Genomic DNA, 57,671 nt, shown 5'->3' on the forward strand with positions numbered 1-57,671 from the left:
CCGATGCTTGCCAACTGATTTTACGCTGGGCAGGACTTTCATCTGCTGAGTCGTTGGATATTAATCAAATTCGAGAGCAACAATTAGAAAGATTAGCGGATGTGTTAGAAACACATCTTGATATGGATAAATTAACAGGAAGTCTTTAATGGAAAAGTCTGAAAATGTCACCAATAACAGCATTGAATCAACTGAGGTTAACCATGCTGATACTAAGGCGCAACGTCATAAAGCTCGCCAGCAAAAGCTCAAAGAAGGTGTCGATGCAAAAATTGCTGCCGCTCAAGATGAAAAGGGCATTTTATTAGTGCTTACGGGTAATGGCAAAGGCAAATCAACGTCTGGTTTTGGTGCTGTGACACGTTGTGTTGGTCATGGACAAAAGGCGGCCGTTGTGCAATTCATTAAAGGTGGATGGGAGTGCGGAGAGCGTAATCTACTGGAAAAAGTTGGGGTTGAATTCTATGTCATGGGCACAGGATTTACTTGGGAAACCCAAGATCGTGAAAAAGACGTGGCTGCTGCGGAGTCTGCTTGGCAAGATGCCGAAAAGTTACTTAAAGATGAATCGATAAACCTAGTGTTATTAGATGAGCTAACTTATATGGTGACATATAAGTATATCGACTTAGCCCGTGTGATAGAGGCGCTGAATAATCGTCCATCAATGCAGCATGTGATTATTACTGGACGTGCCTGTCACCGCGATATTATCGAATTGGCAGATACCGTAAGCGAAGTACAACCGATTAAGCATGCTTTTAATGAGGGTATCAAAGCGCAAATTGGTTTCGACTATTAATAAAAAAGCTGTCGATACATCATTATGTTTATGGGCGGCTGTTCTACAGATTTGACTGTGCCGCCTAAATTAACGCTCAAACTTTCACGGATAACCTTAGTATGTTGCCAGCTGCTATTAGCTAATCACTATTACCAGCCTTTCTTAACCTAGCCTCTCTTAACTTAGCCAATCAATTAACATCAGTTCCAACTCTGCGCATATCAAGCAGATTCTTCAATGCCTCATTTACGCTTTATAAATATACTTATTCATTTTTAGCGGTATAACCTTGTGCGATTGATCTTCTCGCTCTTGTTTTTGGCAAGACGCTAAATTGAATGAATCAAGAACCTATTTGTTACTGGAAAGTAAAGGTAACTCCCTCGAGAAATTGTTTTACATTTCTAAATCAGCTTTTTTTGTGTTCTTTTTGTAACTAAATAACGTTGATTTTAATTTAACGTCGCATGTGATGAATATAAGTGTAACTAAATCGATTAAATAACAGTTTGTGTAAATTTGTATCTTATTTAATATTTGTTGTTTTTTTATCTCTGTTTTTTATTTCGAACTATATTTTTAATATTGCAATTTAAATATCCATCATTGTTTTTGGCTAAGCCTATGTTTGCTTGGTTTATTTTATGGTGGTTTGTGATTGTTGTTTTTATGTGGCGCTGTTTTTATTAAAAACCTCCTTCTTATGTTTCTCTATTGTTTTGCAATACGGTTAATTTTGTTTGGGTTCTTGTATCACTTGATGGAAAGTTAAGTGCATATAATGTATAGGTTATTTATCTTTTGTTAAGTTTTGGTGGTGCTTATGTTTTGTGATGTAGGTCTCTATCCGTGCCTTGCTATACATATGTAACTTGCTTAATATTCGAATGTTGATTGTGACGACTTCTTATATAAGTTAATCAAACAAATGTAATGACAATGTAAATATTGGGGTTTTAAAATGACGTTTTAAAATTGAATGCTTTTTGTTCAATTTATTCCTGATTTTTACAAGTTAATATTAACTGGTTATTAACAAATCAAGTGTTAACAGTGTTAATTCACCTCTGTTTTTGCTTGGTTTACATTTCTTTGAATATCTTTTGTTCGGTTTTTATTAATAAGTTTTTTAAATATGAAAACGCTTCCAATATGTTCATCGTCAATAAGTCAACCTCACACAAATAATAAATAAGTCAGAATTCAGCCTTCAAATGAAGTCACTGAAGTTTACTAATGGAAATAAACGCGATGCTTAAAAAAACAACAGTTGCAATCGCATTAGCCTCTTTGTTTTGTATGACAACTGCCAGTGCAGTGACATTACAACAAGAGGACAATGGGGATTACCTTGACCTTTATGGTGAAGTGGGTGTTGGTGGCCATTTTGGTACTAATTCAGATTACAACCATGACGAGTTTTATGACACCAAAGGGTATGTTGATGACAGTTTTGCAACCTTGGGAGTAAAAGGACAGCGCTCAAACTACATATACCGATTGGAGTTGGATTATCAACGTCGCAATTGGCTAGGTGGTGACGGCGAATTTGAACTTGCTATCGACAAAATGTATGTCGGTTATATGTTTGATGATCATCATTGGGTTGAACTTGGTTTAACGGATACCGCTTTTGATGAATACGATCATTTTGGTGATTTTACATTTAATAAGTCTGTTGAAACTGGTGAAGCGGGCGATCAAGAAAACACGGTTAAGTACGAAGCTAAGTTCGATCATCTGCTTTACGGTGTTTCTTATTCTTATGAAGGAGAGCATAAGAATGGTTCACCTCAAGGTGACATTGTAAATGGCTACGTAGGTTGGATGTCAGACGTTGTTTCTGTTGTTGCTGGTGTTGAAGCGCGTGGCGGTTCAGAAGGTGAATCTAAGTATGGCGAACAGCAGTTATTTGGACTTGGCATGCGTGTTCAAGTGACCTCTGATATTGCATTAGGCTTAAATGGTTTTATTGAAGATGAAGATCTTGCAACACGTAAAAGTGGCGATGTGTATCTCGCTTATGAAACGTTCCGCAATTATGGCCTCACATTAAGCGGTAAATACCAACTGAATGAATCTTGGGAAATTATAGCTTCAGCTAACCATGAAGAGTATGAGAGTTGGGATGTTGAAAGCCCGAACTATGACTTCACGGAATTACCCGCTGAATATGGCAAAGATCGTCGCTGGGCAAGCGTAGGTTTTAATTACCGTCCAGCAAGAGACATTGTGTTGTCTGTTGAAGGTCGTGTAGGCGAAGCGCCAGAAGCCGGCTATGCATACGTACGCATGTACTTCTAGTTTCATTTTCAGTTAAACAATTATCGAGTTTACTATGAAGAAAAGTTTCCTTTCACTGGCAATCGCCAGTGTCATCAGTGTAGGTGCCAACGCTGGCGTCAACGATCTACTGATCACCGAAATGGTGCAAAAAAATTATGGCGCTGAAGTTGGCTCTGTAGAAATTACGAATACTCACGCAACTGAATCTTTCACTTTTACCGATGAAACTGCCGCATTTATGTGGGGTAATGGTAAATACGAAAATCAAATGTTAACAGCTGAAGGTGAGCCGCTATTAACCGGTATTACAGTTGAAGCGGGTAAATCTGTTGTTGTACTTAATTCGGCTGCGAGTGACGAGTACAAACAAATCATTACTGATAATGGCGGAGCGTTCGTTATTGGTGAAGGTAATGGTAACTACAGTGATTTTTACTTAAGCGGTAATGACGGTTTTTATATTAAAAACGGTGATGTGATTATTGACCGAGTTGGCGCTGCGGATAATACAAGCGTATGGGCTGAAGACACAACTTTACGTCGTCGCCAAGACAGTGAAGGCAATGCGCCAGCACCGTCAAGTGACTTTGATGCATCGCAGTGGGAAGTGATTACGCCACTGGATATGAGCACAGTTGGTGCGCCAAACCTTGCTGAATCATATGTTCCATTCGTATGTGAAAACTTAACCCGCATCAGTGACATTCAAGGTACTGGTGGCGAGTCTCCACTAAAAGGTGAAGCGGTTGCAGTGCAAGGTGTGGTAACTGCTGTTGTTGACCTACCTAAGAAAGGTTTCTATCTACGCGATGAAGTTGCAGATGGTAATCCATTAACGTCTGACGGTATTTTTGTTGAAAGTGGCAGCGCTGATAGCCAACTTGTCGGCCGCACCGTTTGTTTAGGTAGTGATGTTGCTGAAAGCTATGGTCAAACTCAGTTAAGTGCCGAAAACTGGGAAATCACTAACAGTGACTTTACAGCGACTGTTGCTACAGATATCGAAATACTCGATTCTGATGGTGGTTCTTTTGAAACCACATTAGCACGTTACGAAGGCATGGTGGTTAATCTACCAGAAGACTTGAATCCTCAACAAGAGGGTAATCAAGACATGCGTGTTTCTCGTAGTTTCAGCTTTAACTACGACAGTTTCCGCAACAATATGACGTTGGCTTATATGCGTCCTAACATGCAGCCAAATCAGTTAAATGTTGCTGGTACACCTGAGTCAATTGCTGCTGCAGCGCAAAATAATGACTACCGCTTAGTGATTGAAAGCGCGACACAGGCAAGTAATGACAATATCCCTTATTACCCTAATTTTTCAGTTGCACCTGAAAATAATTACATTCGCATTGATGACAGTGTAGTGGGTATGGAAGGTGTGATTAGTTACAGCTACGGCGACTACACTTTAACAGTTACCAATGAGCTAACGAGCAATAACTTTGTTCACAATCTGCCAAGAACTGATAGCCCTGATATTGATGAAACAGTAGCCGATGATAAATTTGCTATTCGTATCGCAAGTCAAAACCTATTCAATTACTTTAATTCGCCATTTGGCGGTGATCAAAACCAATTCGGCCAAAGCCGTGGTGCTGATACCTACAATGAATTCATCCAACAGAAAACTAAGTTAGTTGAAGCCATTCGTGCTCTCGATGCTGACGTTGTTGGTTTGATGGAAATTGAAAACAATGGTTATGGACTAAAAAGTGCGATTGCAGATTTAGTCAATGAAGTTAACGTTTACTATAACGATGAGTATGCCGATAACTTTGATAAGCCTTACTCAACAGAGAACCGTTATGTGTTTGTTGGTTTCGACCACAACGGTAACCAAATGCTTGATGAGTTAGATGCTTTAGGTTCTGATGCAATTGCAACGGGTATTATTTATCGCCCAAGCAAGCTGAGTATTGAACGCACACGAGTTGTGACAATGCCACAACAAAAAGCGCCTACCATTGTAAATGACAATAACGAAGTCATTAAGGACAACAACGATGAGATCCTAGAAAGTGGTCAAAACTATCATCGTGATGCGCTAGTTGTCACCTTCATGGTAAACCAAACAGGTAAGCGTTTAACCTTAGCGGTTAATCACTTTAAATCTAAAGGGTCAACCTGTTGGGAAGACTGGCAAGGTGTTGAGTTTGGTGATGCCACTAAATGGACTGATGACGCGCCAGATCTTGATTACCAAGGTTCGTGTTCTGAGTTCCGTATTTCTGGTGCAGTACATTTAGCTGAAGAGTTAAAGTCTGTTGAAGGCGATAGCATCATCTTAGGTGATTTAAATGCTTATGCTAAAGAGGATCCGTTACTGGTTCTGACCGAAAACCCACGTAATAAAGCCTTGATGACAGCAAGCCATACCTTTGTCGGTACTAAGCCGCAATTTAATAGCGATGGGTCACCTGTGGCAATTACACAAAGCTACGGTTACATCGATATTATTTCTAAAGTCTTTGAAGAAAAAGGCAAAACACCTTGGAGTTATTCTTATAACGACGAAGTGGGTTCATTAGATCACATCTTAATTTCTCCATCGCTTGAAGATCGTGTGATTGATGCATCGGATTGGCACATTAATGCTGCTGAATCTAGCTTGTACGATTACAACAATGAATACAAAGGCGACTACGATAACGAGTACAACAAGTTTTATGCCGAAGATCACTTCCGCTCGTCGGATCATGATCCAGCGCTTGTGACACTAAGTTACTTACCGGGTGAAGCTGACTCAAGCACGCCTATCTATCTAACCAAGCTTAATAAGTTGATTAAAGTGCCATATCAGATCCCTGAAGCAGCAGGGGCTATGGCGGGTGATATCGCTAAGATTAAGCTCACACCAAAAGATGATGAAGCTAAATTAGACATGAGCCAATTGGTTGAACCGAATGTGGTATTAACTCAAGACGGCGAAACCTTGGTGAACTTCGAAGTGTTTGGTGCTCCATCTGCTCGTTTCACTGCCAAGGTGACATTGGAACGTGACGGAACAGTGGTTGATGGTTCTACGGTTTCATTAGATATCGAAGTCGCAAGTCGTGATGCATTAGTGGCTGATATCAAAGAAGAAAAACATGATGGTAGCGGCGGTAGCACCGGATTTATCAGTCTACTGAGTCTGTTGGGATTATCGGCATTACGTCGCCGTAATCGTAAATAAGTTCAACCCCAAAGTGAGGTGTTAGCGCTAGCTTCACCTCACTTTCTAATAAAAAGATACGACTATGAATAATAAAATTAACGCAGTCGCAAAAGCAGTTACCCTACTGTTAGCTGCAGCGTCAACAGCTGCCAATGCTGATCTTGTCATTACCGAGTATGTTGAAGGTGGTGGTAGTAATAAAGCTGTTGAAATTTCAAACTTAGGCACGAGTGCAGTAGATTTAGATGCTGCTCAATACGCGATTACACTTTACTCGAATGGTTCAACTGAAGCGGGTAACTCGTCAATTCTCACCGGTACATTAGCTGCTGGCAGTAGTATTGTTTACCACAATGGCAGTGCCGATGACGCTTTTAAAGTGGGTATTGAATCAACTGTAACCTACTTTAATGGTGACGATGCGTTATTGCTGACAAAAGACGGCGCCATTATTGACCGTTTTGGCAAGCTTGGCGAAGACCCAGGTTCTGAATGGACCGATGCAAACGATGCTAACTTTTCGACTAAAGATAAAACGTTAAGACGCAAAGCCAGTATCACTACAGGTGATACCAATGCCTCAGCTGATTTCCCGGGTACTGATAACCAGTGGCTAGTATTCGATAAAGACACCAGTGATGGCTTAGGTTGCCCAGGTGAAGGTGCTTGTACTGCTGAACCTGGTGTATTAATCATTACCGAATACGTAGAAGGTGGTGGCAATAATAAAGCTGTTGAATTATCTAACGTAGGTGGCAGTGCAATTGATTTAGATGCTGCTGTATATACGTTAAGTTTATATGGCAATGGCAGCACTGATGCGGGTAATACCGAAACTCTAACAGGTATGCTGGCTGCTGGTGAAAGCATTGTTTTCCATAACAGCAGTGCCGATGACGCATTCAAAGTGGGCACGGCTTCAACTGTTACTTATTTTAATGGTGATGATGCGCTGGTTCTTTATAAAGATGATGTGGTTATCGACCGTTTAGGTAAGTTAGGTGAAGATCCTGGTTCTGAATGGACGGATCCGAACGATGCAAACTTTTCGACAAAAGACAAAACGCTACGTCGCAAAGACAGTGTCACCGCTGGTGATACTGATGCAACAGCAGCATTCCCTGGTGATAACAATCAGTGGGTGACATTTGATAAGGACACTGCTGATGGCCTCGGTTGTGCTGGGGAAAGTGCATGTGGCGAAACGCCAGTTGAGCCAGACCCAGATACGCCTTGCTCAGGTTGTGAAGAGTTAACTCCTGTTGCAGACCCAACCACCTTTGACGGTAACGTTTATTATACTAACGTTCTGACGGGGAGTTTTGATGATGCTGAAGCAATGAAAAATGCCATTTCTGTTGCTATTACTGCAGGTCATCAACAGCTAACTTACAAGCAAGTTTGGACAGCACTGTCTTATTCTGATGAAGATCCTGCTAACAGCAGTAATGTTATTGAGCTTTACACAGGCCTATCTGTATCTAAGCAAAATAATGGCGGCAATACCAGTGACTGGAACCGTGAACACGTTTGGGCTAAAAGCCATGGCTTCCCAAGTGAGTCGCAATTAGGTTACACCGATGCGCACCATTTACGTCCAACGAATGTAAAGGTTAACTCAACTCGCAGTAACTATGACTTTAATGAGTGTAGCGATACTGGAACTGAGGTGGCTGACGCACCAGGCAATTACCTAGATACTGCGGCACGTTGTTTTGAGCCTCGCGATCAAGTTAAAGGTGATGTCGCACGTATGATCCTTTACATGGATACACGTTACCAAGGCAATGACAGTAACATGCCTGACTTAGTTGCAGTGGATCGCATCACTACGGCTGATGAAGTCAGTAATAACGACCCACTGCATGGCAAGCTATGTACACTTTATGCTTGGCATCAACAAGATCCAGTTGATGCAGCTGATACACAGCGTAATGATGCCGTGTATAAGTATCAAGGAAACCGTAACCCATACATTGATTACCCAGAGTGGGTTCAACAAGTTTATGGTGACCAATGTGGTGATCCAGCTAATCCGAGCTTAGATGTTGACGTAATTATCGATGCACCAGAGCAAGTGAACGAAGCTGAAACACTGGTTATTGATGCATCAGCTACGGTTGCTGAAGATGGTTCAGAGCTTAGCTTCAGTTGGGAGCAAACAGCTGGACCAGCGTTAACCTTTGATGGCACTAAGGCTATATTATCTGTAACCGCACCAGAGGTGACAGCAGATACAACAATAGCATTTACATTAACGGTCAGTGACGGTGTACTAGATAAAACTCAAGTGGTTAATGTGTCTGTTATCAATGTGCCATTAGCTTTTGATGTTAGCTTTAGTGGTAACACTGAACTAAATGAAGGTGAAAGCACGACGATTACTGCGGCAATAGCTGATGAGCCTGAAGGGTTAACATACACGTGGAAGCAAGTGTCAGGTGCCGCTGCTGAGTACAGTGCAGATGGTTTAGTATTAACGGTAAACTCCCCTGAAGTTTCTGTTGATCAATCGCTTGTATTTGAACTTGTGATTAGCGATGGTGAAGAGCAAGTGACATCTTCAGTTAGTGTAAATGTTAGCAACACTTTAGAAGATGGATGGAGCAAACCAGAAGGCGCCGGTAGTTTGGGTGCTGGTTTACTGATGCTGCTACCGTTACTTTGGCGTCGTCGTCAACCATAAGCGTTTGTCTTGATTCATGGCGTAACCATTAATATGAGTTAGTCATAGTATTCAGTTTTATAAAATGAGTGACTAACTCACATAAAACCAGCTGAGCATAGAGTTGCACAGCTGGTTTTTTTATTGCTAAATTCAGTGTTGTTATTGATATGGATTGCAATAGTGCGATATCTACATAATAGTAATTTGTAGGCTTTTTTAAACTGTTTACTGGTGTGATATTAGGGATAAGTGATGAAAACAATGACATGTAAGCAATTAGGCGGCGCCTGTGACGAGCGTTTTCAAGCTGACAATTTTGAACAAATACAAACCTTGAGTCAGGCGCATGGAAAGCTGATGTTTCAGCAGCAAGAGCCTGCACATATTCAGGCAATGACGGCTATGTTTGATTTAATGCAAAACCCATCAGCATTACAGGCTTTTATGGAAGATAAACGGGCTTTATTCGAATCATTACCTAATGATTAATTAGTTGAATAAAGGCAACCACGAGGGGGATGGGGAAACACGACTAAGTGCTAGTTATTAGTGCTAGTTACTCTTTTTAGTAATTAGCTTTAGTTATTAACTTTAGTCACTCGCTATGAGCCAGTAACTACTTAAGCAAACACCCAATCGTTCAAATCACAAAAATAGAAAGGATTCAGAGTGAATGTAGCGCTATTAAGTCATACCGATACCGCCAATGCGAGTAAGGCATTAAGGTATTTTATCGATGGACTTTCAAACGATTTAAAATCACTACCTGTGGTTTATATCGCTTCAGAACCTGATGCACAAAGGCAATTTTTTAATCCTATTGCCGATTGTTATCGTCAACTTGGGTTTAATACTGTTCAGTATGTGGAACTAGAGCAGGACTTTGATGCCCAAGCAACGTTAAAGGTTTTAAGAGCGGCTGGTTTGGTTCATTTATCGGGTGGCGATACGTTTCGATTTCTATATTGGCTAAAGCAACGAGGGCTTGATAAACAGCTTTATCATTTAGCTGAAAATGGCTTACCGATTGTTGGCGTCAGTGCTGGTGCAATGATATTGACGCCAGATATCAGTAGCGCCATATTATGTGGTGATACAAATTCAATTGGGTTGGCTAACACATCAGCGCTTAATATAGTGCCTTTTCAATTTGTACCACACGTTAAAAACCCGCAAGAACCAACTGCTCAAATAATGGGTTTTGTTGCCCATACCCAACAAGACTTATTATTGTGTTCAGATGATGATGCGGTAATACTTCACAGTGGCTTGTTAACGACTGAATCTAGCTTAATATCAAAAAACATACATTACTTCGGCCAACCTAATTTAGTACAACAAGCCTAAAAAAGTGGGGCATTAAGCCCCACTAACATGATGTTTATGACTTGCTAATATGGCCTAGAACTTAGGTTTATATTCAAAAGCCGCTTGGGCTTTACTGTCAGTAAATACTTCAATAACCTGCTTTTTGTTAAACAAGCTGTTGACGATATTGTTAGGGAAAGCTTGAATACAGTTATTAAAATTAGCCACATTTTGGTTAAAAATACGCACTGCAGCACCGACATTTTCTTCTTGCTCAGTAATTTCCCCCATAAACTTGGCGAAAGACTCAGAGGCTTTAAGTTCTGGGTATGCTTCCACAGCGACATTGATGCCTTTGATTAATTCTTGTGATGCTTTATCAACCTGGCTTTGCAGTTTCGGGTCAATATTATTATCTTGCAGCGCATTAATACCTTGACGTAATGCGGTGATTTTAGGCAGCAAATCACTTTCGTAATCTTTGTGCTCTTGCAGAACACGATCAAGTTCAGGGATGATTCGGCTACGTTGTCTTTCTTGCGTTAACACATCAGCCCAACCGCGTTGCACTGCGTTATGCTCTTTAACAATGGCATTGTAAATGGTGAGCATAATAATCGCGATAACAACAATGACGGCTAATATCACATACGACATTTCCATAGTGGTTCCTTATTTCCTAGGTTAGGTTGTGTGTTTAATGATTTGGTTAACGAAGCCAAAGATACTATTCACTGTGAACAGAGAAGTGTCATTAAGCAACTCTTGTTTAAATTTTTCTGGTTCAGTGATGTCATAATCCATAGCAGGATTGAGTAAGTTAGTATTGTGTTGATTGATTAATAAGCTTCCATCATGAGCAAATTCAATGGTGAGATTTTTTAGTTTATTATTGAGTTGTTCACATGCCACTACGACAGCTGGCTCCAGAAACTTAGCCGCATCGAACTCAGATTGTGCTTGAACATGGAAGGCTTTTTCAAACTCTCTTGATGCTGGCATAAAGCGTTGTGACCAGCGTTTTGATAATCTCGACTCACTCATCACTAAGTGGGTGGTTTTATTGATAGGTGGAATGATGACACCTTGTCGATAGTAATGATCGTATACGGTTCTAGTACGTGTTCGAGTGCCACCTTTGCCGTCAGATTCAGTATAGGTTTCAGTTCTTCTATCCACATAATGATGATAAACCACAGATGCTCGGATTAACCCGCTTTCTGCATGAAAATCAATTTCTTTACCCCATTCTACTTTTTGAGAGTAATTACCTCGATTAAAGTCGACAAACTTGTTTTCTGCATCCTTTAAAAAACCGCTATCGCAATCTCGCATATTGTATAGGTGTTTTAAGGTTTCGTCCCTTATGAGGGTTGAGACTTTTTTAATTTGGCTGCGGCGGTTAAAAAACTGCCAAATTGGTATAATTAGTGTGATGATACAGACTGCGAAAACGGCATAATCCAGGTCAGTATAGCGGTAGTAATAAGTTAATTGCTCTAGGTAAAACCAATATCCAATCCCGCTAAATAAGGCTATAGCGATAACAATGAATAAGTTAGTATTGTTATAAGACAATTGGTTTGGGTAATGAATTGCTGTATCTAATGCGTCTTTAATGACATCAATAGAGCTTGAGTGGCTAACTTGGCTTTTGAGTTGCTTTAAAAATTGACTTAGAGATTGATTATTTGCAGGTTTCTCAGTGGTATTTTTAGGCGTATCGACTGGCGACTCTTGAGGCATGTGACATCCTTGTGGAATTTAATATCCATATATTACTCAGCCATTTTAAACTGTAAAGTATTGTTTTATATAAATTGAGATACATTCGTTTACAAAGCGCACCCTTACCAATTCATCTATTTATTTTAAAGGACAGTCAATGCCAAAGCTTCAATCATTTGACCATATCCATATTTACGTTAAGAATCGACAACAAGCAGTGAAATGGTATCAAGCGGTTTTAGGTTTCTCTGTTGTTGAGTCATTGGCGTTTTGGGCTGTTGATAAAGGGCCATTAGTGGTCGCACATGAGGATTTGCATTTAGCTTTATTTGAATCTGAACTTCAAAAAAGAACCACGGTCGCTTTTGGTGTTGATGCGGCAAACTTTTTATTATGGCAACAACATTTAACGACCCATGAAGTGACATTTGTGGTGAGCGACCATGATATTTCATGGTCGCTTTATTTTAGCGATCCTGATGGAAATCCATTTGAGATTACAACTTTTGACTATGAAAACGTCGTCAATAACACCTCTGCTAAAAAAGAGTGATAAATCAGGTTAGCCATTAAGTTACGTCAGCCCAATAGGCGAGTAAGATAAAAGCGTAGAGGAATATATGACCCCTGCAATTAATTTATTAGAAAGAGAAGGGATTAGTCACCAAGTGCTTAGCTATCAACATGAAGCTAGTGCACAATCATATGGCGACGAAGCGGTAACTAAGTTAAACCTGTGTGCTGAGCAAGTTTTTAAAACCTTGGTGGTGCAGTTAGATAATGGAACATTAGCTGTCGCTATTACGCCCGTTTCTTCAAAGCTTAATTTAAAACAAATGGCTAAGAGTGTTAGGGTTAAAAAAGTTGTAATGGCAGATAAGCAACGGGTTGAGAAAGCCACAGGTTATGTTCTAGGTGGGGTTAGCCCGTTAGGGCAAAAGAAGCGATTACCGACTGTGATTGATGTGAGTGCTGAACAATTTGATGTCATTTATGTTAGTGCAGGTAAGCGCGGTCTAGAAATCGGTTTATCGCCAATATCACTTTGTGCGTTAACTCAAGGTTCTTTTGCGAGTATCACGCAATAATCGTAATGTTAGTGCAATAGCTTGAAGATTTTTAATCGCCAAATGGCAGTGCTTTACTTTTAGGAATGGAATATGAATCTAGATAAATCAAGAAAGAGAATCGCTAAAAAAGTAAAAGCAGGTTTTAAAGGTTATCCGCAAGTTAATATCATCTATCAGGGGAAAACCCAAGATATCGCTGACGAAGTGATAATTGAGTTTGTATTAGATGAAGGAGCTGAGCCGCAGCAGCAATCTTTTAAGAGTAAAGTTGATGTAAGAGAAGATGAGGTGATTCAAACCACACTGGTTAAGATTATCGATCGTGCTGATGCGAAAACGGTAACAGAGGCGTCAAGGCTGATTGCTGCTAACATTTGATCGTTAATGCTCAATTGAGTACATAAAACCAATGGAAATATGTTATCCGTTGATAAAGTCGCTAAATGACAATATTGAACAATAAAAAAGGCTTATCGTTTAGATAAGCCTTTTTTCAATCAATTCATTTAGCATTTTACAAAGTAAAACTTAGAAACTAGCGCCGCTCTGATATACAGAGCAATGCCATATTTAGCTAAGTATTAAGAAGCAATGTAATGAGTGCGTCTTCTACGACGTCTCATTCTACCTTCTTTATCACCATCGTCCGACTCGTTATTAGAATCGTTTGCTGAATCATTAACTGCAGTTTCACCAGATTTTTTGGTCTTAGCGGTAGCTTCGTTACTTTGCGCCAGTTGAGCTACATCATCCGGCGTTTCGGACTTTTTTTCATTTCTCTTAGTGTCCCCCTTGAAGACGGACTTGATGATGCTTGTTACGCCATTAATGCCGGCTTCATCTTCAGCTTGCTTGTCTTCAGAGATATCTTCAGAGAATTCAATTTTGTCAATTTTTGGTTTTGCTTTCTTCGGAGATACGGCTACCGGGTCAAGGCTTTTTGCTGCACTTACTGTATTAGCGGCTGTAAGCTCTTCTGCTGCAGAGTCTTCTGCGGCTGATTTAAGCATACTTTCTGCCAGTGCTTTTTGAATTTGATTACTGATTTCAGAAACATTGTCAGGAGAAAGGCTAGAGCTTGATGCTTTCTCTGGCGCAGGTGCTGCTGGTGCTACAATTGGCGCACTTACTGGGCTATTCGTATTCTCAGCAGCTTGCTTAGCAACGCGTTGATTGAAGTCAGTAGTGACCTCATTAACTTCAGTCTTGGCAATTGATAATGCAGAAATTAGCTCATCAAATGACCCTTTGAAAGAGTTGTACTTGCTTTCAAAAGGATCAATATTTGATTTAACTTCATCAGTTAAGTTAATTGTCAGTTTTTTGTATGTGTTAATTTCCTGCTCAAACTCAACCAGCACGCCTTGAGTTGCTGCCACGCTTTCTTCCATGCTCGCGACTTTAACTTGAAGTGCTTTTTCCTTGGCAGTAAATTCTTCAATAAGATCTTGAGGAATCAATGCTGGCGGTGTGATGACAGGCACAAGGTGGGCAAATTCTTTAATGCAACTTACCGGCTTCCACTGTGTGAATGAAGGGTGCCAACCGTAACAGTTGCCATCTTTCATTAAAAATTCTTTTGCTTCAACTTCGTTCAACGGCCCTGTTACTTGACCATTCTTGGAAAAATACCATTTTTTCATAGTCGTATTCTTTTTATTTAGTTAACAACAATTGTTATATGCCACTCAGATTTAATCAGTTTTTAAGTCGGGTAAAACTTAATTAACTCACACCTGATAAGGTTTTCTGAAGTGCGGCATATTGTTCATTAACGCTACGAAGCGTCGCTTCTACTTTTTCATTCAACTCTTTTGTTGTGACCTTATAACGGCTTGAGTCACGTCCAATATCTGACATTGAAGAATTAATCGTTTTTAGCGTGGTGTCGATTCGGCCAAGGGCTGAATTCAACTCACGTTCCTTAGCGGTAAATCGCTCGATTAACTGTTGTGGGATCTCCGCAGGAGGCGGTGGCGGAGACACTGTAATATCAAATTCTTCAACGTGGCTAACTGGTACCCATTGGGCATAAGACGGGTGCCACGCATAAACATCAGGGTTCGATGCAATAAATTTATTCGAATCAGCTAAGCCTAACGGTCCGCTGATCTCACCATTATTTGAGAAATACCACTCTTTCATAGTCCACTCTTATCCTTAATCGTGTAGTAAGCTAAAGTTTTATGAATACAATCAACAGCTTTGGTGATTTCAAAATATAACGAAGGAAAACGTCAGCTTGCAGGGTTAAAAAAAATTAAACCGCATATCATACGAACTGGTTACATTAACCTATATTCGTTAACATATCTACTTCGAAATAGTTAAATTTTCAAGTTTTTATTGCTGAGTAAATTAGCAGGAGCTATTAGTGTTCAAATGAGTGTTTAAAACGATTGTATTATTCGAAGTCGGCATTAACTTCAAATGTCATTGCTACATTGGTGTGTGGGTGGGTAATGGATAATAGTTGAGCGTGTAAATGTAACCGCTGTTCTGTTTTACCATATAAATCATCACCTAAAATTGGCATGTTTAATCCCAGATGATGTGCACAATGTACTCTTAATTGGTGGGTACGCCCAGTTTTAGGGTATAAATGTAATAAACTCTTGCCACTTTCTGTGGTGACTTTTTGCCAAAATGTCTCTGCGTGCTTTCCATGTTCATCACAGACGAGCTGTTTTGGGCGATCATCAAGATCTACCCTTAGAGGTAAGCTGATAGTGCCACTATCTTCGGTTACTTCACCGTCGATTTTTGCGATATAGCGCTTGGTGACTGTTCGAGCAATAAATTGCTGTACTAAGTGTTTATTAACCTCTTTTGATAACGCGATTACCATTAAGCCCGAAGTTGACATGTCTAACCGATGCACAATCAATGGTCCAGTTGCATTTGGAAAGCGTTGTTTCATTCTGCTGTATACCGAGTCAGTAATATTTTTACCTGGTACCGATAAGAAGTTAGCTGGTTTATTAACAATCACAATATAGGGGTCTTGATATAAAATTGGCAGCTCAACCCCTTCGGCGGGATTGTTAAGTAACGGGTTTTCATCTACGTTCATACCATCAAGCATATGACCTAAAATAGGCCTACATTTGCCATGGCATGCAGGGTAGTAGTTTTTATGTTGTTTGATTTCTGACTTGGGTGATTCGCCCCACCAAAACTCTGCCATCGTGATGGGAGTGAATTGTTGTTGAAAAGCATATTGTAGTAGCTTAGGCGCAGCGCATTCTCCTGCTGCCGCGGGTGGCTGCTGGTTAGGTGCATCTTTAAATATATGGGTTAAATCTCGGCTTTCACCACGTATATTTAAAAAACGATATTGGGCGAATAGTTTGTGTTGCAGTGTATTCGATACTTGCTTTCGCTGCTGTTTGATAGAATCAATTTGATTTGTCAGTGCGTCTAATTGCTGCTGCACCAAGCCACATTTGTGCTCCCAACTTGCTTTAATGCTGTTGAGTTGATGCTTATCTTGTACGCTTTGTCGACTCAATTCTATCGACAGTGTTTTTTGCTCATCTTCTGTTAGATTGGTCAGACTACTGCGCTTTGCTTTACGAGTTTTACGATTCTCAATCATTTGCTGACGAAACTGTGCAATCTCTTGCTCGGCTTTTAACATCAGCAATTTAAGGTTTTCAGTCAAAGACGCAAGGTTAGGGTCGCTTTGTATAACAGTCAGCTGATGACTTAATGTGTTGACTGCCTCATATTCGTCTTTAAAAAAGCTATCTTGGCTGAGCATGTCAAATACCGGTGGCACAAAATATGGAAGAATATTTTGGTCGGCGACTTTTCCTGAAAATGCGGCCAGAAACCCGAGTTGATTATGAGCATCTTTAACCACGAGAACCCCAAACATTTTGCCAATAACAGGCAGTGATTGCAGCGATTCAGGAGCATGACTTTGCGTTACTCCGAAGTTATGTTGCCAATCAGTCTGGTGCATCAAGTGTTGCTGAAGCTGCTCAGATGCCTTAATGGCTAGTGGGTGTGGCTGATAAAAAAATGGGAAGGTGAATTTTTCTGGTAAAGGGATATCAGCAACCGATTCGTTGAATTGGATGAAACGGGGATCGAGTTCAGACATGGATAACCTTTTACAGAATAAACATCAAAAATATTGAGAAATAGTCAGGTACCATCATCGCTCATGCTTTCACTTATGAAGTGCAAACATTTTAATCATTTAATAACAGAAAAATGAGTTTAACTATAACAATGACGGGCATTGTTAATTTTACCTTGAATGCAACACAAGTGCATCAGTTAACCATAGAATCATCAGTAATAGCGCTGATTGTATATCGATTGCCCAAGCAGATAAGAATATGGCGCCTCACAGGGCGCCATTGACATGTGTATCTCGGCATCATTAAGCTTACTTATGCCGTGAGCAGTTAAGAAGGTTAAGGACGATAAAGCACGCAAACTTTATTACCTGCAGGGTCTTTAAGGTAACCTAAATACAATTTAAAATTTGGCCCCTGTCTGTAACCTGGAAGCTCTTCACAACTTTCGCCCCCATTTGCCAAACCCGCAGCATGCCACTCGTCAGCTTGCTGTTCATTTTTCGCCGTAAAACCGATTGTTGAGCCATTACCATGGCTGGCTGCTTCACCGTTAATTGGCTTGGTTAATGCAAAAACACCTGTATCAGTAAAATAGAAACAGCGGCCTTTTTCGTCAATTTGACCTGGTGCATGACCTAATGCTCCTAACGCAGCATCATAGAATTTTTTCGACTTCTCGATATCGTTTGCACCAATCATAATGTGACTGAACATGTGTATCTCCCTATAGATTTAATAGTAATAATTTACTGAGGTAATTGTTAATGCGCCGCATGTTGTTCAAGTAGCTTGATTGTGTGACTCAATAAAACACCTGTACCAATATCACCATGACCTGGTAATACTTGTTCGCTATCGGCAAATTGAACTTGTAACTGCTTAATTGAGTTTGGCCAAGCAATCAGATCGGCTTCACCGTAGTAACCAAGGGTTTTGCTCGAAAGGCTTTTAACTAAACAGCCTCCATAAAGCAGTTTTGATTCAGGGAACCAGACGACAAGATTATCGTGAGTGTGGCCAGCACCGACAAAATAAACTTCGATTTTCTGGCTTAAAAAGTCGAACTGACCGGGCGTAAACTGTTGCTTTGTCTTTGGGCGGCCTGCTTTTTCTAATAGTTGGTTAGTGTGCGTCGATGCGTAAGTGTCAACGCCAATGCTATTGAGATAGCCCACACCTGCAGTTCTGTCTTCATGGGAATGAGTCGATACACTTGCTGTTAATGTTAAGCCTTGATGTTCAACCCATTGCACCAATTTAATTGTGTCTGCTTCACTCCAAGGAGTATCAATCAAGTAGGCATCTTTGCCTTCGATAAAAATAAGCCCATTTGAGCCAACAAACCCAAACTGTTTGGTTTGCATGAAAGACTCATGCAGGTAAAGATTGTCTGATAATGCCGATATTGAAAGTTCACCATGCTGGCTTGGTTTTAATGCTAAAGGCAACGTTGGATCTGAACCGTTAAGGGAGGCTGCATTTGCTTTAGCGGCCATTGTGGGTTGATTGACTTGTTCGGCGAAAGTGGGCACTGCGATTATTGAGCTCAGCAGGACAATCAATATTAGAGTGCCATGGATAATTGGGGTCATAGTTAAAATGCCATTATTGATAACGCTTTATTAGCATGGAATAAAATGACCTTTAGCTTACCGTTTTTAATCTAAAACAACAGCTCATTATTGATGAGCTAAAAACAATTTTTTTACATCGACTTTGGCTTGTATTCTTGAGGCGAGTAAATAAATGCCTGCAAGTTTACGATGGACAAAAATAGCGTCAGTTGGCGGGGTATGCCATTCATCTTGTTTGGTACTTAATGACTTGGCTGCATCAGTAATACGTTTAGCAAGATTGCTACTGGCAAAATCGTATGGACCTTCACTTCGCAATGGCTCGCAAGCTTGATAAAAAATATCAACGATAAAGGCTTGTTGCTCTGGAGTGATACTGTCTTGAAAAAATCCAATTGATTCGGCTGCACTTGTCATGAGTGCTTTATCACTTGTCATTGCACCTTGCATCAGCATTCGGTACCCATTAGACAGCGTCTTAGTAATTTTTCTGGTGGCACCGAAGTCGAGTAATACAATGCTACCTGTCTCTTTTTGGTACATAAAATTGGCAAAGTTGGGGTCGGTTTGCACCAAAGAAAAAGTAAACAGTTCATCTAAAAACAATGCTAATAGATCAGTCGCGACTTTATCTCTGTCTAGCTGAGGTAATTCGCTGACGGATTCAATCGGTACACCTTCGACAAACTCCATAACAAGAATACTGTCAGTGCTATGTTGTTCATATAGTTTAGGAACGATAAATCGTGTGTCGTTAGCGACCCATTGTTGATACTCTTTTAGCAATCTTGCTTCGTAGCTGTAATCAGCCTCGTGATGCAATTGTGCTTTGGCTTCAGTCAGTAATTTATCAAACTGCACATTGTCGGGGACTAGCTGTGCTACTTTGAGTAGGGTGGCAACGTTATCAATGTCGCTGTCAATGCTGTCTTTAATACCTGGATATTGGATTTTTACCGCCAGTTTTTCACCTGAATCAAGATAGGCTTGATGCACTTGACCGATAGACGCTGCTGCAAATGGACGTAACTCAAATTGAGCAAATGGCGCAAGCCAATCATCACCCCATTGCTGCTTTAGCGTAGCAACCAATTGCTTGTGAGGCATTGCTTTAGCATCATCACGAAGTCTAGCCAGAATGTCGCTGAGTTCTTTGGGAAGTAAATCGCCAGTATCCATTGAGAACATTTGGCCAACTTTCATGGCAGCCCCTCGAAGCTGCGCTAGCTTTTCTGCGACTTGAGTCAGGTTGTTAGGGGTAAGTACCAGTTGTTGAAATGTTGGCTTTTGCCCTTTACTCAGCTGTTTTGCACCTTCCACGAATACATTGCCTGCAAGGCGAGAGGCTAGCCCGCCTATTTTGGATAGTCTAGATAACCGACTGCTGGGAACACTGGCAACTTCTTTAGACATAGTGACAACTCATGTAATTAATGGATTCAGCAGCAACATCAACTTAATGATGCTGACACTGTATCAAGAATGGGAGACTCAATGTCTATCAACATGCAGTTTAATAGCTTATGAGTCTTTATTTAATTATAAATAACAATACGATTATTAGTGAATTTAGATCAATCAGTTAATCGTAGGGAATTGGGTGAGGTAATAAGACGGTATGAATAAAGCCAAGCTAACACCTATGAATAAGCTGTAACCCTCATCAAAAGATAATTGCTGGTCTGCAGTGAAATGAGGAGTATCGAAAGAGGTAGGTAATTATGAATACGAATGACAATAGCGATTAACATACCCAGCATAAAAGCTGGGGCAACAAAGAAGGTTTTGTTGCCCTAAGCTATTGATTAAAAATCTATTGTGTCTTGCCAACCTAAAAGGACACTTTGTAAGCCATGCTTTTGCTCATAACGCTCAAGTTTTTCAGGGCTTGCATCACTTAATGCCAATTCTCGATATTTTTTGGCAAATTTAAGGGTGCGTAGAAGCTCTTGATAAAAGTGTTTTCCTAAATCTCGGCGTATGGCATCGGCTAAGGTTTCAGGTAGTTGAGATAATGCGCGTTCGGTATGGTTTTGAATCGACTCAGTGCTAAACCATTGCTCATTAAGCTCTATTTTACGTAAACGCTTTTTCATGTCTTCACGTACTTTGGCATCATCAAACATGATGCGATACAAGACGGCTTCAGCCAGCACACTTTCAAGACCTAAACTGAACAGTGGATCGAGCTCAGTTTTTGCATAAAAGGTTTCAAGTAACACTTTGGTGGCTTCTTGGCTGCGATGATCTTGTAGCGCTGATTGATAATCTTGCCAACCTAGCCATTCTTCAGTGTCGGGTGGTGTAGAGATTTTCTCTAACAACAGTGGATTAATATCACCATAAAGCGATTTATCACTACCGTGCATGTGTTTACTGACAACGGTCAACATGCTCCAGCCTTTTTGAAAACACTTCAACACACCATCAGGTGTTTGCAGCAAGGCAACTGAGCCTGCAGGCTCTTGGCCCGTCAGTGCAATAAGTCCAAGGCTCACAACTCCAATAACATCATGGCCTGCTTGCTCAAGTAGATGCATTTTATGCTTGTTATAAAACTTATCAGCCAGTTTTAAACTCATTAAAATCGCTTTCGATTTTATTTGAGTGATGTGCTCATCAGTTAATCTTTCTTCTGTGCGCCCATATTCTAGTACTCTACTAAAGTAAGGGCCTTGGTTATTATCACGTAATGCTAATTGCATTAACTCGATTCCTTAATCAAGAAAAGTAAACATATCGTCGACTTCGGCGTATTCATCAGCCACTTCGTTTTTCTCTTTAGCTTGCAGTACAAGCTCATTAACGAACTTACCAATAATTTGTTCCCATCCAGAACTTTCATTACGGAGTAAGTTTTTAATCGAAGAGGCCACGTCTGGCGCAATTTGTTTAATTAACGCAAGCAAGCTACGCGGATCATCAATCGCTAAACTATGTGCTTCTTCATCTGCCTGCCAGTTGCTATAACCAACGGTTTCGCCGTCATCTTCATCGTCAAAGCTTTCGTAAATACTGTTGGTATCTTGCTCGGCTGAAGGCGATAAAATTAACTCGATAAACGGAATAGAAAGGTAGAATAACCCTGCAGGATCTTCTGCAATACATTCTAAAATCGCCGCTTGTTTTTCTTCGGTACCCTGAATACGGATAAGGTAAGTTAAAAACTCAAATGTATGATGCATAAGCTCATCAGCATTGGTTTTAATTTGTTCTTCCCAATATAAAGGTTGCTGACAAACGATGTCGCGAATTTGTTCAGGCGTCATTAACTCCGACATAATTGACGGACATGAAATATCATGATGACTGTTAATCTGCGTTAATGTCACAATGTCCATATGTTCAATAACATCAACAAGTTGATCGTCTGACATCGTGTTTGCAATGATTTCGAATCGCTTACTGGCTTGTTGTGGCTCGACATCAGCTAGATCTTTTATCTCTGCTGCGGTGAGTTCAATAAGATTGTTCATTATCGCTCCTCGTCATCATATTGGTCGTAATAACCTTCTTCATCGCTGTCATCATAGTCCCCATCATCATTGTAGGGATCATAGCCGTCATCATTAGTGTCACTTGCCTCATTGGCACTAAAAGATTTACTTGGAGCAACCACATTATCTTGAGTATTCAGCAGGTAAACCACTGCGCAGCTTTCTATTAATAGCTCTTCAGAATATTTTCGTACCGCTAACACTAACGGGACATCAGCGTTATTAAATTGAATCGTTACCTTAAACTCATCCCAGCTAGGTAATTCAGCGTTAGCAATCCATGACGCCCATTTGGTTTTGGCTTCATCTGAAAAGCGAACACGATTGAATAGTGCAACAGGCAAATATTCTGGCACGGCTGCTAACATCGATGGATCGGCTAATAAAATCTCTTTCATCGAATCGGTGAATTTTGCTAAAGCTTCAGGGCTATCGGGATCGTTATACGATTCGATATTATCGAAGGCATTATTCTTTAACTCATTAATACGAGAGATATTAAGTGGTTTGCTCATGGGTTTCTCAAGAATAAAATTGGTCCCACAGCTCGGTCATAGCAGCTGTTGGGTTGGTCACGATGACATTATTAAAATCTTTAATAAATGCCGTTCTTAATTTTTTATCAGATAACACATCGTAGGCATTTTTAACCCGGTGCAGTTGCTCGGCTGCATGATGTTTTTCTTCTTCTGAAGCATTAATCAGTTTATCGGGATGGTACTTATTTGATAAACGTTTATAGGCTTTTTTTATTTCGTCTTCTTTGGCACTGGCTTTAACACCGAGGACTGTGAAGTGGTTAATCATATTTTTACCTATGGCGATTGAACTTGGATAGACTGATGCTATCCCACTAAATTATGATTATTTGGTTAGAAATAATAACAGAAATACAATCATTTCCATAAAACTATCAGCTAGTTTAGCTTAATTCAAAATACAGCGGGCAATATTGAATAAAAATAATACAAAAAGTGCTGTTATTGCTTTTTGTGAATAGAAACTGAGGTTATTAAAGTGCGTTAATACAGCTCTTTCTTGAATAACGTAAACTGAATTAACGCATGTAAGGTGTGGAGAGCTTACACATCAAAGCGCACTTGGCGCTTGATGATGTATTTAGATTACTGCTGGTGCTTGGTTGAAGAGTCACTTTGCTGGTTATCAATTAATGCCATTAATACTGGTACTAACTGGTTAACGATTCCTACGCAAAGGCTTAGTGCTGCAACATGTTCCCAACCCATTTTATACTCCTTATTGACTGCCATTAGTCACTATTTGTGATGGATATACCAAGCTAGTTTGCTTTGGCTTTCCTTGAATTCACAACCAGAATATAAAACGTTGGACAATGAGATAAGTGAGCTTTGTCATGAGTGCCAATGACATTTGTCATGAGGTCGTTCGTTGCCTTTGAAACTGAGTTTATTCAAGTTATGCATGAAGCACTAGCACTTATGAAATACTCGTTTTTATCAAGCACTACTTATCTAGCCTAAGCAATAATTAATGTTCAAAACCTAACTCAAATTCACATTACTTTATGAGTTTGAGTAACGCCTTGAAACGCTCACCTGTGGCTTGATGTTGCAGCTCAAATAAACATGATTCGGTATTGGTGAGAAAGGCGCCTTTTTGCTGCATCATTTGTAGGCCTAATTGTTTATTGTCTTGGCTGCGAGATGACACCGCATCGGCAACCACATGAACTTGATAACGATTAGCCAATAAGTCTTGGCAAGTTTGATACACACAAACATGGGTTTCGATGCCTGCTAAAATAATATTGTTACGATTGAGCCTTGCTAGCTGTTGCTGAAACTCATGACAATGCCAAGCACTAAAGTGCGATTTAGGGATAGCTTGCGTTGTTTTAGTTAATAGTGAAGCTAATGACTCGGTGGTCGAGCCTAATTTATCTGGTAGTTGTTCGACCCATAAAATGGGAATATCAAATAACTGTGCCCCTTGAATAAGCGTTTCAAGTTGCTGATGTAATTGGGATGACTGCTGCATGATTTGTGCAAGTTTGCCTTGAACATCAATAATGACTAATACTGACTTTTCACTTGTTAACATAAAAATCCCTCAGGTTAATCTGCCAATGTGCACCATTGTTTTGACTATTCTTGCACCAGTAAACGCTAATTTTTGTGTTTCGCCTATTGTCGATAAGTCGAAGGAAGGAATCTGTCTAGGACGACATTGAGCTTGCTGCATTAGTGTTCATTTTGGGTTATTAATATTGACAAATAGCTGAGTCTTCAAGGATTAGGTAATGAAAAAACGTATTGTAATTTGTGCCGATGGAACTTGGAATCGGCCGGAAAAAAACCAAGATGATTACCCGACTAATGTGCTAAAAATGGCGAGAGCAATAAAACCTATTGCTGAAGACGGAACACCTCAACAAGTTTTTTATGATTGGGGTGTTGGCTCGTATTATGACTCGTTTTCTGGAGGGGTTACCGGTAAAGGCGTTCATAAAAACATAATGGATAACTACCGCTATATCGTTCAAAACTATCAAGATGGTGATGAGATATATTTATTTGGCTTTAGCCGTGGCGCTTATACCGTAAGGTGTTTATGCGGTTTGATTAATAATTGCGGTATTTTAAAACGTCCTGATGCTAACTTAATTCAACAAGCATTTAATCATTACAAAACCAAAGCTAAGGCCTATAAACCTAGCGGTGAAAAATCAATTCAATTCAGAAACAACCACAGCCACCCATCTAGAGAGGTCAAGTTTGTCGGTGTATGGGATACTGTGGGGGCGATGGGAATTCCATTTTCATTTCTAGGGTTATTTGATGATAAAGATGAGTTTTACGACACTAAGTTAGGCCGTAACGTTAAAGTCGCAAGGCATGCCATGGCTATTGACGAAATAAGGAGTGACTTTGAACCCACCATTTGGGAAAACAACAGTGATATTGATATTGAGCAAGTTTGGTTTGCTGGGGTTCATTGTGATGTGGGAGGCAGTTACTCGCCAGATCAAGATCAGACGTTATTGAGTGATATATCCCTACAATGGATGATTACGCAAGCAAATTTGCAATCCCTTAGTACGGAACCGCACTTAACGGATTCGCTTAATCCTAACCCCCAAGCAAGTAAACACAACTCGAAGAAGCATGTCTATCGGATCCGTGGTGAGTATATACGTGGCATTGATAAGGCTGGTTTGCCAGCCCAAATACATGAGTCGGTTAAGGTACGTTGGGAGCAAGATAGTCAATATCGACCGAAAAATTTAGTTAACTACATCAAGCAACACGACTGGCCGACTAATTTGGTTGACTAAATAGTGAAATAACCTCGGTCAGCTTGGCGTAATTAACCACCACATTATTTGCCGAAGTGAGTTAGTATAATGGGGCGATGACTTCGCGAATGTTGTTAATAAATATCATAAGGATACCCATGTTGTTTCTTACTAAATTGAGCCGTATTTGGGCAATAACGGCACTCGTATTGATGACGTCAGTAACACTCAATACAGCCAATGCAGCACAAGAAACACATCTGTTAGGCAAGGCAACAAGCAAGGTAATAGACACTGCTATCCCCCAGAAAACAGCTAAGCGTGTCATTGCCTTATCTCCTCATGCAGTAGAAATGTTATTTGCCATTGGTGCAGGCGAGACAATAGTTGCAACCACGGACCATGCTGATTTTCCTGAAGCAGCCAAAGCGATTCCGAGTATTGGTGGTTATTACGGTATTCAAATGGAGCGCGTTATTGAGCTCAATCCAGATCTTATTGTTGTTTGGCAAAGTGGTAATAAGCTGGATGATATCAATCAATTAACCCAATTAGGCTTTAACGTGTTTAATAGCGATCCTAAGAGTTTAGATGATGTCGCCAAAGAGTTATTGCAACTTGGTGAGTTAACTGGCCATCAAGAAAAAGCACAACAAGCCGCTGATGAGTATCGATTACAGCTTAGTAAAATCAAAAAAAGTAACGCCCAAAAACCAGCAATAAAGGTATTTTATCAATTATGGTCTACGCCCTTAATGACAGTATCTAAAGGCAGTTGGATTGAACACATTATTAGTGCATGTCATGGCGAGAATGTGTTTCTTGATGCTGCGAGTGAATACCCACAAATCAGTGTTGAAAACGTATTACTCACCGATGCAGAAGTGATTTTACAAAGCCAAGATGAAGGCAATATTATTGGTGTCGATTGGTCAAAGTGGCCTGAATTACCAGCAGTTAAAAACAATCATATCTACCAGCTTAATGCAGACTTACTGCATCGAGCCTCCCCCAGAGCCATCTTAGGTGTGCAAGCATTATGTGCAGCCTTAGACAACGCCAGAGTCAACTGATGTGAAAAAAGTGTTCTATTCCATTTAGCTCCAACAGTCATCGCTTCTTTTGAAAAGTGTCCACTCGGACACTTTTTTGTTTTTCGGACACTTTCAAAGGTGTCCGCGGACACTTTTGTGAAATTTAGTTATCACTATAATTGCTTAAATTATTGAAAATAATCGATATTTAATTGTTGGCATAGCTTGTGCTCTATAAGCGTCATACATTCAACGATATCGTGAGTGACCGAAAAGCGGACAACCTTTGTGTCCATTTATTTTGCTAAGGTCACAGCAACGAATTTCAAGGAACTGAAATGATTAAAGATACAAGTGCTCAAGACACAGTGGTGACACCGACAATGGGTCGTAAGGTTCGCCTACCTATGGTGCTAGGACTTGCTGGATTACTAACGAGTGCCTTGGTATGGGCAAGCTTAGGTCACGATAGCAGTATTCGCTCTGTTGAGAGTAAAGACTTACGCATGGCGACGATCACTCGTGGCACCTTAGTCAGAGACATTGCGACCACAGGTAAAATCGTCGCCGCTAATGCCCCAGTGCTATACAGCACAGAGCAAGGTGTGGTCACTTTATTGAGTCAACCAGGTGATGAAGTAGAGCAAGGCCAAGTGGTTGCTCAAATTGATAGTCCAAAACTTCGCAGTCGTTTTCAGCAAGAACAATCGGTCTTTGCAGCAATGGAAAGTGATTTGGAACGTGCCAAGTTAGATGCACGACGCGAGCAACTTCGAGTTAGCCAAGTGCTTGATATGGCGAAAGTGGACTTAGAAGCGGCAGACAGAGAAAGTCGCCGAGGTGATCAACTGATTGAAAACAGCCTTATTAGCCGAATTGATTTTGAAAAAGGCAAAGATGAGCTGCATAAAGCCAACTTATTGCATCAACATGCATTACAAGAAGTTGATTTAATGCGAGATACGCTGACATTTGAATTGAAAAACCGTGCGCTAGAAGTCGACAGACAAGCCTTAGTGGTAACCGAGCTTGCCCGTCAAATTGCGGCATTGGATATTAAAGCACCAGTAAAAGGCATTATCGGTAATTGGCTGGTGGAACAAAAAGCCCGTATTGGAGCGAGCCAGCCAATGTTAACTGTGGTGGATTTAAGTGCTTTTGAAGCAGAACTTGCAGTACCGGAATCATATGCTGATGACTTAGGTATAGGAATGGATGTTGAACTGAGCTTTGGCAGCGTCACCGTAATGGGGCATTTATCGTCTATTTCACCTGAAGTCAGAAATCGTGAAGTAACAGCAAGAGTGCGCTTTGAAGCGATTGATAGTTTGTCATTGCGTCAAAACCAACGTTTATCAGCAAGAGTGTTACTTGAAAATCGTCCTAACGTATTGATGGTTAAGCGAGGAGACTTTCTTAATCGAGGCGGTGCTACTGCGTTTGTCATGAATGACGATATGGTGCAAAGAACAGCAGTGACTTTAGGTGCACGAAGCATGAGTGAGATTGAAGTTATCGACGGCGCTAAAGAAGGTGATGTATGGGTTATTTCAGGCACCGAAACCTTCAAAAATGATACGCAAATTCAAATTAGATAATCACAGATAAGTGACTTGGACTGTACAAGTAAGGATCTCAGGATGAAATTATTACAAAGTAAACCAATGACAGGCTTTATTGCTCTGATGTTATTGAGCTTAGCGGTGAGTTATCGCATTGATGAAAGCTTCAATTGGTTGTCATTTAGTTTCCACATTATCGACTTAACGGATCAACTATCAGAGCAAGTGAGTTATGGTCTCACGAATGACATGGTAAAGATTTTATTTGAATTAGATTTTCCAACAGCACTGCAAATCATAGTGCATTTTTAAGCGCGAATTCACCGATTAATTGAATAAACAAAAATTGGCAAAACACAGAGCCAATAAGACAAGGACAGACTCATGTTATCAATGAAGAATATTAGCAAAGTATTTAAAACGGACTTAGTAGAAACCCACGCATTGCGTGACTTTAATCTTGAAGTGAAAGAAGGCGAATTTGTTGCAGTGACTGGTCCATCAGGTTCAGGTAAAACTACCTTTTTAAATATCGCAGGTTTGCTTGAAGGCTTTACATCGGGGGAGTTCAGTTTAGACGGTGAAAACGTGTCTAATTTGAGCGATAACCACAGTGCTAAAGTTAGAAATGAAAAAATAGGATTTATTTTTCAGGGCTTTAACTTAATTCCTGACTTGAATCTTGCTGAAAATGTTGAAGTGCCATTACGCTACCGTGGTTTTAATGCAGCTGAACGTCAACGCCGTGTGAAATCGGCACTCGAGCAAGTGGGTTTAGGCGCAAGAATGAAGCATTTACCGACGCAATTATCGGGCGGACAACAGCAACGTGTGGCCATCGCGAGAGCGTTAGCAGGCGAGCCACGTTTTTTGTTAGCAGATGAGCCAACAGGTAACTTAGACAGTTTAATGGCTAGGCAAGTGATGGAATTACTTGAAGATATTAATCAACAAGGTACCACCATCATTATGGTGACCCATGATGCAGAGTTAGCAAGACGATCACAGCGTAATATTCAAATTGTAGACGGTCAGGTATGTGACTTTTCTATGTATCAAAAGGCTGACCAATCTGTTGTTGCTGATCTGCAGCAAGTTGCTAACGCCAGTCGCTAATTGAAGCAGGAGAGAAGCTTATGTTTTTTTATTATTGCGATCTTGCTTGGCGCAGCATCAAGAAAACCCCAATGTTATCCATGTTAATGGTGCTGGCCATTTCCATCGGCATTGGCATAACGATTACCACCTTGAACGTGTATAAAACGATGTCGCATAACCCTGCAGGTGATAAGAGTAGTCAGATAAATTCGATTCAGTTGTGGAGTCAAGGCCTGGATACCTGGGATGACTTTCATTCAAATCTTACTTACACCGACGTGATTAATCTGCGGAACAACAATCAGCTGGAATTAAAAGCAGCGTCGTATCGTACAGGTCTTGCAGTTCAATCTGAGAATCCTGATATTCAGCCGTCATTAAAAAGTGTGCGGATTACTGATCGTGACTTTTTTAACATTTTTGATGTGCCGTTTTTATATGGGCAACGCTGGGATAAAAGTGTCGATAGTCAGCCAGCTTATCAAGTGGTGATTGGAGAGACCCTTAATCAAACATTCTTTAATGGTAACAACAGCGTCGGTGAAACCTTGTATTTGAATCGTAAACCCTACCAGATCGTAGGGGTGATTAAAGATTGGAATCCTCAGCCTAAGTATTACGACCCGACCAATGGAGCATTTAATGATGCAGAAGAAATTTTCATTCCATTTTCACTAAATGAGCAAGAAGAGTTTGATGTGTGGGGAAACACCAGTGGCTGGCGTTTCGAGCCGATGCTTACTTACCAAGACCGATTAAACTCAGAAAAAACGTGGATCCAATTTTGGACATTTCTTGCAACAGATGATGACAAATCTGAGCTAGCGACTTGGCTTACTCATTACGTCGAGCAGCAACGCAATTTAGGGCGATTTACTGATACGGCAAAAAGTGCAGCCGAGGCGTTTCAAATTAGTGATGTTGCCTTATGGCTTGAAAATAATGATGTCGTGCCAAGAGATAACAAGATTCTCGTAGGATTAAGTGTGCTGTTTTTGAGTGTATGTTTGGTCAATATCCTTGGCTTATTACTGACTAAGTTTTTAAAACGTGCTCCCGAAGTCGGCGTTCGCCGCGCTATTGGAGCAAGTAGAGCGCAAATCTTTAGCCAATATATGGTTGAGGTTGGTTTGATTGGCTTTATTGGTGGAATTATCGGTTTGCTTTGGGCGTGGGGCGCATTGACTGTCCTTCATGCAGAATTCAACATGGAGCAAAGCGTTACAGGGCTTGATAGCAGCATGTGGATTATTACGCCATTAATTGCCATTTCTACCGCTGTATTAGCAGGGGTGTATCCAGCTTGGGTTGTGTGCCGCACTAAACCCAGTGTGTATTTAAAAGCTCAGTAGTAGAGAAGGAATTCAACATGTTACATATTAAGCCAATATTATCGAGTTTAATGCGCAGTAAAAGTGGGCCTGTGCTGTTGTTATTACAAATCGTGTTATCGGTCGCCATTGTTGCCAATGCGAGTTTTATTATCCATGAACGCTTAACCATGATGCAGCGTGATTCTGGTTTACTCGAGGAGCAAATTTTAACCTTTAACGTTTATAACTTTGACCCTGCAATTGATAATGTGCTGCAAAACGAAGTTGACCAGCAAATTTTACGTAGCTTGCCCAATGTCATAGAGGCAAGCTCAACTAACATGGTGCCACTGAGTGGCAGTGGTTGGATGGACCGCTATGTTGATAGTGCAGATGAAAATACAGCAGAAAGTATGCCTGGATTTGCTTTGTATTTAGGTAATGAGCACTTACTGAATGTTATGGGATCTAAACTGGTAGATGGGCGTAATTTTCGTCCTGAAGAAATTAATACTCAGTTAGATCAAAGTGGCATGCTCGCAATAGTCTCAAAACCTTTAGCTGAGGCGTTTTGGGGGGATGAGTCGCCTGTGGGTAAAACCATGTACCAAGGCAAACAGACGATCGAAATTATCGGCGTGGTGGATAAATTACAAGGCGCCTGGGTGAATCATGAAAACTTTGAATATAGTGTGATTCAAAATATTGATTTTGGCGGCGGGTTTAAAAACAAAACCTATATGGTGCGTGCGCTTCCTGAGCATATACCCGCTCTGGAAGAAGTGATAATAAAGGCATTTCATGCAGAAAACCCAAACCGTGTAATTGATGGCTTTTCATCACTAAGCGAGACCAAAAAAGGCGCTTATAACAATCATAGATTGATGGCGACATTATTAAGTATGATGGTGATATTGTTACTTTTGATTACCGCGCTCGGATTAACAGGTATGGTCATGTTTAATATTCAACGCCGCACGAAACAGATTGGAACTCGTCGCGCTTTAGGTGCTAAAAAGCGCGATATTGTTAATTACTTTATGGTTGAAAACTACCTTATTTGTATAGCGGGTGGACTGATTGGTGCCATGCTGGCATTGCAGTTAGGTCAACAATTAATGAGTTTGTATAATTTACCTATGCTGCCAGTCACTTATCCTATTGCAGCGGTGATAGGCTTATTGCTAGTGACCACATTAGCGGTAATGCTTCCAGCATTAAAGGCGGCTAAGATTTCTCCAGCGATGGCGACGCGCAGCGTTTAATTTGATGTCGCTAAATTAGCCTGCTCGTATCTTGGTAAGATATAGGTTAGCGTATTAACTCGATAACTAAGTTACATAAATAAGCTCGATAAATAAGAATGATGGGAAGTATGGACAGTATTTTAGTCGTAGATGATAACAGTTCAATTTGCAGCGCATTAACGTTAATGTTGGACATTCATGGCTATAAAGCACTGAGCTGTGAAACGCCAGAACAAGCATTGGCTATTGTGGAAAAACAAGATATTAGCTTAGTGATTCAAGATATGAATTTCACCCGAGATACGACCTCGGGTGAAGAAGGCAAACAGTTGTTTTATACCTTAAGACAACAGCAGCCTAATCTGCCGATTATTTTGATGACAGCATGGACGCAACTTGAAACTGCAGTTGAATTAGTTAAAGCCGGCGCTGCAGATTACATGGGTAAACCATGGGATGATGCCAAGCTGCTCACGAGTATCAATAACTTACTGTCCATTTATCATCTTTCTAAACAAAATAAACAGCTTGCTAGAGTCGACTCAGAGCGCATGAGTGTGATTAATAACGCTGATTTATGCGGCATGGTGTTTGGTAGTGGAGCCATGCAGCGCTGCATAGACTTGGCCTTACAAGTGGCCAAATCAGACGTTTCGGTGATGATTACCGGGCCTAATGGCGCAGGTAAAGACAAAATTGCCGATATTGTTCAAGCCAACTCTTTATTAAATAAACAACCCTTTATTAAGGTTAATATTGGTGCATTACCAATGGACCTATTAGAGGCTGAACTATTTGGGGCTGAAGCAGGAGCGTTTACTGGCGCGAATAAAGTCAGAATAGGGCGTTTTGAAGCGGCAGATGGCGGCACTTTATTCTTAGATGAGATCGGTAATTTACCTTTATCTGGGCAAGTTAAGTTGTTACGAGTGCTGCAAACCGGCGAGTTTGAACGACTTGGCAGTCACCAAACTCGCAAAGTGAATGTGCGGGTTATCAGTGCGACGAATGCTGATTTAGCCGACGATATCGCCAAAGGGACTTTTCGTGAAGATTTGTTTTATCGACTCAATGTGATTGAGTTACCTTTGCCGCCATTGAATCAGCGTATTGATGATATTTTGCCGTTAGCGCAGCATTTTGTGGGTGATGGATTTACGTTTGAAAAAACCGCTCAACAGGCCTTGTTAGCCCATGCTTGGTCAGGCAATGTAAGAGAGTTAGAAAACGTGTGTAAAAGGGCGGTGCTACTTGCTACCAACGCTGTTTTAACGGTGGATGACTTGGGGCTATTACCTTCAACAAACTCATCGTTTTCCAATGTGAAAATAAGTGAACCTGTAACAACATCGACTTTTACACCTAAGCAAGGGGTACCATCACAGGAAAATGGTGAGCATACTCAGCAAGCACCTCAACAAGTGAGTGCCGCTCAAGTTGAGCCTGATAAACAACAGATTGAGCAGGCGTTGCAGCATCACAATGGTGTTATCGCCAGAGTGGCAAAATCCTTAGGGTTAAGTCGCCAAGCGCTATATCGCAGGATGGATAAGTATGGTTTATCCTCAAAATGATAATCCATAAGCGCTGATTGAGCGTGTTGATAAGCGCTGTGAACATCATAGAAAAGTAAAACGGATGAATAATAAGAGTGAACCGATAAAATGAGATACACGCTACAACTGCGCAGTAAGTTAGTACTTGGTAACGTGTTTTCCGTTGCGTTAAGCGGCTTATGCGGTTGGTGCGTGTGGTTTTTTCTTGGCAGTGAACATGTTTGGCTAGCGCTGCTAACGAGTTTGGGCTTGTGTTTTGTGTTAAGCATGTGGTTAACATCTGCACTGAATGACTGCCTGAAAGCAATAGAAGTGGGCTTACTTAATTTTAAAGATAATGAGTTTAGTGTGTCGCTGCATGGTTATGGAGAGCCTCAGTTAGATGCCATTGCTGAGCTTTATAATCAAGCATCCCAAAAGCTGCGAAACGAAAGGCAATTTATTTATCAGCGTGAATTAATGTTGGACAAAGTGATTCAAAACTCGCCCAATATTATGTTGTTAGTTGATGACAATCAAAGGATTATCTATGCAAATGACGCCGCTAGGCATTTATTTAATCAAGGCGTACGCATAGAAGGAATGCTGTTAAATGCACTTATCGCCGAGCTGCCGAGTGCATTAAAGCACGCATTGAATAGTCAGCATGAAGGATTGTTTTCAATTGATGTGAACAATGAGCAATTAACATCGGACGGCAGCGGTAATGAAGAGCTGGAAACCTGGCATATTTCTCGAGGCAGCTTTACTCAAAATAATCAACAGCATCATTTGATTCTACTAAAACAGTTAACTAAAGAGCTTAACCGTCAAGAAGTGGCTGTGTGGAAAAAAGTGATTCGAATTATCAGCCACGAGTTAAATAATTCTGTCGCGCCAATTGCGTCGATGGTTAACTCTGGACGAGTGTTAACTAAAGATCTTGATAATGAAAAGCTGGCACTTATTTTTGATACCATCGAAAACAGAACCGCTCACCTAAGCCAATTTATTTCTCATTATGCACAATTTGCTAAGTTACCTTTGCCACGTAAAACCACAGTAGATTGGTCGCAATTAGTCGATCAGTTAGCTGAGCAATACCCGTTTAAACTCACCTCTACTTTGCCAACGTTGAACATCGCGCTCGACAGTGTTCAACTTGAGCAAGTCCTGATTAATCTGCTAAAAAACGCCCATGAGTCAGGCTCAGATACACAGCATGTCACTTTGGATATCGATGAAATCACTCATCCTGTATCTGGTATTTTGATTGTAGTGGCAGATCAAGGTAGCGGTATGTCCAGCGAAGTGTTGTCTCAAGCCTTATTACCTTTTTATTCAACCAAACAATCAGGTACGGGGATCGGTTTGCCTCTGTGTCGCGAGATTATCGAAGCGCATGGCGGTCACATTACCATGCAAAACAAAGTTGAAGGCGGACTGAGCGTTAAATTATGGTTACCTAAAGAGTCATAGTAAGACTCATTTATGGCAGCTGTTAGTTAGACAGACTTCTGATCATGCCTTTTTTAAACCAATCTTGTAAGGTCTGTAATACCATTGCGGGTGCGCTGTGTTCATCATACCAATTAAGCATCAACTCGCATTGTTGAGCGAAGTTATGACCAGCAATAAATCCGGTAAGCAGCGCGTGCTGGCTAGCCGTTAAGGACTCAAATTGAGTTAGCCTTTCGTTATTTCGCCACAGTAACCAATGACGTTCTCGCTTGTAGTATGGTGCATCTGGATGGGTGTCGGCTTTTAATGCTTGCCAGCTTTCAACTGCGTTACTTTGGCAGCTGAAAACTTGAACACTCGGATGAAAACGTAATTGGCAGTTTGGCCAATATTCAGGTGGTAAATGTTGTAACGCTTCAAAACCTATTCTGTTTGCATCTGCAGCATCAAAAGCAACCAGTAAGCGTCGCTCAAATTCTGCTATGTCAGCTAAAATGGGGTACTGGCTAAAAAATGCATCTTGGCGTAAATACTCAGTTAAGTTATTGCAAAAATGCCTTAATGAGCTGGTGGCTGATGGGTGTGTTTGAATGTACTCTTTCGATAACTTATCGAACAATTCATCACCTAAATATAACGCTAATATTTGATGGTCAGTTTCAAGTGTTTCTGTAAGGCGAGTACGATAAGCATTAGCGTAAATTTCCAAGCGATGTTGCGCTGAAATCCCCGTTTGTTGTGCCACTCTGTGAGTTATACTTTGCGGATGTTCAGGAGAGGCCTCAAAGAGCAGATACTGCATAAATTCTTGTTGAATTTTAGCTAGTTTACTCATACTGCAACCTTTCTTTTTGGCAATAACGATTGGGTCTGAAAGGCTGCTGTAGTATGAGAATCTAGCCCCATGGAGGTTAATGATGAACAAGCCAGTGCAGGGTGACCAGGTAAAGTTAATTCAGCAATTTTTTGAGCTTCTAATAATTCTTGGTATAACACAGGAAAATCAGGAATATTGGCATCTCGCTCAATCATGGTACTTATTGGACCAAAGCGTTCAAGTGCGGCTTGATATAGTGTCCAGACACTCGGTGGGACTTCGTTGTCATGAGTATCAATCACATATTCGCCATGATCCGAATGGCCAGCCAAGTGAAATTGCTGCACTCGTCTAGGATCTATTTTATTTAAATAATCAAGCGGGTTAAAACAATGATTACGCGCACTGACATAGATATTGTTGATATCTAGCAATATTAAGCAGTCTGCTTCTTCTGCAACTTGAGATAAAAACTCCCATTCGTCCATCGTTGAGTCTTTATAGGATAAGTAACTCGAGACGTTTTCGAGTAATAAACGGCGACCTAAAAAGTCTTGCACGACGTTTATACGTTCAACCACGTGCTTTACGGTTTCTTCTGTATATGGCAAAGGTAATAAGTCATGGCTGTTAACACCATGAATTGAGGTCCAACAAATATGATCAGAAATCCACTTCGGATTAATGTCATTACTGAGTTTTTTGAGAGACTTGAGGTAATCCATGTCTAATGGATCTGTGCTGCCAATCGACATAGAAACACCATGCATCACGACAGGGTATTGCTCAGCGATCGCTTCAAGGTAATAACGAGGTTTACCCCCTGCAACCATGTAGTTTTCTGATAGGACTTCAAACCAATCTATGGCGGGTTGATGCTGCAAGATGTACTCAAAATGATCTGTACGAAGCCCTAAGCCAAAACCAATAAAGTCTTGCGTAATTTTCGAATCTGACATGGGCTTTCCTTAGGTTAATCATAACCTTCATGCTGGTGGAAGACGGATGTTGACTTGCTTGTTATCGAATGAATTTAAGCAAAATAAACGGCTTGGCAATAAGGAGATGAGTCTTACCAAGCCATTATTACAACTCGTGATGTCGACTAAGCTTAAAAGTTGTTCAGGCTTGAACGTTAGCCGGTTTTACCGCCGATATCGGCGCATGATTTTGCGGTTGTATTCACAAAGCCTGTGCCTTTACAGCTTGCTTTACCGCCACAGGCATTGTCAGCACCTTTACAATCATTGTGTCCTTTACATACGTTAACACCGTAACAATGGACCAAATCAGCTTTGGTTATTTTACCAACCCAATCATCTTTTATTTTCCCGCCAACATCGCTACACGCTTTAGACGGCATAGCAACAAAACCTGTGCCTTCACAACTCGCTTGACCCTTACAAGCATTGTCAGCGGTACCGCAGTCATTGTGTCCTTTACAGATGTTGACGTCATAACAATGGACTAAGTCAGTTTCACCTGCAGTAACGGCTGTGGTATTGGATTCTCCTGCGACAGCTTGACCCGATAATCCCGCCATTGCCATGGCTAACGCTGCACCTGATAGTGCGGTTTGTGCTTTAGTATTCATGATATTTCCTTGCATTAACTCATCTGTACAAACCTTGAGTTTGATGAGTTAGTGCTTGCTAATGAGTAAGAACGTAGACACTTCCATGCCTTCCTTTGACTATCTCCCACTTGTTAAACGATATTATCCGCGGTTATCTGTCTTAATAGCAGGTAGTTATATTGACCGTGGTGGCGTTACAGATATTTCATAAAAATTAATTTTTTATCGAAGAAATCAGGTAAATGACAAGAAAGGGTTTTCGTTACAGTTTGATTTTGAATAACTTTTTATTAACACTTGTTGGTTAACTTTTTCAACTAATGAAGCCCAATTATTAGGGCCTGTTGATCTTTGCTGGTTAAGTTTTGTTCGAAATAAAAGCGTTTTAATTGAGGCGGATGGATTGATGCCTAGTCATCTAAGCACTTCTTTTTTAAAAAGATGCATCCAACAAAGAGTAAAACGCTTTTACTCGACCCCTTTGGGCAGCGTTTGTTGGCCATTTTTACTGCGTTATTGACTTTTTATGTAGAATAACTACACCACAAAGTCTCTTCCTTGTATAAATGGCCAACAATTCGCTGCAAAAATAACCTTGAAAGATCAACAGGCCCTAGAATCTTAGCTAATGAATATCCAATTAAGCCGTCATTGTGGTTAGGAGAGCTCCAATATTGGCCTTAGACCTATTTGTTGTTGGATTAACTGATGAGATTAATTGAAGTCGCTGCGATGAGCTGAAATGGGTTTTTATACGTATAAAAAAATGTTTTACTATCCGCTCATTGATTACTGCAAGCTAGGAAGCACCATGCAAACATTACTTATTTGTCTTTTTATCGCCTTATTATTGCCATATTTTGCTAAAGGCCCCGTTGCTGTTGCGATGGCTAAACTAGGTGGGTATGACAATGCACATCCTCGCGCGCAGCAATCCCAGCTAACAGGACTCGGTGCTAGGGCGCTTGCAGGGCACCAAAATGCATTTGAATCACTCATTGTGTTTGGCATTTGTTGTCTAACGGCAATTGCTACAGACAATGTTAATTCGACAGTGAGCACGTTAGCCATAGTACATGTGGTCGCAAGAGCGGCCTATCACATCTTATATATCAAAGGTTTATCGACCCTTAGATCGCTTTCTTGGTTTGTGGCTATTTTCAGTTCGTTCGGAATTTTTTGGCAGGCGTTTTAGTCGGCACTAAATTCAATTTAGATTAGGTTAGCGGATTAATATCGCCAATATTTCAAGTTAAAACAACTTACTTAATTGAACTGATTCAGCTGGCAATGTACTGGTTTTATTCTCGCTAAAATGATCTCCGTCATCTATTGCTAAGAAAGCACATTATCAAATTTTTACAGCAATTTAGCTAAGCCTAGTTGTTTGCAGTTTATCAATATCGGCAGCCCAGATAGTGGTTAGTTAAAAACGAAAAAGCCGTCAACATTATTGACGGCAAATACTGCAATGGGGCGGTGGCTTTATTCGTATTCAGAAGAGTAGGTTTCAGAATAAGAATGAGAATATAACTCGAATAAAGTACCGAATGGATCTTCTAAATAAACCATTTTATAAGGCTTGCTGTCATCTTCTGGGTGATATCGCATGGTTTCCATTCGAGTCTTGCCACCATATTGTCTTACGCGTTCAATGACACCTTCAAAATCATCTGTTTCCAGAGAATAATGAAATAAACCAATTTTTGAGAAGTCGACATGATGACGCTCTTCTCTGTCTTTCATTTCAAATAGTTCGAAACCTACTCCGTCAGTGGTTACCAGGTGGGCAATATTAAAGCCTTTAAACCCTTCGCCAAATACAGCGATACACATGGCTCCAATGGCGGTTTCTTTTTCTTCGATGACAGCAGATTTTCCCATTACGACTTTTAGTCCCAATGCTTTGGTATAAAACTCAATCGCTTTATCCATGTCGCTGACCATAATACCTACATGACTCATCTTCATTTGCTTCACCTTAATAATGTTTGGTTCGTTTTGATGAGTGAAGTATATGGCGATATCGCACTGATTAAAAATTATCAAATTTTATATTTTTAATAATTTTTTGTTATTAATTTAATGGAGAGAGTGGATGATTCACGCCAAAAAACTCACTCACCTTTGAAGATGAGTGAGTGTGCTGTCATGACGCTGTTGGGTAATCAATATAACCAACTTCATTTCCACCGTATAAGGTTAATCTTGCATCGGCATCAAATTCAGCGAGTGGCTTGTTGTGTTTAAAGCGTTCCACTAGGTCAGGGTTTGTGACATAAGGCGTGCCAAAAGCAACCAAATCGGCATAGCCTTTGGTTAATAATGTTTGTGCGCTTTCTTGTGTCAGCTTACCAGCGACCATAATGGTGTGAGGATATATAGCTCGTATCTCTTGTCTAAAGTGATCTGTTGCTTCTGTGTATTCACCAATATTTTCAGAAAAATGCACATAAGCTAAATTAAGTGGGGCAATTTCTTTAAGCAGCAACTTTGTGACGTCAATAATATCACTGTCAACTTCACTAAAGCCTTCACCTACCAAAGGCGATAAGCGTATTGCGACTTTATTGGCACCTATGGCATCAGCAACAGCGTTGATAATATCCACTGTCAATCTAATACGGTTTTGTTGACTGCCACCATATTGGTCCTGTCGCTGATTACTGACTTTACGCATGAACTGGTCGAGTAAATAGCCATGTGCACCATGGAGCTCAATACCGTCAAACCCCGCTTCTATTGCGTTTTTTGCGGCTTGGACAAAATCCGCAACGGTTTGGTCGATATCAGTTTGCGTCATAGCACGAGGTACTGAGGTTTCAACCATGCCATATCCCCCGTCAGCGAGAGGACCATAGACTTTATCTGCTTGTTTTATCGCTGAAGGAGCAACAGGTTGCTCACCAGCAATATCAGTATGAGAGCGTCTGCCAACATGCCAAAGTTGAGTAAAAATTTTACCGCCTTTTTGGTGTACGGCATCGGTGACTAACCTCCAACCTTCTATTTGCGCTTGTGTATAAATGCCAGGTGTCAGTGAGTATCCTCTGGCCACTGCTGAAACTGGCGTTCCCTCTGAAATAATTAACCCCGCACTGGCTCGTTGCTGATAGTAAGTTGCCATCAATGCGTTAGGCACATCGCCAGGCTGACTGGTGCGTGAACGTGTCATTGGTGCCATAGTAATGCGGTTAGCAAGCCTTGAACCTGCTAAATCAAATTCGGTAAATAACATAACAATTCCTGATGATTGTTGATAAAAATGCAAATTAAAATGAAACACCTAAGGTGATTAGGCGCTTTCTGATTCTGAAAACGTGGGATAATCAGTTAAGCCTTTTTCATTACCGCCAAACAAGGTTTGTGGATCATGATTTGCCCAAGGTTGACCGTGTTTTATCCGTGATGGCAGGTCTGGGTTCGCGACAAATGGTCTACCAAAAGCAATCATGTCAGCCACACCTGATTCGATAGCTGAGATTGCTCGTTCAACGGTGTATTTACCTGCATAAATCAACACTCCAGCAAAGGCATTGCGTATGGCATTTTTAAAACTATTACTCATAACGGGGGCATCATCCCAGTCGGCCTCTGCAATATGTAAGTACGCAATATTATGCTTATTTAACAGCGCAGCTGCAGCAACATAGGTTTGTTCTGGATTAGCATCGACAGTGCCATTAAGTGTCGTGAGTGGTGCTAATCTGACACCAATTTTGTCGGCACCAATAACAGCAGCCATTGCGCTAATCACCTCATCAAGAAATCGCAGTCTATTCGTTAAGTTTCCACCATATTTATCGGTACGGTGATTAGATTCAGAATCAATAAACTGGTTAATCAAATAGCCATTAGCGGCATGAAGTTCAATACCATCAAAACCTGCATTAATTGCATTGCTAGCCGCTTGTGTATACTCGGCGATCACTGTATCAATATCTGCTTGCGTCATTTCGCGTGGGGTTACCACATCAACAAAACCGGGAGCATGAGTACCATCGTCGATGAAAACCTTAACGTTATTCGCTTTAATTGCAGAGGATGAAATAGGTTGCAATCCACCAATATTTTGCGGGTGAGTAACACGACCAACATGCCACAATTGAGCAAACATGACCCCATTGTTGGCGTGTACAGCCTTGGTGACTTTTTGCCATCCATCTAATTGGGCTGATGAATATATTCCAGGGGTCCAAGCATAGCCTTGTGCTAAAGGAGATATTTGTGTGCCTTCACCAATGATAAGTCCTGCTGAACTTCGCTGAGCGTAATAGGCTGCCATCATTTCATTTGCGCTGTTATCAGGCAAACTCGCTCTTGAGCGGGTCATGGGTGGCATGACAATGCGATTTGCCAACGTAAGTTGGCCTAATTTGATTGGGTTAAATAGTGCTGCTGTCATGATTTTTCCTCGACATTGGGCTAATGAAGGAAATCATAACGGCAAGAACTCATTGCAAAAACAGCAAATGATACAAATAACTTTTGTTAAATATGCAAAAGTAAATGCTGTAATTTCAGCGCTACAACTTCATTGAGCGCCAGAACAATTCAAAACTTGCTTCACGGTGGACTTTATCATGGCCCCACTGAGGGTTATCGGTGAAGTAGCGAATCGCAGCTAAATATTGACCATGGCAATTCTCAAGCATTAATGTGATTGGAAAATCGGCAATGATGTTCAGTTGCTGACCTTTGGCGATAAGCTCAATAATGAAATGTAAAATACTGTTCATCGCTTGAGAGCGGATTTCGGGATCAATATCAGATGATAAAGAAAACTGCAGGAAAAATTTTTGTTTGGTTGGATTTAACAGTGCCCAATCAATCGCATGTTGCCACAGTTTATTGGCGCTGCTTTTTAATGTCGCTGCGTTATTTACATCCGCTGAAATAGAGTTACTGGTATGAAAATCTATATCAGTAATCAATTGCTCTAAAGAAGCCTCTTTATCATTGATTGGCGATAAGGATTGCGTCATCGAATGGGTAAGCGAATCAGCAAACTCTTGCTTTACCACAACAAAGAGATGATTCAATAGGGCTTCTTTAGAAGGAAAGTGATGAAATAAAGTGCCTGTTGCTACCCCTGCTGTTTTTGCTATTGAAGCCGTGGAAGTGCCATGAAAGCCTTGGTCGACAAACAGTTGTAACGCGCCATCTAAAATAGCTTGTTTTTTATCTGTTGCAGCAGGTTTTATGGTGGCTGACATACGCGTTTGATTTCCTATGTTGATTTAAATTCTTTGTTTTACTTAGGCTTAGAATAAAGTGGGTGAGGATATATTGCACCCACTTTGAACTAACGTAAAAACATCTTCATCAATAGCGCTTGGATTTTTGTACCATAAGGAGGATGAACAAATAAACCAGAATTAAACTTGCCACTTTTAAGGACTGTTTTGGCATGGCTAAACGTCAAAAAACCTTCTTTACCATGATAATGTCCCATGCCTGATGGGCCAATACCGCCAAAAGGTGCATCATCTGCAGCAACATGAAACACAGTATCGTTTATACAAACGCCACCCGAATGGGTGTGCTGAACGATGTGTTGCTGGGTTGAGCTATCAAAACTCATGATATATAAGGCTAATGGACGTTCTCGTTGATTAATATATCCGATCGCATTATCAATATTTTTATAGCTCACAATAGGCAGCAAGGGGCCAAAAATCTCTTCTTGCATCACGGTCATATCATCGCTGGTAGCAGTGATTAATTGAGTCGGTAATTTTCGAACATTAGTATCAATGTTGTATTTGGTTGCAGAGTGGATCACCGCACCTTTTTGTTTAGCGTCTTCCAACGCAGTTAATAAACGCGAATATTGACGTTCATTAATGACATTGCCGTAATCAGGGTTAGAGTCAAAGTCAGGGTACATCTTATTGAAGCGCTTTTGATATTCACTGATGAGTTCATCAACCTTATCTTCTGGGCATAAAATGTAATCAGGTGCGACACAGATTTGGCCAGCATTTAAACATTTACCGTAAATGAGTCGCTCGACTGCTGTGGCAATATCAATATCAGGTGCAATAACAACAGGAGATTTCCCGCCGAGTTCAAGTGTGACAGGCGTGAGGTTATCGGCCGCAGCACGCATAACGTGACGACCTACTGTGGTAGAACCGGTGAAAAGCATATGATCAAAAGGCAGGGCAGAGAATGCCGCTGCTACATCAGCTTCACCCTCAATGACTGCAACTTCATCTTCATTAAAGATTTTTGCCAACATTGCTTTAATCACTTGGTTGGTCGCTGGGGTAAATTCAGACATTTTCAACATGGCTCTGTTACCAGCAGCAATGGCGGTTATTAATGGACCAATGGCTAACATCACAGGGAAATTCCATGGGACGATAATGCCGACAACTCCCAATGGCTGATAGTGAACCGTTACAGATGAAGGCGCGAGAAGTAAGCCCGCATGACGACGATTTGGTTTCATCCATTTTTTAAGGTTTTTCAGCGTGTAATTGATGTTATTTACACATGGCATGATGTCAGAAATCATGGTGTCGTTACTTGAGCGATGACCATAATCGGCAGCGAGAGCAGTAACAAATTGCTCACTTTGCTCCAATAATCCAGCTTTGAGCTGTTCAAGTTTGCTGACTCTTGACTGATAACTAGGTGCTGGCATTGAGTTGTAAGCCTGTCGCTGTAGGTCGAGGTGTTGTTTCAATGAGGTTTGGTGTGTTTCATTGAGCGCCATATTCATCTGCTTCTCCTAGTGTTTTTCTGCAGCCTAGTTATCGTTTAAAATTAAACCGACTGATTAGTCGGTTTAATATGGGCTATAAATCATCAAAAGGCAAGTTTTAGATAATTTGAGTCACAGAAGTTGATACAGCTCAAGGAGCAAATTAGTGTTTTACACTACACTTTTATTAGGAGATAGTAATTAACGTAAGCCACACGAGATTTAAGTATTAATTAAAAATGTGTTGATATTCTGCCTATGGATATTGTCACATTAAGTCTTGTTTAGGCGGTATCAGTAACACCTAGTTAGCTGAAAAATTTTAATTTTTTTCAATCTACAAGAGGGCGTCACTATGCGTTCACGTAATATATTATGGCCGACTGATTTTTCTGAGACGGCTTCTCATGCTTTGCGATATGCCATCGAAATGGCAAACTTATATCAAGTTGGTATTCGTATTCTTCATGTGGTTGATCAGCCTCTAGGTGATGAGAATTATATGATTCTCGCCATCACACCAGAAGAGTTAGCAAAAAGTATGGAGCAGGCCGCTGCAGATAAAATGCGCGGTTTATTAGCTGAGCTTAAAACTGACTTACCCGTCGAAACCCTAATTCGTCGCGGCGATGCAATTGAAGAAATCGTTGCAGAAGCCAATAGCGGTGATATTGGTATGGTAGTGATCGCTAGTCATGGCCGAACAGGGTTAGCACATTTTCTCCATGACAATGTCGCTGAGGAAGTAGCCAATCAAGCGCTTTGTCCAGTACTGGTTGTGAAATAGTTAGCGTGCACTGCGCTCGATATGTGAGTTGTTTTGTAAAGCGAGAAGTCACGATTTAAGCTTATTTAATCGTGACTTTAGCGGATAAAAACGTCTTTATAATGTTATTGGTAGCTAGGCTTAAATCCAATTAGTGGTGTCATACTTTGTCGCCATCATGGCTTTTTCCGATATATATTGCGCATCGCTTTGACTAATATAAGGCAAAGTCATTTCGCCACTGGCTAATCCTAGTGTCAGATACGCATAACCTTTTTGTTTTTGTCCTTGAGTTTGCGTGAGGGTGACATGCTGAACTTTAGTAAAAGGAATGCGCTTCCATTCTCGACTGAACAATCCACTATGTTGCCATACCGCTTCCTCATCAATGACATATCCCCATTGTCGGTAGCGCAAGTAGATAAGCCCACTGACAACAACTGCGGATACACAAATTAGTAAACTTGCTAAGTTGGCGCCCAAAAACAGTGACAAAATCGCAGCGGGAATGAACGGCAAATACCCTCGCCGTAAAAACCAAGCAAAAGCGATTGACTGATACTGACGCGGAACATTGCACGAGCCGCCTGCAAGTCCGGTTATTTTGCCAAGGGTGGATTGTAGCTCTGTGGTTTTGACTGAAGGAATGAGCATGTGCTGTTCAGTTTTTTGCTCAACTTCTTGTCCCTTTACTTGTTTTAAATACACAGTCCAAACATTAAATAACCTTGCTAATACAGGTTGGCTGATTTGTACAAGTTGAATCCGTTTAATCGCTAATGCATCTTGCTGATGTGAAATGACTCCACCACTTCTTTGCAGAGTTTGTTGTCGCTTCTCTAGGGTGAAGGGAAAATATTTTAGTACGGCAGAAAAAATAGAAATCAAAGCGAACAGGCAATATACCAAGGCTATTAATAGTAAAATGATGCTCACTTGTAGGATAATATTGTCACCGCTTAACGTGATAATACTATGCCAAAGTTGTTGAAAAAACGGGATTTCGGCGAGTGTTTCCCATTGTATTTGTCCTAAGATTGGCCCTGCGATAACGGCGAGCCAGATAAGGTTATTCTGATAAAATCCAAATTTGATTAGCTGTAATAAATTGCGCCTAATAATAATGTTCGGCAGTGACTGGCTAGAATTATTTGCTGGATCTGTATTATCGATTGCATGAGTTCGTGTCGCTAAGTTGGTTACATCATTTTCGCTGGTGGCATCATCATGATCCAATAAAGATTCACTATTGCCGTTTTCCTCAAGACTATTTGCTGTTATCTGTAACAGTTGCTGCTTAATTTTATAGGCGGTAGCTGAGTCCACTGCTGCAAGATGTGCTTCATCATTTTTTGAGCCTGCCGTTTCAATGATTAACGTTCCTAGCTTTAAGGGCTTAAAATACAGAGGTTGCTCGTAGCGAATATTTTGGATTTTATTAAATGGGATCTCATCTTTGCGAGTAAACAGTAGCCCTCGCTTTATATTCAATTGATTATCAGCAAGCTTAAAACGGTATTTTTTCCACTGTATAAATGAAAACACGGTTAACGAGATAATCAGAAATAGTGCAGCAATCATTGCAAAGGAAAAATCAAAGCCGTTTTTCCAACCTGCGAAGATAATTGGGATCATGGCATAACCATTCGATAAAATGGCTTTTGCAGTCCCGAAACTAAAACTGAGCATGGCCCAAGGTGATAAAGCTTGCCACTGACTAAATTTGTCCATGGATTGCTGATTGGTGCTTTGTTGGGAAGGTTCAGTCATCTTGCTTTTCCGACTTTAGCTTATTTTCAGCGGTTTCTGATTGAGTCGTTTGATGTGAGATAACAGGCTGCTCTGCTGATGTTTGGTGGGCAGCTGTTTGTTGGACTGAGGGGATAAACTGTTGTTCGACCTGCAGATGCTCTGTGTTGACTGGCTCAATATCTGTGCTGTCTGGCTGAAGCTCTGTTTTGACTTGTTCAGGTATTGATTTGTCTTGTTGGTGCGAAGTCGCTCTATGCAGTAAGTGTTGTCTTAGGTGTTCTGCTGTTTCAAACTTCAAGCCGGGTAAGTTAATTTCTGCAGCGCCACTTCCTGCACTGAAGCATTTTAACGTCGCTAAGTTAAACTGTCGCTGAATCGGGTTTTGCGACAAGCTGACATGTTGCAGTCGGCTAAAAGGTAGGGTGGTGGTTTTTACCCACCACAAGCCTTTTCTCATGACAAGTTCATGCTTGAGTACGCCGTAATAGACCTTTTTTGCAGCTTGATACTTCAGTGAGATCCAAAGAGTGCCAATAGACGTTATGGCAGTAATAGCAATCAGGATATCTGTGAGTGGTTGGGTGTGCTGAATATTCATCAGCACCATGATGGCGGTTAGAATGATTAGCACAATAATACTGATTTGAAGCGCGGCTTGTATGGGATAGCGCTTATCAACGGGAGTTAACGTTAACGCGTTGTATGGTTGCCATTGTGTTGGCTCAAGCTGGCTTTTATCGTCAATTTTTGTCATTTATATGCTCATTGGCTGCAATGTCAGGGTTCAATGTTAGGCTGCAATGTAAAGGGTAATGCTAATCAGACATAGCAGCCTTGTGCAGTAAGTCGAAAAGGTCTTTGGGCACTCATGTAAGCTTAAGTGACTAAAATAGCTTTATATTCATGCAATAATCTTTTACTTTGAAAGTATAAGACAAAGGCTCCTTTGTTGGTATTTAACTATTATTTTCATCAAAAAAGAGGCGAAATTGACTCAAACTGTTTCTAAAGCACATAAAGCATTTTTGCGAAAACTCTATCTTTGCTATTTGATTAGCCGAGATAAACATAATTTATTATCTTTGCATAAAATGACCCAAATGCCCCGCAGAACCATTCAAGATACATTGGCATCAATGTCTGATATTGGTGTGACGGTTCAGTTTATTCAAGAGGGTGAACGTCATAATGCTGGTTACTATAAAATTGATGATTGGGGCCCCATTAACCCGCAATGGTTAGAGCAAAATCATGTGTGTATGACAACACAATTAGCGATGACGATACCTTAATGGTAGTAGGAGATTCCCTCTTTTATCTAGGTCGCTAATTTATCTATTCTTTCCTTGCTGGGGGATGTGCCCGCTGAAATCTGGTTCCTGCCAGCTCGCTTAGCTTGGTATAGGTGTTTATCGGCGATCTCAATAAGCATAGGTAATTGGTTGATGGCACTGCAACTGGTGACAATGCCAATACTGGCTGTGACGTTGACCTTTTGCTGACTTTGAGTAAAGGAGAGTTTAGCAATGTTTTCACACAGCCTTGTTGCTAGGGTACTGGCTTCTTGCTCTTGGGTGTAAGGTAAAAAGATAATAAACTCCTCGCCGCCCCAGCGCGCTAAAATATCGTTCTTTCGTAATGTATCTCTGATTAACGCGGCGACTTTAACCAGCACTTCATCGCCAAAATTATGCCCATAGGTATCATTAATGCTTTTAAAACGATCGATATCTACCATCAAGATAGACGCTGCTTTTTTGACTTGCCTTTCTGTAAATTGAGGCTCAACTAATTGGTAAAAAGCTCGGCGATTATTCAACCTTGTTAACGGGTCCATGTTAGCCATTTTCTCGGCAATTGTTTTTTCGTTTTCTACCCGTCTAAAGCGTTCTGTTAATGCCAGTGCGAGCAGTAATACATCAATAAACACCCCGAGCTCTGCAGCCCTATAGGTAAATTGATTGAATGGGATATAAGCCCAAACGGCAAGACAGGTAATGGCAATCCCGATCATTGACGAAATTGAGGCGATTAAGAAAAATCTTGCTGAGATGTTACCAAAGTTGAGTGACAGTATTCCCAGCACGATCATCAAGCCGCTAAACAGCAGCATTAAATCAAACGCAAAAATGAGTCCTAAAACTCGGTCTTGAAGCACTGCAGCAAGCAGCATTAGTGCCGGAAAGATAATACAGAGGCTCTTGAGAATTTTGTTTAAAGTGGGGAGTTGAAATTTAAGTCGTAAAAAGTGGCAAGCAAACAGTATCCCACTGGTGCAAAAGCTGACCATCAGTATCGGGATAGACCATTGTTGCCATATCGGTGAATCTGGCCATAACCATAATGAACCATGGCCGCTATAGGCAAAATTAAGCAGCAAAAAATTCAATAAATATAAGCTGTAAAATAAGTAGCTTTTTAGACGAAGACCAACATATAAAATAAAGTTATAAATTAATAACGCAGTGATTGAGCCATACAAAAAACCATAACTATAAGCATTGAAGGCATTTTTCTTAGCCATTTCCTGCTGGCCGAATAAATACACTGGGATAACCATAGCATCAGGGGTTTGCACCCGAATTAACACCGTGGTTTTACCTGGTGGATAGCGGTAGTTAAAATTAAAACTAGGCTGCTGTGACTCTTGTTGATAAAACAATGATAAGTCACCTTGATGCTCAAAATGGATGATGTGATCATCCGCAAACCAAAAACTACTGACTTCATCTAGCCAATAGTTATCTATATGAATGGTTTTTTCTTGTTCTGATTGGCTGTTATTAATGAGTGTGAGACTTAACCAAACTGGTTTGGCATTGATACCATAATTACTGATATGTTGACTGACAGGACTAAACTGACCTTGCTGTAATAACGAATATGCTTGTGAGGCATTGAGTCGCTCATCCTCAATATATTGCTTTAGTGATAAACCGATAGGCTTGTTGTGTTTATCAGATAAATACAGTTCTTTGGCGTGAACAGCGTTAGGGTTCATGCAGATAAATAAACAAATAATCAGCGTCAATATCCATTTCATAAATGCGGTCACATGCCATTGTTATGATGTCATCGAGAAATCCATTCATTACTTTTTTGCAAAAAAGTAATCCAACCTTATGGCGACAGGGTATAAATCCATATCGCTCTGAGTGAACGTTTTTAGCTAAATAAGTATAATATACAAGCCTAGCTCAATTTAGACTCTCATAATATAACTAAGCTTAATATCATAAATGCGTATCAATTTTGTTTATATACTAAAGGATTAGTCACAACGGTCAGGTTAGATGCTGTGCATCATCATAAAGTGATACAAAGGCAGGTTATTTAGCATGAAACAATTAGGATTTGAATTTGATAACTCTCAACCAGTGAGTCCTACTACTCAAGGGGCTGATGATATCAGTGAAAAACAAACTGCTGAGACAAGTTCACCTATTGCGCCCATTACATATTTAGCCAACTTCTTACCTTTGCCATTGCAAACTTCACTGCTTCAAGAAGCGAACTCATATCAATTTGAAAAACCGATCGTAACGATATTTGGCAAGCAACATCCTATTCCACGCTCCCAGATCTGGTTTGGTGATTCAGGTTGCGAATATCAATATTCATCACTCATGATAAAGCCACAACCTTGGCCACCTGTATTGCTGAAAGTAAGACAAATACTTGAGTCGCAATTTAATATCATGACCAATGGTGTGTTGGTTAATCGCTATGAAAATGGACAAGATTGCATGGGGTGGCACAGTGATAACGAGCCTGAGATTGCTGCCAATTCAGATATTGTATCGTTAACATTAGGAGCCAGTCGTACTTTTGTCATGAGACACATGCAAACACGGCATAAACACGCCATTGAACTTAGCAGTGGCGACTTACTGATCATGCATGCAGGTATGCAAGATGAGTGGCAACACGCCGTACCTAAACGCCTAAAAGTGAATGAGCCAAGAATTAATTTTACCTTTAGGCAAATGATTGTGGGATTTCATCAGGGGTATAAGAGAGTGAGCAGTAGATAAAGTATACAAGACGCAATCGTAAACTTGTTTTGCCAACTGGATCTTGTTGGGTTGTTGCAAGTTTGATTTTTGAAACGTTAATCAGTAGTCTTCACTTTTTACGATGTAGATAAAAAGAGCTTGTTATGTCAGTTGAACACGTTATTACCGAAAAACTGAACCAATCTTTTAGCCCTGTCCATTTAGACGTGCTTAATGAAAGCAATCGTCATCATGTGCCGCCTAATTCTGAAACCCACTTTAAAGTCGTTGTCGTCAGCGACAAGTTTGATGCTCAGCGTCTCATTGCTAGACACCGTGCAGTCAATGCTGTGTTAGCAGAAGAGTTAGCTAATGGAGTGCATGCGCTGTCGATTAATGCTTATACACAAGAAGAGTGGCAAGCGCTAGACAGTGTGCCAAAAACACCAAACTGCAAAGGTTAATACAGCTTAACAGTTAGCGATTAACACATGACCTAAACCTCATCTTTCGTATGGGGTTTTTTATTGCCTTACATTTACTAAACCAAATCTTTTTATCTTATTTTTTACATGAGTTATTTTCATACTCTTATGGATTAACTGAGTGTTTTCTAAGCTTTGATGTGGGATTTATTGGCTATTTAGGGCTTGTTTGTCCATTATTGATAGTTTGTCATAACAGTGTCATCAATCATTGTTAAAGATTAGTGTAGGCCTGAAATAGGCCTAGCTGCTTGCTGTTAATTTTGATGCTATGATGCCAAAAGATTTCACCCACTTTAAGGAATAAGCAATGCCTTTACTTGATAGTTTCACCGTTGATCATACTCGAATGGAAGCACCAGCTGTACGTGTAGCGAAGCATATGAGCACACCAAAAGGTGACACCATTACAGTATTTGATTTACGTTTTTGCACCCCTAACAAAGATATTCTAAGTGAGCGTGGTATCCATACTTTGGAGCACTTATTTGCAGGCTTTATGCGTGACCATCTTAATGGAGATAATGTTGAGATTATCGACATTTCCCCTATGGGATGTAGAACGGGCTTTTATATGAGCCTTATTGGTGTGCCATCTGAGCGTATCGTCGCTGATGCATGGTTGGCTGCGATGGAAGATGTACTAAAAGTAGTTGAACAAACTGAAATTCCCGAGTTAAACGAATATCAATGTGGCACCTTCGAAATGCATTCATTAGAGCAAGCACAAGATATTGCACGTGCGATTATTGCAGCGGGTGTAAGTGTGAATCGTAATGATGACTTAAAATTGAGTGATGATATTTTAGGGACTTTATAATTGTAGCTAATGATCCCATTAGGTATTTGATAAAAGCGGCTTAGGCCGCTTTGTTTTTTAGTGGTTAATTTTTTATTAAAATACTGTTTTTATTTGTATGAAAACGTTATTGTTATCAGTCAATGGAAGGATTTTGTCATAACAATAAGGGACCGAACTCAACGGTGCCGATGATGTATTTTGGGAGTTAACCATGTCTAAAAGTCAATTCAGCTTGTCTGTAATTGCTTCTGCTGTGCTATTTGTTTGTCATTCAGGTTCAACTTATGCAGCCGCCTCAGTTACAGCTGCGATGGATGAATCAAATAATAGCGTTATTCTCACTCAACCTCAGACTGCGTCTTTGCATTATCGTGATAGTGATATTCCTTTAGCATTATCAGGCATGACAGTATTGCCGACAAACCAAACAACAACAGTGACCCACCGCGGAGCAATTAATGGCGTTGCGGTGACCCAAGACAGAGTCAGCTTTTCTCCTTCTCCTTATGCAGCGCCTCATTTAGTACTGCAACCTAACTTAGTGTTACAAGAGTCTATCGCTGCTTTAAGTCTGACAGATGTGACTAAGGGCGGGATGGGTGCATTTGGTCATGTTAATTACACAACGGCGCAAATTAGCCCTAATGAAATGGGGGGCCGAGCCAATATTGAAATTAACGATAATGGCGATGGCCATGTTGGTGCAATTGCCAGCGGCTTGAATAAAGAATATGGCATGTTGCTTGGGGTTGATTATCAAAATACGGCAGAAGAAGTAGGTTTTGCCAGTCAATTTGATAATGAAAAAACGCAAACCGATATCATGTTCAAGATTAATGCTGATAGCTTAGTTGGTGCGCGTAACCCACAAAAAACCGAGTTCATGTATCAGTATACCGACTCTGAAAGTGGTTATTCTAATGTTGGCCTAATTGCACAAGACTGGAACAGTAAGCCCGCTACCCGCTACTCAGCAACTCAAAACGATCAGCAAGAAGGTAAGCGGCATAAGTATCAAGTTAGCCATGTGGTTGATTTAACTGGTGGCACTCAAATGGTGTCAGATTTTTATTATCAGTCCTACGATGAAAAAATCTCGCAACTGAATCGTTTAGAAGGCGTTGCGATTGGTGTAGCAGAATTGCAAGCCATTGCTGCGATGGATGCCAACCCTTCTGCAACGGCAAACTTAGCCTCAATGCTCGAAGATAATCATTATGCTGGTTATGGTTTACAAACCGAAGGTGTCAGTCAATACGGTGCTCATCAAGTCACCTACGGCGCTTTATATCATTCAGATAAAGCAGAAATGAAATTTGGCCAACAAGATTGGCTATGGAATGTTGATAGAAGTTTATCAAGCGTATCGGTGGATAAAGCGCTTATGGCTTATGTAGATGATGTGAATGTTTTCACGACAACTGCAGATGCAAAGCTAAACTACGGCGCGTTGTCATTTAACCTTGGTGTGGCTTTCGAGAGTGTCAGTACAACTCGTGAAGTTGGAGTGGAAGCTTATGGTGTTGAAGAAGCTGACTTTTCTGATGATGGTTGGATCCCGTCTCTTGAAATAGCTTATACAACAGGTAACTGGAAAGCCGCTTTTGCCGCCAAACAGTCTTGGACTGCTGCATCTGCAGGTAATGCTGAGATGAAAGCGCAAGAGTCAATGCATTATCAACTTGGTTTTACTTATCAAACCCAAGTATTGAATCTTGGTGTTAACTTATACATGCAAGACTTTGATAATCAGCATGTCACTTGTATGTGGAGCATGGCGTGCGATTTCTCACAACGTTATATGCAGGTCAATATCGAAGACGTAACAGCAAATGGTGTCGATCTATCTGCAGATTACCAATTTAGTTTTGATTCGTTTGCGATACCGTTATCGGTTCAATATCAGTATAGCCAAGCAGAGTTTGGTGAATCTGGTGTCAATGAGCTTATTGGCCTTTACATTGAAGGTGAGCAATTACCTTGGGTTCCTGAACAGCAAATTGCCTTGAGCACGGGTGTTGTAGTAGGGGACTTTAGCTTTATGACACAGGCGCTTTATCAATCAGAGCTGGGTTATGCTACGGCAATTTCTGGTGGTGAAAAAATAGATGGCCAGTGGAAAGTTGATATTGCTGCAAATTATCATTTATCGAATGTGCATGAAATTTATCTACGTGTTGAAAATGTGCTTGATGAAAATTTAGTCAGTCAGCAATCAAGTTTAGGTATTACCTCGCAGGGTGAAATGCTGAGTTATGTGGGTTACCAAGCGCGTTTCTAATTAATTTGAGTGTCAGCCTTCCTACCTTACTGTTTTAAAAGCGCTTTAGCATGGGCTATTTTAGCCTATGCTAAACGCTACATTTGTTAACAAATAGATAAAACACTTCTTATATTAATTCTTTTAAAATTAATGCTATAGTGCCCTTGTTACTGAAATATTGCATCGGATCGCTATTTATCGGCCTATTCCACACCCTAAATAGGTGTAATTGTTTAAAAATGAACAATCAAAAATTTCAATCACCTATTATTTTCGTGGCGATAGCGCACATTTTGGGGTAAAATGCGCGCGACCAGCGTGATTGCGATCGCATTTCCGTGATAAATCTGCGCTAGCTCAACACTGAAGTGTTTGTTAACACTTTGTTTTTTTGGGTAGGAACGCGGCGCATTGTCTTTCCTTCAAACGTAGTGCTTGTGGATATGATTACAATAAAGAAAGGATTGGAACTACCTCTAGCAGGTGGCCCAGAGCAAGTTATCCATAATGGCCCAGCCATTAAGAATGTCGCCACTTTGGGTGAAGAGTATATTGGCTTACGTCCAACGATGAAAATCAAGGTTGGCGATAAAGTTAAAAAAGGTCAGGTAATTTTTGAAGACAAAAAGAACCTTGGCGTTAAATATACTGCTTTAGCTAGTGGGACTGTATTAGAAATTAACCGGGGTGCGAAACGTGTACTTCAGTCAGTAGTTATTGAAGTTGAAGGTGATGAAAAAGTCAGCTTTACTCAATACAGTGCTGATGCGTTAAACACGTTAGATGCAGCTGTTGTCAAAGAGAACTTGATTGAATCAGGTCTATGGACAGCTTTGCGTACTCGCCCTTTCAGTAAAGTACCTGCTGTTGACTCAGTCGCTGCTGGTATTTTCGTCACCGCAATAGATACCCAACCACTAGCTGCAGATCCTGCCGTTGTGATTGCTGAGCACAAAGAAGACTTCGCAAACGGTTTGACCCTACTTGCTAAGTTAACTGAAGGCAAAGTATTCCTGGCTAAAGCACCTGGTGCCGATATTCCTTCTGGGAATGCACAAGTTGAAGAGTTTGCTGGAAAGCATCCTGCTGGCTTAGTGGGTACTCATATTCATAACTTACTTCCTGCATCTGCAACACGCACTGTATGGCATGTTGGCTATCAAGATGTGATTGCAATCGGTCAGCTATTTACTCAAGGCGAACTTAACACTCAACGTGTTATTGCCATTGGTGGCCCACAAGCTAAGAACCCACGTTTAATTCGTACGGTCTTAGGTGCAAGCACAACTGAAATTACCGCTGATGAGGTAGAAGGTAATGCTGTACGTGTTATCTCTGGTTCAGTATTAAGTGGTCGTCAAGCTGCAGGTCCTCATGCTTACCTTGGTCGTTATCATCAACAAATTAGTTTGTTGCTTGAAGGTACTGAAAAAGAATTGTTTGGCTGGGCAATGCCTGGTAGCGACAAATTCTCTATTACACGTGCATTCTTAGGTCACTTAAACCGTTCACGTTTATTTAATATGACGACCAGTACTGGTGGTTCTGACCGTGCAATGGTGCCAATTGGTAATTATGAGCGTGTTGTTCCGCTAGACATTTTACCAACAATGCTACTACGTGACTTAGTTTCTGGTGATTATGATGGTGCTGCGGCGCTAGGTGCACTTGAACTAGACGAAGAAGATTTAGCATTGTGTACCTTCGTATGTCCGGGCAAGTATGACTATGGTACATACCTGCGTGATTGTTTAGATACGATCGAGAGGGAAGGCTAATATGAGCTTGAAAGATTTTATCGAGCGTATTGAACCGCAATTTGAAAAAGGCGGCAAGTACGAAAAGTGGTATGCCCTGTATGAAGCGGCTGCGACTGTGTTTTACACTCCGGGTAAAGTAAACAAAGGTAGCACGCACGTGCGTGATAACCTTGACCTTAAGCGTATGATGATTACGGTTTGGGCTTGTACTTTTCCTGCGATGTTCTTTGGTATGTACAACGTTGGCTTACAAGCGCAAGATGCGTTAATTGCTGGCTTTGCTACTCCTGATGTATGGCAAGTTAGCTTATTTAGCTTGTTTGGAACTGAGCTTACCGCAGACTCAGGCGTTGCAGCCTTGATGTGGTATGGCGCCTGTTGGTTCTTACCTATTTACGCGGTGACCTTTGCGGTCGGTGGCTTCTGGGAAGTGCTTTTCGCTTCTGTACGTGGCCATGAAGTTAACGAAGGTTTCTTTGTTACCTCTATTCTTTTTGCATTAACACTGCCAGCAACAATTCCATTATGGATGGTTGCACTAGGTATTACCTTCGGTGTGGTTGTTGCGAAAGAAGTCTTCGGTGGTACAGGTCGTAACTTCCTTAACCCTGCATTAGCTGGTCGTGCTTTCCTATTCTTTGCTTACCCACTTAACATGTCAGGTGACACGTCATGGGTTGTTGCTGATGGTTTCTCTGGTGCTACTGCACTGAGCCAAGCGGCACAAGGCACATTAGAATATGGCTTAACGCAGGATTGGTGGGACGCATTCTTCGGTTTCATTCCTGGTTCTGTAGGTGAAGTGTCTACCTTTGCTATTTTACTTGGTGGCGCAGTTATCGTTTATACCCGTATTGCTTCATGGCGCATCATTGGTGGTGTGTTACTTGGCATGATTGCGGTATCAACATTGCTTAACGTTATTGGTAGTGATACCAACGCTATGTTTGCAACACCATGGTATTGGCACCTTGTTTTAGGTGGCTTTGCATTCGGTATGATGTTTATGGCGACTGACCCTGTTTCAGCCTCATTTACTAATAATGCGAAATGGGCTTACGGTCTGTTAATTGGTGCGATGGCGGTATTTATCCGTGTTATTAACCCAGCATTCCCTGAAGGCATGATGTTAGCAATTCTATTCGCTAACTTATTCGCACCTTTATTTGACCACTTTGTGGTTCAAGCAAATGTTAAGCGGAGGATTTCACGTGGCCAGTAATAAAGAATCAATCGGCAAAACATTATTTGTTGTTATTGGTTTGTGCTTTGTCTGCTCAATGTTTGTTTCGACTGCAGCAGTATTATTAAAGCCGACTCAACAACAAAATAAATTATTAGATAAGCAAAAGTATATTCTTGAAGCTGCGGGCTTAGTGGATACTAAAGCTGGCAAAGTAGAGAAAGACGTTATCATCGAAAAGTACAATAAGTACGTTGAAGCTCGCCTAGTTGATTTAAAAACAGGTGACTTTGTAGATGGTGATGCTGATACGTTTGATGTTGAAAAAGCAGCGCGAACTCCAGCGACTTCTTTCAAGCCTGAGAACGATATTGCTTCTGTTAAACGTGTAGCGAATCAAGGTGTTATATATCTTGTAAAAGATGATAACAATGCACTACAAACCGTTATTATTCCTGTTAAAGGTTACGGTTTATGGTCAACCATGTTTGCTTTCTTAGCAGTTGAAGCTGATATGAACACGATTCGTAGTTTAGTGTATTACGACTTCACAGGTTCTGGTGAAACCCCAGGTCTAGGTGGTGAAGTTCAAAATCCACAATGGATTGCGAAGTGGGAAGGGAAGAAACTTTATGATGACAATGGCAACTTAGCTATTCAAGTGACTAAAGTTCCAACTATCGCTTCTTCAGTTCACGGTGTAGATGCATTATCTGGTGCGACACTGACAAGTAATGGTGTTCAGCATTCATTAACTTTCTGGTTAGGTGAAGAAGGTTTTGCACGCTTTATCGAAAAAGCACGCAATGGAGGACTTAGCTAATGGCTGATGCTAAAGAACTTAAACAGGTTCTGACTGGA

The 57,671-nt window shown here is 40.7% G+C and carries 55 protein-coding genes (2 of these 55 cut by a window edge); 30 read left to right on the plus strand and 25 right to left on the minus strand.

The genetic code is table 11. The features are described from left to right. The 7 genes from J8L86_RS08035 to J8L86_RS08065 all read left to right on the plus strand — a co-directional run. Positions 1 to 149 carry the 3' end of a cobyric acid synthase gene (locus tag J8L86_RS08035; RefSeq protein ID WP_211029976.1) on the plus strand. It extends 1,471 nt beyond the left edge of the window, so 149 of the gene's 1,620 nt are visible here — the last part of the coding sequence; its start codon lies beyond the left edge, outside the window; it ends in the stop codon at positions 147 to 149. Continuing rightward, the gene (gene cobO, locus J8L86_RS08040) at positions 149 to 802 is read left to right on the plus strand and encodes a cob(I)yrinic acid a,c-diamide adenosyltransferase (RefSeq protein ID WP_211029787.1); all 654 of its coding nucleotides are present in this window, start codon (positions 149 to 151) and stop codon (positions 800 to 802) included. The genes J8L86_RS08035 and cobO overlap by 1 nt, the downstream gene beginning before the upstream one ends. A gap of 1,233 nt (positions 803 to 2,035) precedes the next feature. Beyond that, positions 2,036 to 3,088 (plus strand): porin, encoded by a 1,053-nt coding sequence (locus J8L86_RS08045; RefSeq protein WP_211029788.1) that lies wholly within the window; start codon positions 2,036 to 2,038, stop codon positions 3,086 to 3,088. A gap of 34 nt (positions 3,089 to 3,122) precedes the next feature. Next, on the plus strand, positions 3,123 to 6,254 hold the full coding sequence (locus tag J8L86_RS08050; protein WP_065108698.1) for an ExeM/NucH family extracellular endonuclease: 3,132 nt from the start codon (positions 3,123 to 3,125) through the stop codon (positions 6,252 to 6,254). Positions 6,255 to 6,318: 64 nt separating this feature from the next. Then, positions 6,319 to 8,922, plus strand: coding sequence for an endonuclease (locus tag J8L86_RS08055; protein WP_211029797.1), 2,604 nt, complete (start codon positions 6,319 to 6,321; stop codon positions 8,920 to 8,922). A 234-nt stretch (positions 8,923 to 9,156) separates the two neighbouring features. Continuing rightward, a complete protein-coding gene (locus tag J8L86_RS08060; RefSeq protein ID WP_065108696.1) occupies positions 9,157 to 9,393 on the plus strand; it encodes a DUF1059 domain-containing protein in 237 nt (78 codons plus the stop codon). Positions 9,394 to 9,573: 180 nt separating this feature from the next. Next, positions 9,574 to 10,251, plus strand: coding sequence for a Type 1 glutamine amidotransferase-like domain-containing protein (locus tag J8L86_RS08065; protein WP_211029799.1), 678 nt, complete (start codon positions 9,574 to 9,576; stop codon positions 10,249 to 10,251). Positions 10,252 to 10,305: 54 nt separating this feature from the next. Here J8L86_RS08065 and J8L86_RS08070 read toward each other — a convergent pair whose 3' ends face one another. After that, positions 10,306 to 10,875 (minus strand): LemA family protein, encoded by a 570-nt coding sequence (locus tag J8L86_RS08070; protein WP_065108694.1) that lies wholly within the window; start codon positions 10,873 to 10,875, stop codon positions 10,306 to 10,308. A 21-nt stretch (positions 10,876 to 10,896) separates the two neighbouring features. Continuing rightward, on the minus strand, positions 10,897 to 11,958 hold the full coding sequence (locus tag J8L86_RS08075) for a DUF3137 domain-containing protein (RefSeq protein WP_211029801.1): 1,062 nt from the start codon (positions 11,956 to 11,958) through the stop codon (positions 10,897 to 10,899). Between the two features lie 139 nt (positions 11,959 to 12,097). Here J8L86_RS08075 and J8L86_RS08080 point away from each other — a divergent pair, with 139 nt between their 5' ends. The 3 genes from J8L86_RS08080 (at position 12,098) to J8L86_RS08090 (ending at position 13,388) form a co-directional block, all read left to right on the plus strand. Next, complete coding sequence (locus J8L86_RS08080) at positions 12,098 to 12,493, plus strand: VOC family protein (RefSeq protein ID WP_055023642.1); 396 nt, start codon at positions 12,098 to 12,100, stop codon at positions 12,491 to 12,493. A 67-nt stretch (positions 12,494 to 12,560) separates the two neighbouring features. Further along, complete coding sequence (ybaK, locus tag J8L86_RS08085; protein WP_065108692.1) at positions 12,561 to 13,028, plus strand: Cys-tRNA(Pro) deacylase; 468 nt, start codon at positions 12,561 to 12,563, stop codon at positions 13,026 to 13,028. Positions 13,029 to 13,100: 72 nt separating this feature from the next. Beyond that, positions 13,101 to 13,388: a hypothetical protein gene (locus J8L86_RS08090; protein ID WP_065108691.1), complete on the plus strand. Its 288-nt coding sequence runs from the start codon at positions 13,101 to 13,103 to the stop codon at positions 13,386 to 13,388. 203 nt (positions 13,389 to 13,591) lie between these two features. Here J8L86_RS08090 and J8L86_RS08095 read toward each other — a convergent pair whose 3' ends face one another. From J8L86_RS08095 to J8L86_RS08145, 12 genes are all read right to left on the minus strand, one after another. Continuing rightward, positions 13,592 to 14,653: a DUF4339 domain-containing protein gene (locus J8L86_RS08095; protein WP_065108690.1), complete on the minus strand. Its 1,062-nt coding sequence runs from the start codon at positions 14,651 to 14,653 to the stop codon at positions 13,592 to 13,594. Between the two features lie 82 nt (positions 14,654 to 14,735). Then, a complete protein-coding gene (locus J8L86_RS08100) occupies positions 14,736 to 15,155 on the minus strand; it encodes a GYF domain-containing protein (protein WP_055023646.1) in 420 nt (139 codons plus the stop codon). A gap of 259 nt (positions 15,156 to 15,414) precedes the next feature. Next, the gene (locus J8L86_RS08105) at positions 15,415 to 17,118 is read right to left on the minus strand and encodes a pseudouridine synthase (RefSeq protein ID WP_211029802.1); all 1,704 of its coding nucleotides are present in this window, start codon (positions 17,116 to 17,118) and stop codon (positions 15,415 to 15,417) included. A gap of 319 nt (positions 17,119 to 17,437) precedes the next feature. Beyond that, a complete protein-coding gene (locus tag J8L86_RS08110; RefSeq protein ID WP_211029804.1) occupies positions 17,438 to 17,815 on the minus strand; it encodes a VOC family protein in 378 nt (125 codons plus the stop codon). A gap of 47 nt (positions 17,816 to 17,862) precedes the next feature. Further along, positions 17,863 to 18,693, minus strand: a complete 831-nt coding sequence (gene bla, locus J8L86_RS08115; RefSeq protein ID WP_247663280.1) for a subclass B1 metallo-beta-lactamase — start codon at positions 18,691 to 18,693, stop codon at positions 17,863 to 17,865. 87 nt (positions 18,694 to 18,780) lie between these two features. Next, a complete protein-coding gene (locus J8L86_RS08120; RefSeq protein WP_211029806.1) occupies positions 18,781 to 20,088 on the minus strand; it encodes an AarF/ABC1/UbiB kinase family protein in 1,308 nt (435 codons plus the stop codon). A gap of 392 nt (positions 20,089 to 20,480) precedes the next feature. Next, positions 20,481 to 21,380 (minus strand): hypothetical protein, encoded by a 900-nt coding sequence (locus J8L86_RS08125; RefSeq protein ID WP_119968432.1) that lies wholly within the window; start codon positions 21,378 to 21,380, stop codon positions 20,481 to 20,483. A gap of 12 nt (positions 21,381 to 21,392) precedes the next feature. After that, entirely contained in the window at positions 21,393 to 22,151 is a 759-nt protein-coding gene (locus tag J8L86_RS08130) for a hypothetical protein (protein WP_055023651.1), read from the minus strand. Next, on the minus strand, positions 22,151 to 22,687 hold the full coding sequence (locus tag J8L86_RS08135) for a hypothetical protein (protein ID WP_055023652.1): 537 nt from the start codon (positions 22,685 to 22,687) through the stop codon (positions 22,151 to 22,153). The genes J8L86_RS08130 and J8L86_RS08135 overlap by 1 nt, the downstream gene beginning before the upstream one ends. Before the next feature lie 7 nt (positions 22,688 to 22,694). Then, a complete protein-coding gene (locus J8L86_RS08140; protein ID WP_055023653.1) occupies positions 22,695 to 22,979 on the minus strand; it encodes a DnaJ domain-containing protein in 285 nt (94 codons plus the stop codon). A gap of 317 nt (positions 22,980 to 23,296) precedes the next feature. Next, positions 23,297 to 23,419, minus strand: coding sequence for a hypothetical protein (locus tag J8L86_RS21265; RefSeq protein WP_269454721.1), 123 nt, complete (start codon positions 23,417 to 23,419; stop codon positions 23,297 to 23,299). Between the two features lie 292 nt (positions 23,420 to 23,711). Next, positions 23,712 to 24,254, minus strand: coding sequence for a hydrolase (locus J8L86_RS08145; protein WP_065108685.1), 543 nt, complete (start codon positions 24,252 to 24,254; stop codon positions 23,712 to 23,714). Between the two features lie 199 nt (positions 24,255 to 24,453). Between J8L86_RS08145 and J8L86_RS08150 the strand changes: the two genes are divergently transcribed. The 9 genes from J8L86_RS08150 to J8L86_RS08190 all read left to right on the plus strand — a co-directional run bounded on the left by J8L86_RS08150 (position 24,454) and on the right by J8L86_RS08190 (position 34,717). Beyond that, the gene (locus J8L86_RS08150) at positions 24,454 to 25,488 is read left to right on the plus strand and encodes a DUF2235 domain-containing protein (protein ID WP_211029808.1); all 1,035 of its coding nucleotides are present in this window, start codon (positions 24,454 to 24,456) and stop codon (positions 25,486 to 25,488) included. 119 nt (positions 25,489 to 25,607) lie between these two features. After that, a complete protein-coding gene (locus J8L86_RS08155; protein WP_247663281.1) occupies positions 25,608 to 26,522 on the plus strand; it encodes a cobalamin-binding protein in 915 nt (304 codons plus the stop codon). Positions 26,523 to 26,821: 299 nt separating this feature from the next. After that, positions 26,822 to 28,081 carry an HlyD family efflux transporter periplasmic adaptor subunit gene (locus tag J8L86_RS08160; RefSeq protein ID WP_065108683.1) on the plus strand — a complete coding sequence of 420 codons (1,260 nt, stop codon included), beginning with the start codon at positions 26,822 to 26,824 and terminating at the stop codon, positions 28,079 to 28,081. Between the two features lie 42 nt (positions 28,082 to 28,123). Further along, complete coding sequence (locus J8L86_RS08165; protein ID WP_055023657.1) at positions 28,124 to 28,357, plus strand: hypothetical protein; 234 nt, start codon at positions 28,124 to 28,126, stop codon at positions 28,355 to 28,357. Between the two features lie 72 nt (positions 28,358 to 28,429). Beyond that, positions 28,430 to 29,161: an ABC transporter ATP-binding protein gene (locus J8L86_RS08170; RefSeq protein WP_211029810.1), complete on the plus strand. Its 732-nt coding sequence runs from the start codon at positions 28,430 to 28,432 to the stop codon at positions 29,159 to 29,161. Between the two features lie 20 nt (positions 29,162 to 29,181). Continuing rightward, on the plus strand, positions 29,182 to 30,495 hold the full coding sequence (locus J8L86_RS08175; RefSeq protein ID WP_055023659.1) for an ABC transporter permease: 1,314 nt from the start codon (positions 29,182 to 29,184) through the stop codon (positions 30,493 to 30,495). 17 nt (positions 30,496 to 30,512) lie between these two features. Next, on the plus strand, positions 30,513 to 31,721 hold the full coding sequence (locus tag J8L86_RS08180; protein ID WP_055023660.1) for an FtsX-like permease family protein: 1,209 nt from the start codon (positions 30,513 to 30,515) through the stop codon (positions 31,719 to 31,721). Between the two features lie 110 nt (positions 31,722 to 31,831). Next, complete coding sequence (locus tag J8L86_RS08185; protein WP_211029812.1) at positions 31,832 to 33,277, plus strand: sigma-54 dependent transcriptional regulator; 1,446 nt, start codon at positions 31,832 to 31,834, stop codon at positions 33,275 to 33,277. A 90-nt stretch (positions 33,278 to 33,367) separates the two neighbouring features. Beyond that, positions 33,368 to 34,717, plus strand: a complete 1,350-nt coding sequence (locus tag J8L86_RS08190) for an ATP-binding protein (protein ID WP_211029814.1) — start codon at positions 33,368 to 33,370, stop codon at positions 34,715 to 34,717. A gap of 22 nt (positions 34,718 to 34,739) precedes the next feature. Here J8L86_RS08190 and J8L86_RS08195 read toward each other — a convergent pair whose 3' ends face one another. The 3 genes from J8L86_RS08195 to J8L86_RS08205 all read right to left on the minus strand — a co-directional run bounded on the left by J8L86_RS08195 (position 34,740) and on the right by J8L86_RS08205 (position 37,110). Beyond that, positions 34,740 to 35,534, minus strand: a complete 795-nt coding sequence (locus J8L86_RS08195; protein ID WP_211029815.1) for a DNA-binding domain-containing protein — start codon at positions 35,532 to 35,534, stop codon at positions 34,740 to 34,742. Beyond that, positions 35,531 to 36,475 carry a DUF692 domain-containing protein gene (locus J8L86_RS08200; protein ID WP_211029817.1) on the minus strand — a complete coding sequence of 315 codons (945 nt, stop codon included), beginning with the start codon at positions 36,473 to 36,475 and terminating at the stop codon, positions 35,531 to 35,533. The genes J8L86_RS08195 and J8L86_RS08200 overlap by 4 nt, the downstream gene beginning before the upstream one ends. 176 nt (positions 36,476 to 36,651) lie before the next feature. After that, a complete protein-coding gene (locus J8L86_RS08205) occupies positions 36,652 to 37,110 on the minus strand; it encodes a hypothetical protein (RefSeq protein WP_211029826.1) in 459 nt (152 codons plus the stop codon). Positions 37,111 to 37,903: 793 nt separating this feature from the next. On the opposite strand from J8L86_RS08205, the gene J8L86_RS08210 reads away from it, so the two are divergent. Beyond that, entirely contained in the window at positions 37,904 to 38,287 is a 384-nt protein-coding gene (locus tag J8L86_RS08210; RefSeq protein WP_055023665.1) for an MAPEG family protein, read from the plus strand. A 290-nt stretch (positions 38,288 to 38,577) separates the two neighbouring features. On the opposite strand, the gene J8L86_RS08215 is transcribed toward J8L86_RS08210, so the two are convergent. The 5 genes from J8L86_RS08215 to J8L86_RS08235 form a co-directional block, all read right to left on the minus strand. Continuing rightward, positions 38,578 to 39,063: a VOC family protein gene (locus J8L86_RS08215; RefSeq protein ID WP_055023666.1), complete on the minus strand. Its 486-nt coding sequence runs from the start codon at positions 39,061 to 39,063 to the stop codon at positions 38,578 to 38,580. Between the two features lie 178 nt (positions 39,064 to 39,241). Then, a complete protein-coding gene (locus tag J8L86_RS08220) occupies positions 39,242 to 40,330 on the minus strand; it encodes an alkene reductase (RefSeq protein WP_211029828.1) in 1,089 nt (362 codons plus the stop codon). A 57-nt stretch (positions 40,331 to 40,387) separates the two neighbouring features. Next, on the minus strand, positions 40,388 to 41,497 hold the full coding sequence (locus J8L86_RS08225) for an alkene reductase (RefSeq protein ID WP_211029830.1): 1,110 nt from the start codon (positions 41,495 to 41,497) through the stop codon (positions 40,388 to 40,390). 121 nt (positions 41,498 to 41,618) lie between these two features. Next, a complete protein-coding gene (locus J8L86_RS08230) occupies positions 41,619 to 42,308 on the minus strand; it encodes a TetR/AcrR family transcriptional regulator (RefSeq protein ID WP_065108676.1) in 690 nt (229 codons plus the stop codon). 89 nt (positions 42,309 to 42,397) lie between these two features. Continuing rightward, positions 42,398 to 43,822, minus strand: a complete 1,425-nt coding sequence (locus J8L86_RS08235; protein WP_055023670.1) for a coniferyl aldehyde dehydrogenase — start codon at positions 43,820 to 43,822, stop codon at positions 42,398 to 42,400. Between the two features lie 337 nt (positions 43,823 to 44,159). On the opposite strand from J8L86_RS08235, the gene J8L86_RS08240 reads away from it, so the two are divergent. Further along, positions 44,160 to 44,591: a universal stress protein gene (locus tag J8L86_RS08240; RefSeq protein WP_055023671.1), complete on the plus strand. Its 432-nt coding sequence runs from the start codon at positions 44,160 to 44,162 to the stop codon at positions 44,589 to 44,591. 120 nt (positions 44,592 to 44,711) lie between these two features. Here the strand turns inward: J8L86_RS08240 and J8L86_RS08245 are convergent, their stop codons facing one another. Together J8L86_RS08245 and J8L86_RS08250 are read right to left on the minus strand one after the other, a co-directional pair. Next, positions 44,712 to 46,340 carry a PH domain-containing protein gene (locus J8L86_RS08245; protein ID WP_211029838.1) on the minus strand — a complete coding sequence of 543 codons (1,629 nt, stop codon included), beginning with the start codon at positions 46,338 to 46,340 and terminating at the stop codon, positions 44,712 to 44,714. Beyond that, positions 46,333 to 47,076 carry a PH domain-containing protein gene (locus J8L86_RS08250; protein WP_211029841.1) on the minus strand — a complete coding sequence of 248 codons (744 nt, stop codon included), beginning with the start codon at positions 47,074 to 47,076 and terminating at the stop codon, positions 46,333 to 46,335. The genes J8L86_RS08245 and J8L86_RS08250 overlap by 8 nt, the downstream gene beginning before the upstream one ends. A gap of 217 nt (positions 47,077 to 47,293) precedes the next feature. Between J8L86_RS08250 and J8L86_RS08255 the strand changes: the two genes are divergently transcribed. Beyond that, positions 47,294 to 47,614, plus strand: coding sequence for a winged helix-turn-helix domain-containing protein (locus tag J8L86_RS08255; RefSeq protein ID WP_065108673.1), 321 nt, complete (start codon positions 47,294 to 47,296; stop codon positions 47,612 to 47,614). Between the two features lie 26 nt (positions 47,615 to 47,640). Here J8L86_RS08255 and J8L86_RS08260 read toward each other — a convergent pair whose 3' ends face one another. Then, positions 47,641 to 49,365 carry a diguanylate cyclase gene (locus J8L86_RS08260; RefSeq protein WP_211029843.1) on the minus strand — a complete coding sequence of 575 codons (1,725 nt, stop codon included), beginning with the start codon at positions 49,363 to 49,365 and terminating at the stop codon, positions 47,641 to 47,643. Positions 49,366 to 49,660: 295 nt separating this feature from the next. Here J8L86_RS08260 and J8L86_RS08265 point away from each other — a divergent pair, with 295 nt between their 5' ends. From J8L86_RS08265 to J8L86_RS08300, 8 genes are all read left to right on the plus strand, one after another. Further along, complete coding sequence (locus tag J8L86_RS08265; RefSeq protein ID WP_065108671.1) at positions 49,661 to 50,356, plus strand: alpha-ketoglutarate-dependent dioxygenase AlkB; 696 nt, start codon at positions 49,661 to 49,663, stop codon at positions 50,354 to 50,356. A gap of 125 nt (positions 50,357 to 50,481) precedes the next feature. Then, complete coding sequence (locus J8L86_RS08270; protein WP_055023677.1) at positions 50,482 to 50,781, plus strand: BolA/IbaG family iron-sulfur metabolism protein; 300 nt, start codon at positions 50,482 to 50,484, stop codon at positions 50,779 to 50,781. Between the two features lie 331 nt (positions 50,782 to 51,112). After that, entirely contained in the window at positions 51,113 to 51,622 is a 510-nt protein-coding gene (gene luxS / locus J8L86_RS08275; RefSeq protein WP_055023678.1) for an S-ribosylhomocysteine lyase, read from the plus strand. 193 nt (positions 51,623 to 51,815) lie between these two features. Continuing rightward, positions 51,816 to 53,885 carry a TonB-dependent receptor gene (locus J8L86_RS08280; protein ID WP_211029845.1) on the plus strand — a complete coding sequence of 690 codons (2,070 nt, stop codon included), beginning with the start codon at positions 51,816 to 51,818 and terminating at the stop codon, positions 53,883 to 53,885. 425 nt (positions 53,886 to 54,310) lie between these two features. Further along, positions 54,311 to 55,645, plus strand: a complete 1,335-nt coding sequence (locus J8L86_RS08285; RefSeq protein WP_065108774.1) for a Na(+)-translocating NADH-quinone reductase subunit A — start codon at positions 54,311 to 54,313, stop codon at positions 55,643 to 55,645. 1 nt (position 55,646) lies between these two features. After that, complete coding sequence (locus J8L86_RS08290) at positions 55,647 to 56,849, plus strand: NADH:ubiquinone reductase (Na(+)-transporting) subunit B (RefSeq protein WP_055023680.1); 1,203 nt, start codon at positions 55,647 to 55,649, stop codon at positions 56,847 to 56,849. Next, positions 56,839 to 57,633: a Na(+)-translocating NADH-quinone reductase subunit C gene (locus tag J8L86_RS08295; protein ID WP_055023681.1), complete on the plus strand. Its 795-nt coding sequence runs from the start codon at positions 56,839 to 56,841 to the stop codon at positions 57,631 to 57,633. Before J8L86_RS08290 ends, J8L86_RS08295 begins: the two co-directional genes overlap by 11 nt. Further along, positions 57,633 to 57,671, plus strand: partial view of an NADH:ubiquinone reductase (Na(+)-transporting) subunit D gene (locus J8L86_RS08300; RefSeq protein ID WP_055023682.1) — the 5' end (the start) only. The gene runs 594 nt beyond the window's last position; only the first 39 of its 633 coding nucleotides appear in the window; the start codon lies at positions 57,633 to 57,635; its stop codon lies off the right edge, out of view. The genes J8L86_RS08295 and J8L86_RS08300 overlap by 1 nt, the downstream gene beginning before the upstream one ends.

Origin of the sequence: Shewanella sp. MMG014, assembly GCF_018100775.1 — a bacterium.
GTDB classification, from domain to species: Bacteria; Pseudomonadota; Gammaproteobacteria; order Enterobacterales; family Shewanellaceae; genus Shewanella; species Shewanella japonica.

Bases quoted from the DNA above. Each gene is read 5' to 3' on its own strand.
- J8L86_RS08230 (WP_065108676.1), bottom strand. From the start codon at position 42,308: ATGTCAGCCACCATAAAACCTGCTGCAACAGATAAAAAACAAGCTATT.
- J8L86_RS08145 (WP_065108685.1), bottom strand. From the start codon at position 24,254: ATGTTAACAAGTGAAAAGTCAGTATTAGTCATTATTGATGTTCAAGGC.
- J8L86_RS08245 (WP_211029838.1), bottom strand. From the start codon at position 46,340: ATGACTGAACCTTCCCAACAAAGCACCAATCAGCAATCCATGGACAAA.
- J8L86_RS08105 (WP_211029802.1), bottom strand. From the start codon at position 17,118: ATGTCTGAACTCGATCCCCGTTTCATCCAATTCAACGAATCGGTTGCT.
- J8L86_RS08125 (WP_119968432.1), bottom strand. From the start codon at position 21,380: ATGCAATTAGCATTACGTGATAATAACCAAGGCCCTTACTTTAGTAGA.
- J8L86_RS08240 (WP_055023671.1), top strand. From the start codon at position 44,160: ATGCGTTCACGTAATATATTATGGCCGACTGATTTTTCTGAGACGGCT.
- J8L86_RS08190 (WP_211029814.1), top strand. From the start codon at position 33,368: ATGAGATACACGCTACAACTGCGCAGTAAGTTAGTACTTGGTAACGTG.
- J8L86_RS21265 (WP_269454721.1), bottom strand. From the start codon at position 23,419: ATGGGTTGGGAACATGTTGCAGCACTAAGCCTTTGCGTAGGAATCGTT.
- J8L86_RS08210 (WP_055023665.1), top strand. From the start codon at position 37,904: ATGCAAACATTACTTATTTGTCTTTTTATCGCCTTATTATTGCCATAT.
- J8L86_RS08110 (WP_211029804.1), bottom strand. From the start codon at position 17,815: ATGTTCAGTCACATTATGATTGGTGCAAACGATATCGAGAAGTCGAAA.
- J8L86_RS08135 (WP_055023652.1), bottom strand. From the start codon at position 22,687: ATGAGCAAACCACTTAATATCTCTCGTATTAATGAGTTAAAGAATAAT.
- J8L86_RS08120 (WP_211029806.1), bottom strand. From the start codon at position 20,088: ATGTCTAAAGAAGTTGCCAGTGTTCCCAGCAGTCGGTTATCTAGACTA.
- luxS (WP_055023678.1), top strand. From the start codon at position 51,113: ATGCCTTTACTTGATAGTTTCACCGTTGATCATACTCGAATGGAAGCA.
- J8L86_RS08050 (WP_065108698.1), top strand. From the start codon at position 3,123: ATGAAGAAAAGTTTCCTTTCACTGGCAATCGCCAGTGTCATCAGTGTA.
- J8L86_RS08090 (WP_065108691.1), top strand. From the start codon at position 13,101: ATGAATCTAGATAAATCAAGAAAGAGAATCGCTAAAAAAGTAAAAGCA.
- J8L86_RS08045 (WP_211029788.1), top strand. From the start codon at position 2,036: ATGCTTAAAAAAACAACAGTTGCAATCGCATTAGCCTCTTTGTTTTGT.
- J8L86_RS08235 (WP_055023670.1), bottom strand. From the start codon at position 43,822: ATGAATATGGCGCTCAATGAAACACACCAAACCTCATTGAAACAACAC.
- J8L86_RS08285 (WP_065108774.1), top strand. From the start codon at position 54,311: ATGATTACAATAAAGAAAGGATTGGAACTACCTCTAGCAGGTGGCCCA.
- J8L86_RS08200 (WP_211029817.1), bottom strand. From the start codon at position 36,475: ATGTCAGATTCGAAAATTACGCAAGACTTTATTGGTTTTGGCTTAGGG.
- J8L86_RS08150 (WP_211029808.1), top strand. From the start codon at position 24,454: ATGAAAAAACGTATTGTAATTTGTGCCGATGGAACTTGGAATCGGCCG.
- J8L86_RS08250 (WP_211029841.1), bottom strand. From the start codon at position 47,076: ATGACAAAAATTGACGATAAAAGCCAGCTTGAGCCAACACAATGGCAA.
- J8L86_RS08130 (WP_055023651.1), bottom strand. From the start codon at position 22,151: ATGAACAATCTTATTGAACTCACCGCAGCAGAGATAAAAGATCTAGCT.
- J8L86_RS08060 (WP_065108696.1), top strand. From the start codon at position 9,157: ATGAAAACAATGACATGTAAGCAATTAGGCGGCGCCTGTGACGAGCGT.
- J8L86_RS08075 (WP_211029801.1), bottom strand. From the start codon at position 11,958: ATGCCTCAAGAGTCGCCAGTCGATACGCCTAAAAATACCACTGAGAAA.
- J8L86_RS08095 (WP_065108690.1), bottom strand. From the start codon at position 14,653: ATGAAAAAATGGTATTTTTCCAAGAATGGTCAAGTAACAGGGCCGTTG.
- J8L86_RS08055 (WP_211029797.1), top strand. From the start codon at position 6,319: ATGAATAATAAAATTAACGCAGTCGCAAAAGCAGTTACCCTACTGTTA.
- J8L86_RS08270 (WP_055023677.1), top strand. From the start codon at position 50,482: ATGTCAGTTGAACACGTTATTACCGAAAAACTGAACCAATCTTTTAGC.
- J8L86_RS08215 (WP_055023666.1), bottom strand. From the start codon at position 39,063: ATGAAGATGAGTCATGTAGGTATTATGGTCAGCGACATGGATAAAGCG.
- J8L86_RS08155 (WP_247663281.1), top strand. From the start codon at position 25,608: ATGTTGTTTCTTACTAAATTGAGCCGTATTTGGGCAATAACGGCACTC.
- J8L86_RS08260 (WP_211029843.1), bottom strand. From the start codon at position 49,365: ATGAAATGGATATTGACGCTGATTATTTGTTTATTTATCTGCATGAAC.
- J8L86_RS08180 (WP_055023660.1), top strand. From the start codon at position 30,513: ATGTTACATATTAAGCCAATATTATCGAGTTTAATGCGCAGTAAAAGT.
- cobO (WP_211029787.1), top strand. From the start codon at position 149: ATGGAAAAGTCTGAAAATGTCACCAATAACAGCATTGAATCAACTGAG.
- J8L86_RS08265 (WP_065108671.1), top strand. From the start codon at position 49,661: ATGAAACAATTAGGATTTGAATTTGATAACTCTCAACCAGTGAGTCCT.
- J8L86_RS08220 (WP_211029828.1), bottom strand. From the start codon at position 40,330: ATGTTATTTACCGAATTTGATTTAGCAGGTTCAAGGCTTGCTAACCGC.
- J8L86_RS08080 (WP_055023642.1), top strand. From the start codon at position 12,098: ATGCCAAAGCTTCAATCATTTGACCATATCCATATTTACGTTAAGAAT.
- ybaK (WP_065108692.1), top strand. From the start codon at position 12,561: ATGACCCCTGCAATTAATTTATTAGAAAGAGAAGGGATTAGTCACCAA.
- J8L86_RS08070 (WP_065108694.1), bottom strand. From the start codon at position 10,875: ATGGAAATGTCGTATGTGATATTAGCCGTCATTGTTGTTATCGCGATT.
- J8L86_RS08185 (WP_211029812.1), top strand. From the start codon at position 31,832: ATGGACAGTATTTTAGTCGTAGATGATAACAGTTCAATTTGCAGCGCA.
- J8L86_RS08100 (WP_055023646.1), bottom strand. From the start codon at position 15,155: ATGAAAGAGTGGTATTTCTCAAATAATGGTGAGATCAGCGGACCGTTA.
- J8L86_RS08280 (WP_211029845.1), top strand. From the start codon at position 51,816: ATGTCTAAAAGTCAATTCAGCTTGTCTGTAATTGCTTCTGCTGTGCTA.
- J8L86_RS08195 (WP_211029815.1), bottom strand. From the start codon at position 35,534: ATGAGTAAACTAGCTAAAATTCAACAAGAATTTATGCAGTATCTGCTC.
- bla (WP_247663280.1), bottom strand. From the start codon at position 18,693: ATGACCCCAATTATCCATGGCACTCTAATATTGATTGTCCTGCTGAGC.
- J8L86_RS08175 (WP_055023659.1), top strand. From the start codon at position 29,182: ATGTTTTTTTATTATTGCGATCTTGCTTGGCGCAGCATCAAGAAAACC.
- J8L86_RS08205 (WP_211029826.1), bottom strand. From the start codon at position 37,110: ATGAATACTAAAGCACAAACCGCACTATCAGGTGCAGCGTTAGCCATG.
- J8L86_RS08225 (WP_211029830.1), bottom strand. From the start codon at position 41,497: ATGACAGCAGCACTATTTAACCCAATCAAATTAGGCCAACTTACGTTG.
- J8L86_RS08140 (WP_055023653.1), bottom strand. From the start codon at position 22,979: ATGATTAACCACTTCACAGTCCTCGGTGTTAAAGCCAGTGCCAAAGAA.
- J8L86_RS08165 (WP_055023657.1), top strand. From the start codon at position 28,124: ATGAAATTATTACAAAGTAAACCAATGACAGGCTTTATTGCTCTGATG.
- J8L86_RS08160 (WP_065108683.1), top strand. From the start codon at position 26,822: ATGATTAAAGATACAAGTGCTCAAGACACAGTGGTGACACCGACAATG.
- J8L86_RS08290 (WP_055023680.1), top strand. From the start codon at position 55,647: ATGAGCTTGAAAGATTTTATCGAGCGTATTGAACCGCAATTTGAAAAA.
- J8L86_RS08170 (WP_211029810.1), top strand. From the start codon at position 28,430: ATGTTATCAATGAAGAATATTAGCAAAGTATTTAAAACGGACTTAGTA.